Annotated in this window: 51 protein-coding genes and 3 pseudogenes (2 of these 54 running past the window's edge); 22 read left to right on the top strand and 32 right to left on the bottom strand. The window is 40.8% G+C overall.

From position 1 onward, the window contains the following. Both RMZ43_RS11760 and RMZ43_RS11755 read left to right on the top strand, forming a co-directional pair. A protein-coding gene (locus RMZ43_RS11760) for a CHAT domain-containing protein (protein ID WP_322646632.1) crosses the window boundary here: on the top strand, window positions 1–2,212 show its 3' portion. It extends 1,985 nt beyond the left edge of the window; the window shows 2,212 of its 4,197 coding nt (coding positions 1,986–4,197); its start codon lies beyond the left edge, outside the window; its stop codon occupies window positions 2,210–2,212. Window positions 2,213–2,722: 510 nt separating this feature from the next. Further along, complete coding sequence (locus tag RMZ43_RS11755) at window positions 2,723–3,373, top strand: Uma2 family endonuclease (protein WP_322646631.1); 651 nt, start codon at window positions 2,723–2,725, stop codon at window positions 3,371–3,373. Between the two features lie 155 nt (window positions 3,374–3,528). Here RMZ43_RS11755 and RMZ43_RS11750 read toward each other — a convergent pair whose 3' ends face one another. Beyond that, a complete protein-coding gene (locus RMZ43_RS11750; protein ID WP_322646630.1) occupies window positions 3,529–4,275 on the bottom strand; it encodes a creatininase family protein in 747 nt (248 codons plus the stop codon). Window positions 4,276–4,381: 106 nt separating this feature from the next. Here RMZ43_RS11750 and RMZ43_RS11745 point away from each other — a divergent pair, with 106 nt between their 5' ends. Continuing rightward, on the top strand, window positions 4,382–4,942 hold the full coding sequence (locus RMZ43_RS11745) for a hypothetical protein (RefSeq protein WP_322656239.1): 561 nt from the start codon (window positions 4,382–4,384) through the stop codon (window positions 4,940–4,942). Between the two features lie 62 nt (window positions 4,943–5,004). Here RMZ43_RS11745 and RMZ43_RS11740 read toward each other — a convergent pair. The 6 genes and pseudogenes from RMZ43_RS11740 to RMZ43_RS11715 form a co-directional block, all read right to left on the bottom strand. After that, a pseudogene (locus RMZ43_RS11740) lies at window positions 5,005–5,279 on the bottom strand (cupin domain-containing protein). 22 nt (window positions 5,280–5,301) lie between these two features. Continuing rightward, window positions 5,302–5,661: a Mo-dependent nitrogenase C-terminal domain-containing protein gene (locus tag RMZ43_RS11735; protein ID WP_322646628.1), complete on the bottom strand. Its 360-nt coding sequence runs from the start codon at window positions 5,659–5,661 to the stop codon at window positions 5,302–5,304. Between the two features lie 720 nt (window positions 5,662–6,381). Beyond that, window positions 6,382–7,824 (bottom strand): protein kinase domain-containing protein, encoded by a 1,443-nt coding sequence (locus RMZ43_RS11730; protein ID WP_322656238.1) that lies wholly within the window; start codon window positions 7,822–7,824, stop codon window positions 6,382–6,384. 48 nt (window positions 7,825–7,872) lie between these two features. Next, window positions 7,873–8,421 (bottom strand): GIY-YIG nuclease family protein, encoded by a 549-nt coding sequence (locus RMZ43_RS11725; RefSeq protein ID WP_322656237.1) that lies wholly within the window; start codon window positions 8,419–8,421, stop codon window positions 7,873–7,875. 68 nt (window positions 8,422–8,489) lie between these two features. Then, entirely contained in the window at window positions 8,490–8,819 is a 330-nt protein-coding gene (locus tag RMZ43_RS11720; RefSeq protein ID WP_322646625.1) for a hypothetical protein, read from the bottom strand. Between the two features lie 454 nt (window positions 8,820–9,273). Further along, window positions 9,274–9,465, bottom strand: a complete 192-nt coding sequence (locus RMZ43_RS11715) for a hypothetical protein (protein WP_322646624.1) — start codon at window positions 9,463–9,465, stop codon at window positions 9,274–9,276. A 269-nt stretch (window positions 9,466–9,734) separates the two neighbouring features. On the opposite strand from RMZ43_RS11715, the gene RMZ43_RS11710 reads away from it, so the two are divergent. After that, on the top strand, window positions 9,735–10,247 hold the full coding sequence (locus RMZ43_RS11710; RefSeq protein ID WP_322656236.1) for a GNAT family N-acetyltransferase: 513 nt from the start codon (window positions 9,735–9,737) through the stop codon (window positions 10,245–10,247). Between the two features lie 94 nt (window positions 10,248–10,341). Here the strand turns inward: RMZ43_RS11710 and RMZ43_RS11705 are convergent, their stop codons facing one another. Next, window positions 10,342–10,959, bottom strand: a complete 618-nt coding sequence (locus tag RMZ43_RS11705) for a class I SAM-dependent methyltransferase (protein WP_322656235.1) — start codon at window positions 10,957–10,959, stop codon at window positions 10,342–10,344. Window positions 10,960–11,259: 300 nt separating this feature from the next. Between RMZ43_RS11705 and RMZ43_RS11700 the strand changes: the two genes are divergently transcribed. The 6 genes from RMZ43_RS11700 to RMZ43_RS11675 all read left to right on the top strand — a co-directional run bounded on the left by RMZ43_RS11700 (window position 11,260) and on the right by RMZ43_RS11675 (window position 16,891). Beyond that, on the top strand, window positions 11,260–11,547 hold the full coding sequence (locus tag RMZ43_RS11700; RefSeq protein ID WP_322646621.1) for a Mo-dependent nitrogenase C-terminal domain-containing protein: 288 nt from the start codon (window positions 11,260–11,262) through the stop codon (window positions 11,545–11,547). Between the two features lie 194 nt (window positions 11,548–11,741). Further along, window positions 11,742–12,416 (top strand): response regulator transcription factor, encoded by a 675-nt coding sequence (locus RMZ43_RS11695; protein ID WP_322656234.1) that lies wholly within the window; start codon window positions 11,742–11,744, stop codon window positions 12,414–12,416. 205 nt (window positions 12,417–12,621) lie between these two features. Further along, entirely contained in the window at window positions 12,622–13,590 is a 969-nt protein-coding gene (arsM, locus tag RMZ43_RS11690; protein ID WP_322656233.1) for an arsenosugar biosynthesis arsenite methyltransferase ArsM, read from the top strand. 138 nt (window positions 13,591–13,728) lie between these two features. Further along, window positions 13,729–14,688: an inorganic phosphate transporter gene (locus tag RMZ43_RS11685; protein ID WP_322656232.1), complete on the top strand. Its 960-nt coding sequence runs from the start codon at window positions 13,729–13,731 to the stop codon at window positions 14,686–14,688. Window positions 14,689–14,728: 40 nt separating this feature from the next. After that, window positions 14,729–15,718, top strand: a complete 990-nt coding sequence (arsS, locus tag RMZ43_RS11680; protein ID WP_322656231.1) for an arsenosugar biosynthesis radical SAM (seleno)protein ArsS — start codon at window positions 14,729–14,731, stop codon at window positions 15,716–15,718. Between the two features lie 228 nt (window positions 15,719–15,946). Beyond that, window positions 15,947–16,891, top strand: coding sequence for an alpha/beta fold hydrolase (locus RMZ43_RS11675; RefSeq protein ID WP_322656230.1), 945 nt, complete (start codon window positions 15,947–15,949; stop codon window positions 16,889–16,891). Window positions 16,892–16,910: 19 nt separating this feature from the next. Here the strand turns inward: RMZ43_RS11675 and RMZ43_RS11670 are convergent, their stop codons facing one another. Continuing rightward, on the bottom strand, window positions 16,911–17,279 hold the full coding sequence (locus RMZ43_RS11670; protein ID WP_322646615.1) for a BON domain-containing protein: 369 nt from the start codon (window positions 17,277–17,279) through the stop codon (window positions 16,911–16,913). Between the two features lie 345 nt (window positions 17,280–17,624). On the opposite strand from RMZ43_RS11670, the gene ilvN reads away from it, so the two are divergent. Beyond that, on the top strand, window positions 17,625–18,143 hold the full coding sequence (gene ilvN / locus RMZ43_RS11665) for an acetolactate synthase small subunit (RefSeq protein ID WP_322646614.1): 519 nt from the start codon (window positions 17,625–17,627) through the stop codon (window positions 18,141–18,143). A 169-nt stretch (window positions 18,144–18,312) separates the two neighbouring features. Here the strand turns inward: ilvN and RMZ43_RS11660 are convergent, their stop codons facing one another. The 4 genes and pseudogenes from RMZ43_RS11660 to RMZ43_RS11645 all read right to left on the bottom strand — a co-directional run. Further along, on the bottom strand, window positions 18,313–20,598 hold the full coding sequence (locus RMZ43_RS11660) for a PhoD-like phosphatase (RefSeq protein WP_322656229.1): 2,286 nt from the start codon (window positions 20,596–20,598) through the stop codon (window positions 18,313–18,315). A gap of 278 nt (window positions 20,599–20,876) precedes the next feature. Next, window positions 20,877–22,268 carry a malic enzyme-like NAD(P)-binding protein gene (locus tag RMZ43_RS11655; RefSeq protein WP_322646612.1) on the bottom strand — a complete coding sequence of 464 codons (1,392 nt, stop codon included), beginning with the start codon at window positions 22,266–22,268 and terminating at the stop codon, window positions 20,877–20,879. 307 nt (window positions 22,269–22,575) lie between these two features. Next, window positions 22,576–22,704, bottom strand: a pseudogene (locus RMZ43_RS11650) (photosystem II q(b) protein); the annotation flags it as partial. Next, window positions 22,696–23,313, bottom strand: a pseudogene (locus tag RMZ43_RS11645) (Uma2 family endonuclease); the annotation flags it as partial. The pseudogenes RMZ43_RS11645 and RMZ43_RS11650, both read right to left, overlap by 9 nt. 231 nt (window positions 23,314–23,544) lie before the next feature. On the opposite strand from RMZ43_RS11645, the gene RMZ43_RS11640 reads away from it, so the two are divergent. The 3 genes from RMZ43_RS11640 to RMZ43_RS11630 all read left to right on the top strand — a co-directional run bounded on the left by RMZ43_RS11640 (window position 23,545) and on the right by RMZ43_RS11630 (window position 28,576). Beyond that, on the top strand, window positions 23,545–24,573 hold the full coding sequence (locus tag RMZ43_RS11640; protein WP_322646611.1) for a helix-turn-helix transcriptional regulator: 1,029 nt from the start codon (window positions 23,545–23,547) through the stop codon (window positions 24,571–24,573). A gap of 121 nt (window positions 24,574–24,694) precedes the next feature. Next, entirely contained in the window at window positions 24,695–27,334 is a 2,640-nt protein-coding gene (locus RMZ43_RS11635; protein ID WP_322656228.1) for a TonB-dependent siderophore receptor, read from the top strand. 108 nt (window positions 27,335–27,442) lie between these two features. Continuing rightward, window positions 27,443–28,576: a PepSY-associated TM helix domain-containing protein gene (locus tag RMZ43_RS11630; RefSeq protein ID WP_322646609.1), complete on the top strand. Its 1,134-nt coding sequence runs from the start codon at window positions 27,443–27,445 to the stop codon at window positions 28,574–28,576. 61 nt (window positions 28,577–28,637) lie between these two features. Here the strand turns inward: RMZ43_RS11630 and psbA are convergent, their stop codons facing one another. From psbA to RMZ43_RS11615, 3 genes are all read right to left on the bottom strand, one after another. Next, a complete protein-coding gene (gene psbA / locus RMZ43_RS11625) occupies window positions 28,638–29,720 on the bottom strand; it encodes a photosystem II q(b) protein (RefSeq protein ID WP_322646608.1) in 1,083 nt (360 codons plus the stop codon). A gap of 350 nt (window positions 29,721–30,070) precedes the next feature. Beyond that, window positions 30,071–31,570, bottom strand: coding sequence for an MBOAT family O-acyltransferase (locus RMZ43_RS11620; RefSeq protein ID WP_322656227.1), 1,500 nt, complete (start codon window positions 31,568–31,570; stop codon window positions 30,071–30,073). A gap of 77 nt (window positions 31,571–31,647) precedes the next feature. Then, the gene (locus tag RMZ43_RS11615; RefSeq protein WP_322656226.1) at window positions 31,648–34,659 is read right to left on the bottom strand and encodes a DUF1574 family protein; all 3,012 of its coding nucleotides are present in this window, start codon (window positions 34,657–34,659) and stop codon (window positions 31,648–31,650) included. A gap of 505 nt (window positions 34,660–35,164) precedes the next feature. Here RMZ43_RS11615 and RMZ43_RS11610 point away from each other — a divergent pair. From RMZ43_RS11610 to RMZ43_RS11595, 4 genes are all read left to right on the top strand, one after another. Beyond that, complete coding sequence (locus tag RMZ43_RS11610; protein WP_322646605.1) at window positions 35,165–35,401, top strand: hypothetical protein; 237 nt, start codon at window positions 35,165–35,167, stop codon at window positions 35,399–35,401. A gap of 102 nt (window positions 35,402–35,503) precedes the next feature. Continuing rightward, window positions 35,504–38,608, top strand: coding sequence for a phosphoenolpyruvate carboxylase (locus RMZ43_RS11605; protein WP_322646604.1), 3,105 nt, complete (start codon window positions 35,504–35,506; stop codon window positions 38,606–38,608). Window positions 38,609–38,711: 103 nt separating this feature from the next. Next, complete coding sequence (locus RMZ43_RS11600; protein ID WP_322646603.1) at window positions 38,712–38,966, top strand: hypothetical protein; 255 nt, start codon at window positions 38,712–38,714, stop codon at window positions 38,964–38,966. A 92-nt stretch (window positions 38,967–39,058) separates the two neighbouring features. Next, a complete protein-coding gene (locus tag RMZ43_RS11595) occupies window positions 39,059–39,364 on the top strand; it encodes a small RNA NsiR4-regulated ssr1528 family protein (RefSeq protein WP_109007959.1) in 306 nt (101 codons plus the stop codon). Between the two features lie 396 nt (window positions 39,365–39,760). Here RMZ43_RS11595 and RMZ43_RS11590 read toward each other — a convergent pair whose 3' ends face one another. After that, a complete protein-coding gene (locus tag RMZ43_RS11590; protein WP_322656225.1) occupies window positions 39,761–40,480 on the bottom strand; it encodes a response regulator transcription factor in 720 nt (239 codons plus the stop codon). Between the two features lie 648 nt (window positions 40,481–41,128). On the opposite strand from RMZ43_RS11590, the gene RMZ43_RS11585 reads away from it, so the two are divergent. Continuing rightward, on the top strand, window positions 41,129–41,755 hold the full coding sequence (locus RMZ43_RS11585) for a CPP1-like family protein (RefSeq protein ID WP_322656224.1): 627 nt from the start codon (window positions 41,129–41,131) through the stop codon (window positions 41,753–41,755). Between the two features lie 156 nt (window positions 41,756–41,911). On the opposite strand, the gene RMZ43_RS11580 is transcribed toward RMZ43_RS11585, so the two are convergent. The 12 genes from RMZ43_RS11580 to RMZ43_RS11525 form a co-directional block, all read right to left on the bottom strand. After that, a complete protein-coding gene (locus RMZ43_RS11580) occupies window positions 41,912–42,604 on the bottom strand; it encodes an HAD family hydrolase (protein WP_322646600.1) in 693 nt (230 codons plus the stop codon). A 71-nt stretch (window positions 42,605–42,675) separates the two neighbouring features. Beyond that, the gene (locus RMZ43_RS11575) at window positions 42,676–43,113 is read right to left on the bottom strand and encodes a GNAT family N-acetyltransferase (RefSeq protein WP_322646599.1); all 438 of its coding nucleotides are present in this window, start codon (window positions 43,111–43,113) and stop codon (window positions 42,676–42,678) included. Next, window positions 43,110–44,165, bottom strand: a complete 1,056-nt coding sequence (gene hppD, locus RMZ43_RS11570; RefSeq protein WP_322656223.1) for a 4-hydroxyphenylpyruvate dioxygenase — start codon at window positions 44,163–44,165, stop codon at window positions 43,110–43,112. Before hppD ends, RMZ43_RS11575 begins: the two co-directional genes overlap by 4 nt. Window positions 44,166–44,271: 106 nt before the next feature. Then, window positions 44,272–44,976 carry an SDR family oxidoreductase gene (locus tag RMZ43_RS11565; protein WP_322646597.1) on the bottom strand — a complete coding sequence of 235 codons (705 nt, stop codon included), beginning with the start codon at window positions 44,974–44,976 and terminating at the stop codon, window positions 44,272–44,274. Window positions 44,977–45,062: 86 nt separating this feature from the next. Then, the gene (locus tag RMZ43_RS11560; protein ID WP_322656222.1) at window positions 45,063–46,343 is read right to left on the bottom strand and encodes an IS1/IS1595 family N-terminal zinc-binding domain-containing protein; all 1,281 of its coding nucleotides are present in this window, start codon (window positions 46,341–46,343) and stop codon (window positions 45,063–45,065) included. A 185-nt stretch (window positions 46,344–46,528) separates the two neighbouring features. Beyond that, entirely contained in the window at window positions 46,529–47,308 is a 780-nt protein-coding gene (locus RMZ43_RS11555) for a phosphate ABC transporter ATP-binding protein (RefSeq protein WP_322646595.1), read from the bottom strand. 360 nt (window positions 47,309–47,668) lie between these two features. After that, window positions 47,669–48,448 carry a phosphate ABC transporter ATP-binding protein PstB gene (gene pstB, locus RMZ43_RS11550; protein WP_322646594.1) on the bottom strand — a complete coding sequence of 260 codons (780 nt, stop codon included), beginning with the start codon at window positions 48,446–48,448 and terminating at the stop codon, window positions 47,669–47,671. A gap of 113 nt (window positions 48,449–48,561) precedes the next feature. After that, window positions 48,562–49,443: a phosphate ABC transporter permease PstA gene (gene pstA, locus RMZ43_RS11545; RefSeq protein WP_322656221.1), complete on the bottom strand. Its 882-nt coding sequence runs from the start codon at window positions 49,441–49,443 to the stop codon at window positions 48,562–48,564. 51 nt (window positions 49,444–49,494) lie between these two features. Beyond that, window positions 49,495–50,496: a phosphate ABC transporter permease subunit PstC gene (gene pstC / locus RMZ43_RS11540; protein ID WP_322656220.1), complete on the bottom strand. Its 1,002-nt coding sequence runs from the start codon at window positions 50,494–50,496 to the stop codon at window positions 49,495–49,497. A 176-nt stretch (window positions 50,497–50,672) separates the two neighbouring features. Beyond that, on the bottom strand, window positions 50,673–51,716 hold the full coding sequence (pstS, locus tag RMZ43_RS11535; protein ID WP_322646591.1) for a phosphate ABC transporter substrate-binding protein PstS: 1,044 nt from the start codon (window positions 51,714–51,716) through the stop codon (window positions 50,673–50,675). Between the two features lie 270 nt (window positions 51,717–51,986). Continuing rightward, complete coding sequence (locus RMZ43_RS11530) at window positions 51,987–52,154, bottom strand: hypothetical protein (RefSeq protein ID WP_322646590.1); 168 nt, start codon at window positions 52,152–52,154, stop codon at window positions 51,987–51,989. Window positions 52,155–52,325: 171 nt separating this feature from the next. Next, complete coding sequence (locus RMZ43_RS11525) at window positions 52,326–53,279, bottom strand: stage II sporulation protein M (RefSeq protein ID WP_322656219.1); 954 nt, start codon at window positions 53,277–53,279, stop codon at window positions 52,326–52,328. 80 nt (window positions 53,280–53,359) lie between these two features. On the opposite strand from RMZ43_RS11525, the gene RMZ43_RS11520 reads away from it, so the two are divergent. Together RMZ43_RS11520 and RMZ43_RS11515 are read left to right on the top strand one after the other, a co-directional pair. Further along, a complete protein-coding gene (locus tag RMZ43_RS11520; protein ID WP_322656218.1) occupies window positions 53,360–54,205 on the top strand; it encodes a hypothetical protein in 846 nt (281 codons plus the stop codon). A 45-nt stretch (window positions 54,206–54,250) separates the two neighbouring features. Further along, a complete protein-coding gene (locus tag RMZ43_RS11515) occupies window positions 54,251–55,030 on the top strand; it encodes an RDD family protein (RefSeq protein WP_322656217.1) in 780 nt (259 codons plus the stop codon). Between the two features lie 106 nt (window positions 55,031–55,136). Here the strand turns inward: RMZ43_RS11515 and RMZ43_RS11510 are convergent, their stop codons facing one another. The 3 genes from RMZ43_RS11510 to RMZ43_RS11500 form a co-directional block, all read right to left on the bottom strand. Beyond that, window positions 55,137–55,586: a type II toxin-antitoxin system VapC family toxin gene (locus RMZ43_RS11510; protein ID WP_322656216.1), complete on the bottom strand. Its 450-nt coding sequence runs from the start codon at window positions 55,584–55,586 to the stop codon at window positions 55,137–55,139. Then, window positions 55,583–55,705 carry a hypothetical protein gene (locus RMZ43_RS11505; protein ID WP_322656215.1) on the bottom strand — a complete coding sequence of 41 codons (123 nt, stop codon included), beginning with the start codon at window positions 55,703–55,705 and terminating at the stop codon, window positions 55,583–55,585. The genes RMZ43_RS11510 and RMZ43_RS11505 overlap by 4 nt, the downstream gene beginning before the upstream one ends. Before the next feature lie 391 nt (window positions 55,706–56,096). Continuing rightward, window positions 56,097–56,885, bottom strand: a complete 789-nt coding sequence (locus RMZ43_RS11500; protein WP_322656214.1) for a DUF1868 domain-containing protein — start codon at window positions 56,883–56,885, stop codon at window positions 56,097–56,099. 203 nt (window positions 56,886–57,088) lie between these two features. Here RMZ43_RS11500 and holA point away from each other — a divergent pair, with 203 nt between their 5' ends. After that, window positions 57,089–57,671: the 5' portion of a DNA polymerase III subunit delta gene (gene holA, locus RMZ43_RS11495; RefSeq protein WP_322646583.1), read on the top strand. Its footprint extends 407 nt past the window's final position; only the first 583 of its 990 coding nucleotides appear in the window; its start codon is at window positions 57,089–57,091; the stop codon falls past the right edge of the window.

Below are 57,671 nucleotides of genomic sequence, written 5' to 3'. Positions count from 1 at the left end.
GAGAGAACATCAGAAAATCATAACTTTCGACAATGAGATTCAAGCACAATTTGAATTATCACTTGTTAATAATCTTGAAAAACGGCGCAAGCTTGTTGAGCAGGCAGTTATAACAGTTTCCCAATCAGGAGAAAATATATATTTTTTATTGCATTCATTAACAGAAAATACCCTTTTGACAGAAGATGTTTTTTGGATGCTCGGAAAACTTCAAAATATTGATTCTCAGCAAGAGCGAATTTGGACAGCCCTAATTCAGTGGAAATTTAAGCGTGATGATTTAAAACAGATAAATGCTGTCCTTGAAGCTACTCAGACTAATAATATCTTGCGTGAAGAATTTGCATTCTATTTTTCAACAATTGATTTGGATTCAATGCAGGCTGAGAATTTGAGGTCTAACTATCAAAGGATGCAAGAACAGCAGAATCGTAGACAAAAACCTATTTTAGACCCACCACCTCAAGAACGAGTACTTCTATTTTTAGAGCAACTAGAGTCAGGAAATCTATTAGCTTGGTGGCAAATAAATATGGAGATGCTGCTTAAGCCAGATAGTCAATCTTATGAACAAGAGCTTGAATCAGATTTAACAAAACTTCCTGGATGGCAAGAAGCTGATAGAAAAACTCGTGAAAGAATTATCAACGGCGCTAAAAAGTATATTCAAGAATATAATCAAGTAGCTTATGAATGGATAGGGACAAATACGTATGATCGTCCAGCATTAGCTGGCTGTAAAGCTTTACAATTGCTTTTACAAGAAACTCCAGAATTTTTAGATACTATATCATCTAAGATATGGCAACGGTGGGCATCTGTTATTGTCGCCTTTCCTCATAGCAGCACCACCCAAAGAGAACATTACTACACCGAATTAGTTAAGCGGGCATACATAAATGCCCCTTCTGAAACCCTGAATACGCTGCTGTCCATAATTAATAAGGAGAATGAGGAACATGGCTATATCTTTATTCTTAATAAATTTGAGAAATGCTGGGATGAGCCTTTCAAAGCTGTTCTTTTAGAAAAGGCTAAGGATGCAACAATTAAGCCTAAATGTATAGGACAGTTACTTGAAGAACTTTTAAAGCGTGAATCGATTGGAGCTAGAGAGTTTGCTAAATCCCTTGTTTCTATTCCTCTACCTTTAGAAGAAGAAGCACACCAGAAAGCTGTAGTTGCAGGTAGGGTATTAGTCGAATGTGCAGAACCTAGTAGCTGGGCGGTTATTTGGTCGGCTATCCACCAAAATACAGACTTTGGGCGAGAAGTATTTGAAGCAGTTGCTTACCGCTACTCGCATGGTTTGCATTTGAAGCTGACTGAAAAACAGTTAGCGGATTTATACATCTGGCTAGTTTGTCAGTATCCTCATTGTGGAGATCCTGATTACAGTAATGATGTTCTTGCTCACAATATGGGCGCTAGAGAAAGTGTTGCTAACTTAAGAGACAGTGTTTTAACACAACTTAGGGAAACTGGGACATCTCAAGCGTGTATTGAGATTGAGCATATTGCTGAGGAGTTTCCTGAATTAACGTGGCTTAAAAAAACGCTGCTGAAAGCCCACAGCGTTAAACGGCGAAAAAATTGGCAACCACTTAAACCAGAAGAGATTCTCCAGATTGTGACTCACAAAAAGTCATCCCCCATGAAAACAATACTAATTTTGGCAGCAAATCCTAATAATTCAACTCCCTTACGTTTGGGTGAGGAGGTACGAGAAATTGATGAGGGTTTACGTCGATCTCAGAAACGTGATCAATTCAGATTAGAACAGAAATGGGCTGTTCGGGCTGCTGATGTACGTCGAGCCTTATTAGATCATGAACCACAAATCGTCCATTTCTGCGGACATGGATCTGGAAATGAAGGATTGGTGCTAGAGGATAAAAACGGACAATCAAAACTAGTCACTACAGAGGCTTTAGCAAATACATTTGAACTGTGTGCTGAACACGTCGAATGTGTTCTCCTTAATGCTTGCTATTCTGAGGTGCAAGCCGAGGGAATTGTAGAATATATTGACTATGTGATTGGGATGAATGATGCAATTGGAGATGCTGCCGCAATTCATTTTGCTACGGGATTTTATGATGCTCTTGGAGCAGGAAAGTCTATTGAAAATGCTTATAAATGGGGTTGTAATGCAATTCAGTCTGAGAATCTGCCAGATCATCTGAAACCAAAATTAAAAAAGAAAAAATAACTCAACAGCTTTCTAGTAATTAGAAAAGCGCCTCTTCAATCACCATCATCCAACCTTATACCTTCAAGTTTTAACCTCAGAACCCGAAACTTAAACTTCAAAAGCTCAACGTTCAAGCAAAAAGGTGCAACTTCCGAGTTCAGAGGCTCAACGTTCAAGCAAAAAGGTGCAACTTCCGAGTTTAAAGGCTTAATGTTCGGGTAAAAAGGTGCAATTTCCGAGTTTAAAGGCTTAATGTTCGGGTAAAAAGGTGTAACTTCCGAGTTCAGAGGCTCAACGTTCGAGCAAAAAGGCGCAACTTCCGAGTTCAGAGGCTCAACGTTCGAGCAAAAAGGCGCAACTTCCGAGTTCAGAGGCTCAACGTTCGAGCAAAAAGGTCAAACTTCCCAGTTCAGAAGCTCAAACATCCCCTTCAGAACTCGAACATTTGGCTTCAGAGTTTAAAGAGTCGAGCTAGAAGTTTAGAATTTAAGTTACAAGGATATAGATTACTGGCAGAAGGGTTAGGCAATGAGTGAAACTCAGACCCAGTTACCGACAGATATATGGATTTGTGCTTCTTGGCAAGAGTATGAGCAAGCGATCGCTAATTTACTCAACGAGAAGGGAAAGAGTTACTACTACAAAGGACACATGAGGCTGGAAATGCCACCAGTTAGTTTTGATCATGGTAAAGACCATGTTGTAATTATTTTTGCGGTAACTTTATTTGCGGCACTTAAAGGAATACTGGCGACAGGTTTAGACACAACCACCTTTCGTAAAACTGGTGTTCAGGATTGTCAGCCCGATGTTGCCTATTACTTGAGAGAACGCGCTCAAACTATCCCAGCAGGTACAGGAATTGTCAACCTTGATCGCTATCCTGCACCAGATTTAGTGATTGAAATTGCGAAAACATCTCTGTTGGATGATTTAGGTACAAAGCGATCGCTCTACGAAGAATTAGGCGTTGCTGAATACTGGATAGTGGATGTCCAAAATGCCCAAATCATTGCCTATGCGATCGCGGATCAAGGCAGTAAACGTATTCAAGAATCACAGGTGTTGGCTAGATTAGCGATGTCTATTTTAGAAGAAGCTTTACGCCGTAGCCGTGAAATAAATCAATCTGAAGTTGGAGCTTGGTTATTGGGCCAGTTTCAGCAAAAGGAGGCTTGAGCTACATATCTGATTTTAATTGTCAGAATTGCAACTCGCAGATCCGCGACTTCTTGAAGAAGTCGGGGATCTTGTTTCTGTGCGTTTAATTGAGGATTGCTAGTTTGTGCAGAGACGCAATTTTAATCGCATCTCTACAGTATCCTTCATAACTTTTATTCTGCGTTTACAAATTCCAGATACCCACTGCTAAGTTCTTTCACCGCCAAATCATAAAATTGCTTACCGTGATCAGGCGTTGCTAAAGCCGGATTTGATCCCATACGTCCATCTGGATAACGCACTCGAAAGTCAGCTGCGCTATAAATCCGATATCCACTTGCAACTTCTGGTGAAAGATATGCTTGCTTAATCGCATTTGGATAAACGTACTGCGTGAGAGCTACTTCACTTGGCGTTGCATGAGAACCTTCTTGATCCCCATATAGTTCTTTAGCTAGTTTATATACAGAACCGCACATAAACCAGTTTGCCACTTGACATTGCACCTGTTGAGCATTAGGAATCTGCAAATCTTCTAAATGGGCGTAAGTTTCTGAAAAAGCAGCTTTCAGGGTGGCGATATTACCACCATGTCCGTTAATAAAGTAGAACTTGCTAAAACCAGCTTTGGCTAAACAAGTTACATAATCTCGCACTACTTGAATTAAAGTGCTAGGACGTAGACTGATTGAGCCAGGAAAGGCAGTATGATGTAGTGCCATGCCCACATTTATTGTAGGGCCAACAATCGCACCAGTTGCATCTCCTACACCAGATGCGATCGCTTCTGCACAAATGGCATCAGTGCCAATTAATCCCGTTGGCCCATGTTGTTCTGTGGAACCAATAGGGAAAATAATCCCCTTTGACTGCTGTAAATAAGCTTCGACTTCTTGCCAAGTACTTAAATGTAGTAACATTTTTAATGAATTTCCTCAATAAAATGGCAGTGGGATGAAACCTTTTTCTGCTAAAGCCCCACTAACATGATTATGAACTCTCTAGATTTTCTGTGGTGGCGACGCTATGAAATTCCATCATCTCTGCCAAACTTTTATCGGATTAACTGGAATATTTTTGCTCATCAACAGTATTTATAGTTTTTCTGCTATGGCGGGACGCTATGTTTTTAATCAAACGCCTCAAAGAATCGAGCGCTATTTTGGCCGTTATATTACCAAACAAACCAATGGCGATACCGTTAGCTATATCTATGCTCCACAAAGCTTTCGGCGGCTATTTCGTGAGTTTCCTAAAAGCAATTTTTCGATCGTCTTTGTGAAGAATCAGGTTAAATATATCAAGCTAAATTTCAACGGTGATTTTTCTCAATACCAAGGAAGTTATAATTACAACCAAGCTGAGGCAGCAAAATTTTACAACTATATTTTTAGTTATCAGCCACCAATTTGGCAAGAACTTTCTGCAAAATTCGGAGGAAATGAGACTATTTATTTCTATGAATATTGTTTAGGGGATGGAGTCGCAACAAGTTTCGAGAGATATGGATATAAGCAATTTACTGATTCTGCCACTTTATCCTATGACACTCGCTGCGAACCCCCTTATAGGAGAAATCCAAATTGAGTTGTGAGATGTTGGTATTGTGGATCATCAACTAGACAACGGGGATCAATCTTTTCTGTTGATTAATCAAAGTAATAATGTTTTTTCACGTCCTTTGTAATTTCCCAGGTGCAGGACATGCCAGCAGGAAAAGTTACTAAATCGCCTTTACCCATTTGCACTGGCTGTCCACCATCAGGAGTAACAAGAACATAACCTTCCAAAAAGTAGCAAGTTTCTTGAGAATCATAAGTCAAAGGGAATTTTGAGACTTCCTTCTTCCCAAATATCCCATTTAGAGATACCCAATTCATTGAGGCGTTCAAGTTTTAGGTTGATGCTCAATTTTAATTTCCATATTGTGTTTTCTCTAGTTATGTTTAGCAGTAGGATTGAATATCTTCTCCACACTGATCTACTAGATAACACAAAGCACGAAAACGCAAATAGACAAGTTCGTTATAAAGCGGATTAAGTTTGCACATTGGCGGAATATGCCCTATTTTGCGACCAAAAAGCATGATATCGCGCTCGAATGGACACTGAGCAGGAATTAGTTTAGCAATAAATTTAGCTAATTTCCGATTCTGAATCTCAATTTTATCCAGCCATTGACGTAATGGTTGCAGTAAATCTAATTTAGGTCTAGTAAATTGCTTTTTACTACCTTTTTTATTCTTTTCTTCTAAAGGGCTAACAAAAGCAGGCAGAAAAATACGCTGATTAATGGTTTTAAGCATAGTAGTAGGCAAGGTTTTCCTTGTGTAGATGAACTATTTGCCGATTGGAAATATTAACATGTAATCTGTTAACCAATTTGCATTGTGCTTGTAAATTAGCCAAGAAAAGAAGCACAAGGCAAATAATTTACATGCATCCTTAGGGGGAAATTGTTTAACTAATTGTTATTTAACCCCACCAAATCGGGAAGAACTGTCCCGTTAAATACAAAATAACAAAGAAAATATAAAAATGGCATTTCTTTAACTTATGGATTGCTAATCTTGGAGATAGCAATTTTATATATTAAATATAAATGCCTGGTTCTCAAACTGCCTAGTATCTACAGATGGACTTTGGGTAAGAAAAGAACAGTTTAGCTCTAACTCCATATAGACTTCGCTAGCATTAGCATCTAATAGCTAGCGATTTTAGGCTATTAAATATTTAGTAATCTGTCTACTATCTTACACTAGCTAGCCTAGATATTATCTAATAAGCAGCAATAAATCCTTTGATAAGCCCCAGCTAATATACTTAGAACTTATACCATTTACAAGAATATTTTGCAATAAATGCATCGCGTGTAAGGATGTACAGCACTATGCCCTCTCCTTAGTAAGGAGAGGGGTTGGGGTAAGGTTCAAAAAAGTAGTTTATGCAAAGGATAACCGTTATATATATATCAAATATTTTGTGAAATGGTTGAATTACAAAAAAATGGTATAATTACAAAAATCTTATTTCTTAAAATATCTCAAGCCATAACGATCTTGATACTTGCTGATATACTCTACATTCTGTTGCTCTAATTTTGACAGTAATTTAGGTGGAAATGCTTGTGGTGAATATATAGGGTGATACCAAGGTTGCTTATTAAAGTAATCTTGTATTTCAGGAGTATCAAAACGGCGACCATGATTAGCAAAAATCGAATTTCGCATAATATCTAGTTCAAAACCGTCTTTTCCATCCAAATCTGTATCAGTTACAAGTCTTTGGGAAAGCCAGAAATAAGTGCTGACAGGCGTAGTAGCATCTGGCGATATTGTTATAGATTGAGTAGGAAATGGGGTGGTTGGTATAAATTTAGGAGTTTCTATTACGGGGCTTGTGACAGTTGACGGTGTTTGTGAAGGTAATACCGTTTTGTCTGCTGTAGATTGAGAAGATTTTGGTAACACTTGGCTAATAATCACAGATGCACCGATTAGCCCACCTGCAATCAAACTACCAATGAGGATATTATTCTGATTATCACCTTGAGGGGTAGGCTGTGGTTTTACAGGCACTGTTTGAGGTGGCGATGCAGAGACTATTGGTTGAGTCAACAGGGGTTGCGTGGGTGGAATTGGATTTGCTATGCTCTGCAAAGTATCCAGCATTGCTCTAGCTGTAGGATAGCGATCGCGTGGATGATATGCGATCGCTTTATCAATTACTCCTACCATAATTGGGCTAACATGACTTGCGTACTCTCGCCAGACAATTTCACCCGTCTGGGAATCCGTTTCTAGTTGTTGCGCCTGTTTACCAGTCAGCAAATAAATTACCGTCATTCCTAAACTGTATAAATCACTCGAATAAACTGGTCTACCTGCGGCTTGTTCGCTAGGCATATAGCCAGGTGTACCAATCACAATCGAACTGGTAGGATTGCCTTGAGAATTTACTACTGTTCCCATTGACTCCCGGATAGCGCCAAAATCAATCAGGACTGGTTTACCGTCCCGATGACGCACAATAATGTTATCCGGTTTAATATCGCGGTGAACGATATGCTTAGAGTGAACGTAATCCAGGACAGGTAATAAATTCATTAATAATTGCTGGATGGCGGCTTCACTAAATAGCCCCTGCGTTTGAACTTTTCCAGTTAGGGTATCGCCTTCAATCCACTCCTGAACTAAGTAAAATTGTCCACCAGAAGAGAAATAGGCATACAATGCTGGAATTTGGTCATTTGCGCCACCAAGTTCTTCTAAAATAGCTGCTTCGCGTTGAAACCTTTCTTGCACTAACTGGTAAATTTGGGGATTGTTGTGAATCGGTCTTAGCTGTTTAACCACACAACGGCGCTTTGAGGGCATATAGGTATCTTCTGCTAGATAGGTTTCACCAAACCCACCAGCGCCCAGTGTGCGGATAACTTGATAGCGATCGTTCAGCAGCTGTATTGTCATGGGAGATTAGAAACAATATTCTTAAGATAGTTTTCCCCAAAACTACCTTCACTTCAAATCTAATAAACCTTCTTCTTTCAATTTCGGATTGAAGCGAATTTGCATTTGCAAACCACGTACTTCCAATAATTGCGTTGAAATTTCTGCTTCTACTCGCCGCGCCACATTTTTAAGAATTTTTATTTGTGCTAATTCATCATTAGCTGGATTTTGATAACTTGCCTGTTCTTCAGGTGTCATTACGACTTTGACATCAATAGGATGAGTCCATTTTTCCTTTTGATCCCCATTTCCCCAAGGGACACTGCCATTTTCAGCAATCCAAGCATTTTCAGTATTTTCTAAAATTGTACGACTAGGACGTTCAATAGTTTGAACTTTGACCCAATAGCATTGCTGTGGCTGACGAACTAAATGCTGCTTGAGGCTGAGATAAACATCACGGGAATATCCTACAAATTGCAGCACTTTTTCTTGGTCAAAGATAGCATATACCCCGATTTTACCTTGAAATTGTTCGGGTAATTGACCGCGATCGTCAATGTAAGGTATGTATTCCAGGGCTGCCAAAGAAGAAAGATTAGTTTCAAGAGCCATACATCAAATATTAAACTTACTATTTTTTGCCTGCAAAATTGCTAAGTAGGAAAAAACTATCTTTAAAATTACCCGTTATCCACTTTTTGGTAAATTGCACAAAGACGACTGGGTTTAAAAACCTTGGCACTAAACATAAAATTTGGTGGAACGTTTATAATGGCATATTCATCAGAATCATGATACTTTTCAAATTCTTCTGGCATTCCTTTAGTCGTAGTTAAGCTGTAAGGAACTGGTTGAAAAAGCAATTCTGTAAATTTAACTTGCTCACACTGTAACTGTTGACAAATTTGTTTTAAGAAAGCCTCGCTGGTCAATAAATTGAATAAAGTTTTTTGGGCTTGTGCTTCGAGTGTGAAACTGCTATCAAAGTTCTGGACGATTTTCAGGGGCATTTTTTGTATAGGTAGCTATTAAGGGTTAAGTGATAAGAGAGGATAGGCAACAATCCAAAAATGCTGGACAACGAAGCCTGTCTTTTTATGCAGATGAGCTTTATGAAAAATTACCACTTTAAGATCAGCCTATTGGATTGTGTGACTTCTGTCAGCCACAGGAGTAAGCTGGCATGATTAAGAATCGTGAAGTTTAGCAGATTTTCAGAAATAGGTGATTTTTTCTTAAGGTTGTGCTGACAAACTTCAGATATTGTACTAAAGTGATAGCCTATAGTGGGCTGCATCTACGCACTTATCACCTAAGCCCTCAGCTTTCCTAAAAATAATTCTCACACAAAAAAATAAGTGGATAATCGTGATATAAATCACAACTATCCACTCAAAGTTTTGTAAATCGGGATTACTAAAAAAACCCAAGTAGATTATTGAAGCTTGAGAAAGATCAAACCAATTAACGTGACTCAGTTCCCTGATTGGGGCTACCTGCTACAGAATCATTTTCTGGTGCTTCTGGTGTAGCAGTGGATTTAGCATCGCTCTTTTCATCATCGCCAGTTTTGCGCTTACCTTCGTCAAGAGTGGTTTCGTAATTACCAGAAGCGGGTGTATTTTCTTGGCTACCAGATTTTTGTGGTTCAGACATTATTGCATTCCTAATAATTTTATTGTTGATATTATCTTAAGAAGGTTAGGGGTGTGAGTGCATCTATCCAGATATAGTTATGGCTGATTTCTACCTCTATCGGAAGTATTGTTTAGTAATACTCATGTATACTGAAAAAAATCTAGGAATGTAGAATTTTTTAACCTTACAGCGCTTTCTATAGTTAAGGGAAGTTTATTGCCGCCTGTCTGTACTAGGTGAATAATATGATGTGATGATTGTGATACAAACTAATCATTGTGTAATGAATGAATCAGAGCAATCTGTCGTTACCATCTGGGTGTATACTTCGCAAGGCAACCTCTGGGGATCAGTGGTCGATTCGATTGCTAGTGTTTTCAGCGAAACTCGATCCAACCCAATTAAATTGGCAGCAATTTTGGGTAGTTGAATGCAATGCCTACGGAGGGCAAAGCCTACGGAATCTGGTAGCTTGTGGACAACTACGTAATTTCTCAGGGGCACAAGAACTTGGTAGTTTGGTAGTTGCATCACCTTGGAGAGGTCGCGGTTTAGGTACTTTGCTAACGCAGCATTTGATTAATACAGCAACGCAACCACTTTATCTTGAATGTTTAGGTGAACGATTGGCGCAGTTTTACAGTCGCTTTGGTTTTGTGCCAATATCTTTTGAAGACTTACCACAATTCCCTAAAACAAAAGGCAAGTCTTCGCTCAAGGGGAAATTTAGATTTTCGCAATTAGCTAAAAGGCTGTTTAAAGTTCCTGTGGTGTTTATGGAACATCGAGGTAATTCGTAATTCGTAATTAAGATCCCAGAACAAGGCTTGATACAAGCTGTTTCCAACCCTTTACTTTCCCCATTCCCCACTCCTTATTCCCTACTCCCCATTTTCAAATCTGAGGTTTAGCAAAGACTGTTAGTAAGACTGGCCCTAGTAAATAGTAGTGATTCAAACACAATAACCCAGCCGAGGAGCCAAGAAGTTGACGTTGATTAGGGCTGTAGAGTCTAATTCCAAGGGTAGAAACTGGCAATAATTGAGATTCTGTCTCTTTGATAGAGGTAAAATCAACCAAATAAAAGCGTCCACTGGGGGAAAGTACCCGTGCTATCTCACTAAGCACCTGTTTAGGTTCCAAATAGTGCAAAAAGCTGATAGTGCTGAAAACACCATCAAATTGACCATCAGCAAAGGGAAGAGACTCAGCTTTGCCCTCGACATAAATTAAGCGTGGACGGTGGCGGTTACTTTGTCTGGCTACCCGCAACATATTAGCAGATAGATCCAATCCGATCGCTTGCAGGTCGGGAAACTGAGTTGCAAGGCGCTCAAGTAAGCGTCCAGTACCACAGCCGATATCAAGTACATTTGCTGTCTCTGGTAAATCGACGTACTCCAGCAACCGTTTGTGAATGGCTTGATAAAACACTGAAGGAAAGAGCCAGTCGTAACTTGGCGCCCATCGGTCAAAAAGGAACTTTTTGTTACTAAAAAAGTCATTAGTCATTAGTTTTCGCAGTTCACCTGAAGCTAAATGCTTTTTTAGGGTAAGTAGCTGCGCCTCAAATAAGTTGGTTAACTATATTGCAGTCCGGCAATATCTAGTATGCTCATCTTGGCAAATCATCCGAAATTTTGGCAATTGAATCTGTAGTTAACAGTGTGCCTAGAGACTCATTCTATCTCTTCTGTAGAGAACTAAAAAACGAGCAATCAGTGCATAAAACTATAGAACCTAACCGTATATATTTATAGAGGTTCCAATACAACCAACTGATCTAGTTTGAAATTATTAAGGTGAAAAATTATGAGAAGTTTTATTCAAACCCGGTTACACAATGATTTACTCCATCCAGTCCGCCAGTGGTTGGAAACGATAGAAATTCATAACTCCAAATTAGCTCATTTATTGTGCAAAGCTATTCCTGCTCAGTGTCCCTTTGAGCGAGACATCACGCTTTTTAGCCGGAAGCTGTTTCACATTCCTCCGATGTGTAAATTAAATCCCCTATACGAGGAAGTGGTTGGTTTGCGTTTTAAAGCGCTCTGTTATCTTGCCGATGAATGCGGTGAAGATGTCACAGTCTATTGCTAATAGCCAGTTGGATAGTTTTTTGATCAAGCAGCGATCAGTAATTGTAGATTTACGGTTGTTACTTACTCAGGTTTATACTAAGCTAACGTACACCCAATTTAGATGTTTGGCTATTTAAGTAGCTGACACCTCCCTAAAGTGTTTCCAGACAGTATTTTTGCTTACCGTATCCTGCTGAAATCATTAACATTATCATGACGCACATCTTACTGGTTGAAGATGAAGTCAAACTGGCACGATTTGTCGAATTGGAATTGAATTACGAAGGCTATCAAGTCAGTATTGCCTACGATGGATTAACTGCACTTACCGCAGCGCGTAAGTTACATTTAGATTTAGTAATTTTAGACTGGATGTTGCCTGGTTTATCGGGATTAGAAATTTGCCGCCGCTTGCGAAGTATTGCTGAGAAAGTGCCGATAATTTTATTAACTGTCAAAGACGAAGTGAGCGATCGCATTGTAGGCTTAGACGCTGGTGCTGATGATTACCTGGTTAAACCCTTCAGCGTTGATGAATTATTAGCCAGAGTTGGCGATCGCTTGCGAAGAAGCCAGCTAGTAGACGGCGTAGATGTTTTAAAATTTAAAGACTTAACTTTAAATCGTCGCACGCGCCAAGTGTACCGAGATCAGAGGTTAATTGAGTTAACTGCTAAGGAATTTGATTTACTAGAATATTTACTGGCCCATCCGCGACAGGTAATTACCTGCGATCGGATTTTACAAGAAGTCTGGGGTTACGGCTTTATGGGCGATGCCAACATCATTGAACTTCAGATGCGCTACCTACGGCTGAAACTTGAAGCCAATAACGAAAAGTGTCTCATTCAAACTGTGAGTGGTGTCGGCTACACATTGCATGATTGAATTTGGGATGTGGCATTGAAAAGAGGCAGAGGGGAAAAAACTCTCCTTCCTTCCCCCCTTTCCAGTGTGAAGTAACGGTAAAACCCCAAAGTTTTCTATTCCAGGAAGATTTGGGGTTTTTGGCAATCTGAGTAAAAACTCATCCAACTCCGGGTTAATTATATTAGGATGCACAAAGCTGTCATCATCTAAAATCTAAAACTGCATGACCTATCTAGAAACAGCAGCGCAATTCTACCGCGAAGTTGCCGAAACCCCGCAAGTTGGACTTTGTTGTGTGCAAAGTACACCCCTGCAACTACCAGGGTTGAAAATTCCTTTGTCAATGCAGGAAATGAACTATGGTTGTGGCACCACCGTTCACCCCACTGAACTAGGAAACCAACCTACCGTGCTGTATGTAGGTGTTGGCGGTGGCTTAGAAGCGTTGCAATTTGCTTATTTTTCCCGCCATGCAGGTGCTGTAATTGCCGTTGAACCGGTTGGGGCCATGAGGGAAGCTGCTGCACGCAATCTGGAAATTGCTGCTCAAGAAAACCCGTGGTTTGACACCAGCTTTGTAGAAATCCGCGAAGGCGATGCTTTTAACCTACCCGTTGCTGATAGTACCGTCGATATCGTGGCGCAAAATTGCCTGTTCAATATTTTTGAACCAGAAGATTTAACCCGTGCTTTAAAAGAAGCCTATCGAGTATTAAAACCAGGCGGACGTTTGCAGATGAGCGATCCAATTGCTACTAGTCAAATTCCAGCACATCTTCAACAAGATGAACGACTAAGAGCCATGTGTTTATCAGGCGCACTCACATATCAAGAGTATACTGAACGGATTACAAATGCTGGCTTTGGTCAAGTTGAAATTCGCGCTCGTCGTCCTTACCGTTTACTAGATTCCCAGACTTATAATTTAGAAGAACATCTACTTTTAGAAAGTCTGGATTCCGTCTCATTTAAAGTTCCTATTCCAGAAGATGGTGCTTGTATCTTCACGGGAAAAACAGCAGTTTATGCTGGCTTGGAACCATTCTTCGACGACTCAGCAGGTCATCTACTCCAGCGTGGGATTCCCGCCGCAGTGTGTGATAAAACTGCTGCTAAACTTGCGGCTATCAACCCAGCAGAAATAATTGTCACCAATTCAACTTGGCACTATAGCGGTGGTGGTTGCTGTTAATTTTTTAAGAAAGAATTCAGGCGCCAGAAGTCAGAATTACTCTGTACGGCTGGGAATGAATGCACAATTTGAATATTTCATTAATTGCATTATTAATTCTGGATTCTGGATTATGACTTCTTCTTTATAAACCCCAAAATGTTGTTAATTAGTCTATTTATCGCCACGCTTTTTTTAGCATATTCTAATGGTGCAAATGATAACTTTAAAGGGGTCGCAACGTTGTTTGGTAGCCGAACCTGTAGCTATCAAACAGCTATTTTGTGGGCAACTTTTACAACTTTTGCTGGTGCAGTTGCAGCAACTTTTGTGGCAAGTACACTAATTAAAAACTTTTCTGGTAAAGGACTAGTGCCTGATGCGATCGCTAATTCACCAGAGTTTCATTTGGCAGTTGCGATCGCTGCTGGTTTAACTGTGCTGATAGCCACCTTCATGGGGTTTCCCATTTCCACAACTCATAGTTTAACAGGTGCGCTGGTTGGCGCTGGATTAGTTGCGATCGGACTCAAAGTTAATTTTGCAGCTTTGGGAACTTCTTTTATTTTGCCTCTATTACTCAGTCCAATTATTGCTATTCCTTTGGGAGCAGGAATTTACAGTTTATATAACTATATAATTCCAAAATGGAATCTAGCAATAAATCAAAAAATAATTGATACTTGCCATTTTCTCAGCGCTGGAATTGTCAGTTTTGCTAGAGGATTAAATGATACTCCCAAGATTTTTTCACTCATTCTAGTTATTGAGTATTTTTCGATTCAGGGAGGAATGATCACGATTGCGATCGCAATGGCACTCGGCGGTTTAATCAACTCCCAAAAAGTTGCAGTAACCATGAGTGAAAAGATTACCTCATTGAATCATACTCAGGGCTTATCAGCAAATATAGTAACTGGAATTCTGGTAATCGCAGCTAGTCAGTTTGGGCTTCCGGTTTCTACCACTCACGTTTCAGTTGGTTCTATTTTTGGAGTAGGGTTGACTAGCAAAAAAGCCAATCTAAGTGTTTTTTATCAGATACTATTATCGTGGATTTTAACTTTGCCTACTGCTGCAATTATTAGTGCAATAACCTACAGATTATTGCAAGGTTAGAAGAATTGAATATATTTTCGCCATATTTAAAGAGTAACTAATGCAAACTCAATCTAAAGTTACACCATTTAAAAACAAACTCAATTATCCTTTTACGAAAAAGGGAATCACTGTTTTACAAATTAATCTAGGTAAGCGTTGTAACCTTGCTTGTACACACTGTCATGTCGAAGCCGGCCCAAAACGTACAGAAGAACTTTCTCCGGAAGTTTGCGAACAATTGATTTCGCTAATCCATAAATTTCCTGAAATTAAAATTGTGGATTTAACTGGTGGCGCACCAGAAATGAATTATGGATTTAAGCCATTGGTAGAAGCAGCAAAAGCAGCTGATAAACAGGTAATTGTCCGGTCTAATTTGACCATTTATTTTGAAGATGGATTTGCTGATTTACCAGAATACTTTGCTCAACACCAAATAAGAGTTGTGGCTTCCCTACCCTGCTATCTAGCAGATAATGTTGATAAAATGCGCGGTGCTGGTGTTTTTGATAGTTCAGTCAAAGCTTTGCAGTGGCTTAACCAACTTGGCTATGGTAAAGAGCCAAATTTAATTTTGGACTTGGTATTTAATCCCCAGTTACCCACGAATGAAAATTTTTCCTTAGCTCCCGAACAGACTAACCTAGAACGAGATTACAAAATGTTCTTACAAGAACATTTTAATATTGTGTTTAGTAACCTCTTCACCATTACCAACCTACCAGTTGGTAGAACCAAAATGCATTTAGAACGGAGAAAACTGTACACTAGCTATTTGCAGTTTTTAGAATCGCATTTTAATCCTGACACAGTTGAACATTTAATGTGCCGCGATGAACTCTCAATTGACTATCTAGGCAATGTATATGATTGCGATTTTAACCAAATGATGAATTTGCCTGCAAAAAATCGCAATGGTGAAGCTTTAACGATTAGCAAACTATTAGAAGCTGACAGTTTAGACCTGATTAGTGAGATACAAACTGCTGCTTATTGCTATGGTTGTACAGCTGGATGTGGTTCTAGTTGTGGTGGTGCTTTGCTCTAAAGGCAAATAAAATAGCGTAGCCAACTCATTTTTTAAGACTCTTTTATAAATCTAATACCATTTCTTTGTGAGGTCGCGCCAAATCTCTTAAATTATTATTTCTTGGCGTACTTGGCGCTCTTGGCGGTTCGATAAATGAAACTTTTTGGTCATTTTTGCGTAAGTTCTATCTTAAAATTAAAGAAAATTTTATAATAGTATTTTCACACTGCTGAGTTAAAGGAGACTGTGACCACTACATTACACTGGCAGGAACGGGTTGGTAATCAAAGAGATTGGGTTTGGCGCGGCTGGCAAACACGCTACACTTACATTCGCCCTAGCCCAAATCAGCACAATACAATACCACTAATATTGCTACATGGCTTTGGCGCTTCTATTGGTCATTGGCGACATAATTTGGAAGTATTGGGTGAGCATCATACAGTGTATGCCATCGATATGCTGGGTTTTGGCGCTTCTGAAAAAGCCGCAGCTAATTACAGCATCGAACTCTGGGTTGAGCAGGTTTACGATTTCTGGAAAACATTTATCCGTCAACCAGCGATTTTGGTGGGCAATTCTAACGGTTCACTGATTTCTATGGCCGCCGCCGCTACTCATCCCGATATGGTGTTGGGTATGGTGATGATGAGTTTACCCGACCCTTCACTAGAGCAAGAAGCAATTCCACTTGTACTGCAACCAGTTGTCAGAGCAATTAAAAATATTGTCGCTTCGCCGTTGATTCTTAAACCTGTATTTAACTTCGTGCGCCGTCCTGGGGTGCTGCGTCGCTGGGCTAGTCTTGCCTACGCTAGCCCAGAGGCGATTACCGATGAACTCATAGAAATTCTAGCAGGGCCTCCCCAAGATAGAGGTTCCGCCAGAGCTTTCAGTGCTTTGTTCAAAGCTACCCTTGGAATTAACTTTAGTCCCAGTGTCAAGAAAGTATTACCAACCTTAACAATTCCCATGTTATTAATTTGGGGACAAAAGGATCGGTTTGTTCCCCCAGCCCTGGCTAGTCAATTTGCCCAGTACAACGAGAAATTGGAAGTGTTGAACTTAGAAAATGTTGGTCATTGTCCCCATGATGAATGTCCTGAACAAGTCAACCAAGCTATTTTAGATTGGATTGGGAGGTGGGTTAGCGTAGGCGTAGCCCGCCATAGGCATCGCAGCCACTATTGAATTTTGAATTGCTTAACACCTAGCCAATCGTGGCTTGGTTAGTGTCAACATCTGTAGCCCCACTAACAGAACGAGCTACAGAAACCATTTTGTTGAGAATTTCTTGACTGGGAACTTTACCTTTCAACACCACAGTGCTACCAGTCTGAGCAACCCAAAGGGTATCAACATCATCGAGTTGGGGGTCTTGATCAAATGCCAATGCTACCCGCTTTGCCAAACCACTTTGGTCATATTCACCGCTTAATCCCACACGTTCTGGGGGAATTGATTGAGTAGCAGTAGGAGCATCATTAGTATTAGGAGCTTGTGCTATCGACTGTGCAGTAGGATTTACTTGTGCATTTTGAGGTTTTTCCATCCCAAATAATCTTTGTAACCAACCCATAAAAACTTTTCTCCTAATTCTCGGTTTATCAAATCTGAGTATAAAAGCTTCACAAAAATGCCGCATCTGCCTAAGAAAAGAGATGCATTTAATGAAATCCCTCCTTGCAGGATGATTTTTGCTCAATTTTTTATTTCTAGAGAATGCAATGAGTGCAGCTATTGAGTTTACAATAAAAGGTCGCACTGACAATTAGTGCAGTAGTACGCTACGACAGAAAAAACCTACATTTGACAAAATGTCAAGAGTTTGTAACTCAAGGAATTTTGATTGAATAAGTGAATTCTGCCAAGCGGTACTAGAATCTGCGTTCCTCAAATCCTGTGCTAGCCTCTGTTGGCGAAGATGAAACATACCCTTTCAGTTCTCGTAGAAGATGAGGCGGGTGTTCTTTCCCGCATTTCTGGTTTATTCGCCCGTCGCGGCTTTAATATTGAAAGCCTTGCTGTTGGCCCTGCTGAACAAGGAGGAGTCTCTCGAATTACGATGGTTGTACCTGGTGACGATCGCGTTATCGAGCAACTCACTAAGCAACTATACAAGTTAGTCAATGTCCTTAAGGTACAGGATATTACCGAAACTCCTTGTGTAGAGCGGGAATTGATGCTCTTGAAGGTGAATGCTAGTACCAGCAATCGTTCAGAAGTGATCGAACTGTCTCAGATTTTCCGGGCGCGAGTCGTGGACGTGGCGGAAGATTCTCTCACCTTAGAAGTTGTAGGAGATCCAGGTAAAATGGTAGCGATCGTGCAGGTGTTGCAAAAATTTGGTTTGAGAGAAGTCGCCCGCACTGGCAAAGTTGCCCTGACTCGTGAATCGGGTGTGAATACAGAGTTACTCAAGTCTTTGGAAGCAAAAGTTTAGTTAGGAACATCAGAACCCCTCCCCCAGTCCCCACTTTTCGAGGATTGGGGGGATCTTCTGGGGTCAACCCAATTAAAAATGTAAAATTAAAAATTAAAGAATTATTTTTAATTATCAATTTTTAATTGGAACACAGTGGGGCCTTGTACCCAGAATTAATTAAAACTGGTCATCGTAACAATGACTGATTAGGCGTTAACTGGCTCTCAAAACGGCTGTAAACAACTTGGGTTGGATACCAAGAAGAAAACCAGTACAAATCTTGAATAACTTTGCAATAACTACTCTCATCTACTAATTCAAAGTGAACCAGACCTAAATTATTAAATCCAACTACTTCTCGCCCCTCCTGAACCCAACGAAATTTCCAAAACATCAGGGGTTGTAACCATTTCCATTTGGCATTTTCGGCTCGTTTCCAGGGAGCTATCAACGATGATATATCTGCTCCAAAGCCAGAAGTCTGAACGCTGTTTCGAGGTACCCACTCCAACACACAATGCCACTCAGAGTTAGTCAGTAACTGGCGATTATGGTGTAATTGTTTATCCGAAATTTCTACCATATTAGGTGGATCAATCCAACCTATCCAATGTCGCACTTTTTCTGGTAGTAGCCAATGTTTCAATCGTGTATGAATGAGCCTTGTCAAAATTTCTTCATTCTTCAATGCACTAGCGGTTAATTGCACTAAGACAGACTGTAATTTGGAATGAGTGCGTGCATAAGACAAGTGAGCAACAGAACTGTAGTGAATATCTCCTGATAGAATAACAACTTGTTGACGTTCCTCAAACAAAGTAGTTAGAAATTTCGCCAGTGCTTCAACATTAATGTTCCAGGCATCTCCAACATCAGTTGAAAAAACTTTCTCCTGTTGTAAATTCCAATGGTGAATCCAATCAATCACTTGTAGTCCGAATACATTCGTGGGCGCAATCACAAATGTAGTTTGAATTTGAGTTTGTTCAGCTATTTCTTGTAAAGGTAAAACTAGTTGTTGCTCAAAGGCTTTTGGACACAGCAGCATCGGTGGTGCAATTGGTTTTTGATCAGCTGGATAACCTCGCCAAGTTCGCGTGTCCAGCACAATTACTTCATAGCAATCGCTCCTGACTATGTAGTTCCAGGTGATTGCTTCAGGATGTCGATCCAGAATGAACACTGCACCATCTCGAACTAAAATCGGTAAGTCTGTGTGGGGATCGTTAGCTGGCATACCTACATAATGAGCGATCGCCTCATCAGCCTTTGCATCTCTCCCTTTAGAAGCTGACCAAGCTTGTGCAGCCGCCAACAGCTTTTCACCGGATTTACCTGCTGCAAATTGCTCAGGCGTATTGCCCCAACCTTGAAACACCGTGTAAGCTAACAAGGCATTTTGGACTATTCTTCGTCCTAAAGGATGTCCTAGCACTCGCAAACACCAAGCTTGGTTTAGGTTCCAGTCATCAGTAACATCATGGTCATCAAAGATAGTGTACATGGGAATATTGGCAAGGGCGCGGCGCACTTTCCCAAGGGTATAAATGAATTGGCGCAAGTGCCGGACTTGTCGGTTCCAGTTCTTGATAGTTTTCTTTTTGTGCGTTACTTGGTGTCCTTTGGGAAATGCGGCTGGCCAACACACTGGCGACCAAGCTAGTAAATAAGTAGCGTAATATTCACCCAGACTGAAAAGATGACTGTTAACTTTCTCAGCTTTATTATGTAATCCTGCGGTCAATCCAGCTTGATTTGTCGCCACATCAGCTCGCTCTCCAGGAGGTAGTTGCTGGGGAGTGTAGTATATTCCATTCACAGGAAGTTGTTCTTCCCAACCTAAAAGGGCATCACCAAGTGTACTGGCAACCCACAGCGATGGTTCTGCTACATCGTCGCCGTAAATTTGATCTCCGGTGAGGAATAGCTGGTGGGGGCGATGTTGCGGTTGATTTGCTTTTGCTTCAATCAAATTGTCGAGAATCGGCAGTGCATCAAACCCATGACCATGAGGTTTACGGCAGGAAGCATGAATAATTTGCAAATCTTGCAGACGGTTTGGCGGCAAAACAAAGGTTGGTTTTTGATGCTCAAAGTAGCTGATGCTGACTGTAGGAGAGGAGTTTGAGCATAATGCTTGTTGCATTTGCAGGCAATGATGAGCGAGAGTAAATTGGAGGTCGTATGCATATATGCGGTTACTAGTTAAACGATGCTCCTCCATAGACCGAGCTGTTATAGCTGCAATGTGAAGATACTTGCCCAAAGCGACGGTAGAGCGTTGCCCCTCTAATAAGCAATTTCCTAGTGCTTTACCATCATTTGTTGTGCCATAAACCTTGAGTTCTACCTGACAAGACTGTTTTAGTGCCACCCATACCGTCACTGACTTCGGTTCAGTATGTTTTAGAATTGGCCCCGCCAAAATCAACGGTAGTTCTTGTATAAACTCGCCTCCAGCTTGGTACTTCATTAAATTTAGACATCAATTCCCATCTGTTTCACTCTATCAGTCGATAGAGCAGTCGATTGTAGTCTAAATAATAAAGAATGGACGAGATAATTTAAAGTTTTGAGCGCTGGAAGCCAGCGCTCAGACTTTTGTGAATCTTACAAGAATTATTCTTTTGGCGTTGCTGAATTGAAGTATGAATCTGGATGTAGAGACGGAGCAGTGCTACGTCTCTAAAAGGATTTTGGTATTATGCAAAATCATTTTCATACATGGAATCAGCAACACCATTCTTTTAATTAATTCCGAGCGATACCTTCTTGACGCGCTGCTTGTTGTACAGCAGCAGCAACAGCAGTAACGACGCGCTCATCAAAGACGGAAGGGATAATGTGTTCCCGATCCAAGTCTGAAGGCTTAACTAAAGAAGCGATCGCACTTGCAGCTTCTAGGTACATTGTGGTGGTAATTGTCTGGGCCCGACAATCTAAAGCACCACGGAATACCCCAGGAAAAGCTAAAACGTTATTAATTTGATTTGGGTAATCACTGCGACCGGTAGCAATCACAGCTACATCTTTGCTGATTAATTCTGGCTGAATTTCTGGAATCGGATTTGCCATTGCAAAGACAATTGGATCTTTCGCCATCGATTGCACCATTTCTGGTGTTAAAACTCCCGGTGCGCTGACTCCAATAAACACATCTACCCCTTGCATTGCACCCGCTAATGTACCCTGCGCTTTCACGGCAAATTCCAGTTTTTCTTCTGTTAAATCGGTACGACTGGTTGAGATAATTCCTTTAGAGTCGCACATCCAGATTTTTTCTGCCCCAGCTTTCCTCAGTAACCGAGCGATCGCCACTCCAGCCGCCCCAGCACCATTAATCACGATGCGGATTTCCGCCATTGATTTATGTACCAGCTTTAGAGAATTAAACAATGCTGCCAAGGTGACAATTGCTGTACCATGCTGGTCATCGTGAAAAACGGGGATATCTAACTCTTGGCGTAATCTTCTTTCAATTTCAAAGCAGCGAGGTGCAGCGATATCCTCTAAATTCACACCCCCAAAAACTGGCGCGATATTCTTGACTGTCTGGATAATTTCTTCTGTATCTTGGGTGGCCAAACAAATGGGAAAAGCATCTAGCCCAGCAAACTCCTTGAATAGCATTGCTTTGCCTTCCATGACTGGTAAGGCTGCTCCTGGGCCGAGATTTCCCAATCCTAAAACGGCGCTACCATCGGTAACAATGGCAACAGTATTTTGTTTGATGGTTAACTTGTAAACTTCCTCTGGATCTTGAGCGATCGCAGTACAAATCCGACCAACTCCGGGTGTGTAAGCCATTGCTAAATCAGACACACTTTTTAAGGGAATTCTGCTAGTAATGCTGATTTTGCCACCGCGATGTAAATTAAAGGTGCGATCGTAGACGCTGAGTAACTTGATGTCTGGCAATGCTTTGACTGCTTGCACAATGGTTTCAGCGTGTTCAGTACTAGCAGCATCTACAGTCAGATCACGGGTGGATTCTTTGCGGGTTTGCTCGATTAAATCAATTTGACCAAGATTACCGCCAGTAGTTGCGATCGCCTGGGTTATCGATGCCAACATCCCTACACGATTGGGAATCTGCAAGCGCAGTGTCAAACTAAAACTAGAATTAGGAGTTAGGTTTGCCATGTTGATTTTGGATTTTAAGTTTTAGATTTTATATTGAATTGAGACAAAAACTAAAATTTGAGAGATGTAGTCAGTGAAAATACAATGAATATTAACTCTGAAGAGAACGTCAGTACTTAGTTTACTCACTGCTTAAAGTTTTGATAATTATTTTTATTTATACCAATGCATTTACTAATATAGATGAGTAACAATTTAGTAATTGTACCCAAATACACCAGATATTTTTTTTAAATTTTATCTGTGTAAATTTTTATATAAAAAAAGCGCCCTCTAGATAGAGAGCGCGGTGAATTTTAAATTACAATTAACCGTGAATTACGGGTGCAAACATTGCCAGAGGTACTGCTTCACCAGCCGCCAAATCCAGGAGGAAGTTGTGAGCATTGCGCTCGTGCATCACTTCTATACCCAAATTGGCACGGTTTGTCATATCTCCTGTGATTAGTGAGGTGACAGCTAACCACAAACCCGGAAATACTTTACTTTTAATCACACCATCTACATCTGCCACCAGTGGCAAATATTCCCTATTCTGCAAACAGAACCAGTCAAGTTTATTTTCTAAAGTCTGCCAAACGATATATTCCTGCACTCCGTTGCGGCGGTAAGCGCGTTTTTTGTCGTACAAATCAATCGATGCACTACTGGATGCTATTTCTGCTACTAATTCTGGTACGCCTTCTACGTAATCATCTTCACTGATTTGTGCCTGTCCCTTGGCTGGTTTATCTATTAACAGCAAAACATCAGGTTGTGGTTCATTGTCTAAATCTAAGCGCACGGTAGCATTATCGCCTAGCTCTACCCCTGGAGTAGAAATTTTGTAATTTCCTAACCAAACAATTAAGTTTCCATGAGGTAAACCATGACTTCTAAAACGTAGGGGTGATGCCACGTAGACGACTCCTTCGATTAATTCTGCTTTTTTATTAGGCATTGCTTTATAACGACGCTCGAATTCGTGGCGGGTTAAGCGATCGCCACTTTCTAAAGGAGGAATAAAAGCGCTATTATTTAAGCCATGTTCCACAGAAGCAGCCATTACCTAATTCCTCATCCGTAGGAGTTGTAGCTTGAATTTAACATAGTGGAGCGCAAGGTTTTAAACAAGACCCCAATATGGCATCTAGGCCTTTTCGATGCAAATTTAGCATTAATCGCAAGGCTTACCAAATAGCAGCTAGAATCAATCTCTCTGGTTTAAGCTTCTATAACTAGTAAACCAAGCGATTGCCATATAATAATTAGGATAAAATATCAATAAGCTACAAAAATGACCCTGTTTCTTTCAGCTAGAGAAGCTTATCGACAACAGCAAAATACTACTCCAACCTCTGAAGCTACAAAAATCAACTCATATAACACTGGATATCAAGCAGTGTTGGACGATCCAAAACAACAAAGTCGGGGTTACGAAAACGTTATAGCTTTCCCAACAGGTATTAACTTGCTAGTGTCACAATTTGACTTAGCTGAGGATTTAATTCTTGAGACAAATTTCTATAATCTTCCCTTCATGGCATTTAGTTTTGCAATTATTAGTAATTATACGTCAGAAATAATACCTGTTGGACATAATTGTACGGCAACATATTTTGATTTCGATGAGGGGATTCCTGGTAATGGAGTTTATTTACGCGCAGGTCAACACATTCTGCACGTAGAAGTTGGAATCAACCCCCAACAATTTTTTTGCAGACATGAAGTTAGTGGCTTAGACTTCCTACCCAAATCACTCCAGTTGTATCTAGAAACTGATAATATATCTTTTCTTAACTACTTTCGTATCGGGCAAACTACTCCCGAAATGCAAATTATTTTGCATCAAATAGTTAATTGTCCCTTTCACGGCTTGATTAAAGAGATTTACTTGCAAGCAAAATGCTTAGAATTAATGGCGCTGAAGTTGGAACCCGATACAGCAGGGGAACGGGAACTGATGCGATCGCGCATTTTGCGAACAGATGATATTAACCGAGTTTACCACGCCAGAGAAATTTTAATCCGCGATTTTGACAATCCCCCCTCGTTGCTAGAATTGGCGCGACAAGTAGGTTTAAACGATTACAAGCTCAAAATCGGGTTCCGCCAGGTTTTTAACACAACAGTATTTGGCTATTTGTATGCTCACCGGATGGAGAAAGCCAGAAAACTAATTATGAGTCAACAAATGACCATAAAACAGATAGCTAAGATCGTGGGTTACGAATGTCCTAGTCGCTTCGCTGTGGCTTTTAAAAAGCGCTTTGGCATCCAACCAAGTCAATACTTAGATAGATTTATTGTTGCAAAAAACACCTAAAAAAATCCGTTTCGGCATATACCTTGATAAGATTTCTCGCAACAAATTCCCCTATGCTGTTGATAATAAATCCTAATTAAAGATTGGTGTAATCTGGGATACTACGGTGTGTGGGAAGAAAATGAGCAAGCGAATATTTAAAATCTTCAGTTGCAGACTGGAGTGGCTGTTGGTACTTTTAACAGTTTTGGTGGTTCAGCCAACCAAAGCGCAAGATATTCCTAAATCTGATTCATTGGTTAATCGGCTTAAGCGACTAAGTGAGGTAAAACCCGCTATTAGCAGCACCCAAATGTTACTGGTACAGTCGCCAGCACCATTAACTGAAGTTGTGCAAGTTACGTCAGTTAAGGCAAATCCCACTGATAAGGGTGTGGAGGTGATTTTACAGACTACCAAAGGGGAACAGTTGCAACTAGTCAATCATAGTGCTGGTAGCAATTTCATCACTGATATTCCCAATGCTCAACTACGCCTACCATCGGGTGATGCGTTCACATTCCGTTCTGAAAAACCAATTGCGGGTGTAACTGAGATAACAGTTACTAACTTTGATGCCAATACTATCCGAGTGACAGTGATTGGTGAGGGGAGTGTACCAACAGTCGAGTTGTTTGATAGTCCGAATGAGGGTCTTATCTTCTCTGTGACTAGTGCAGCATCGTTGGCCCAACAACAACCGCAAATTCAACCAACTCCTGAACAACAAAAGCCAGAGAATCAAGCACAGCCAAAACCATCAGCTGCGGGTGATGAACCAATCGAGTTGGTAGTAACGGGTGAACAAGACGGATATAGTGTACCAGATAGTACAACTGCGACAAAAACTGATACTCCTCAACGTGACATTCCGCAGTCAATTCAAGTTATCCCCCAACAAGTCATCAAAGATCAGCAAATCACGCGGATTAGCGATGCTGTACGTAATGTCAGTGGCGTGACTTTGCAAGGGGGGTATGCTGGGGCTACGGATAATTACAACATTCGGGGATTTACAACCTATGACAACTTGAGAAATGGTTTTTCCGCTCAGGATAACTTTGTGAATCCGACTAACATTGAGCGGATCGAAGTTCTCAAAGGCCCGGCTTCAGTGCTATATGGACAGTTTGAGCCGGGAGGTGTGGTGAATTACATTACTAAACAACCACTCAGCGAGCCTTACTACTCTGCTGAATTTACAGCCGGAAGTTTTAGCACTTATCGGCCCTCCATTGATATTTCCGGGCCGCTTAATTCAGACAAAACGTTGCTGTACCGTCTGAATGCTGCATACGAAAACTCTGGTAGTTTTATCGATTTTGGTAATCAGGAAGTATTAGCGATCGCACCAGCACTGAGCTACAAAATTGGTGATGCGACAACATTGACGCTGGAGTATGAATATCTCAAACTCGATCGCACCTATTATGATGGTCTTCCGCCCGATCCAATCGTTTTTCAAGCTCCTATCAGTCGTTTTTTGGGGGAACCAGGCGATCGTTTCTCCGAAGAGACACACTCTGTATTTCTGAATGTCAATCATCACTTCAGTGAAAACATCCGGCTTCGCAGTGGCTTTTCAGTTACGCTTGATGATTCTGAAGAGTCAGAGTTTCGCCCGAATAGCATTGATGCAGATGGTACCGTCCAGCGAAGGTTTGCTGCTGGCCCTGGTTATTTACAAAACTACTCTCTGCAAAACGACCTAATCGGTAATTTCAGTACGGGTTCCATCCAACATCAAGTTCTTGTGGGGTTGGAGTGGAATAAATATATCTATGGCTACGATTATCTGCGAAGTTCTACTTCAGTGACTCCCAGTATTGATTTATTCAATCCTGTGTATGGCGCTTCCCAGCCATCAGAGTTTGATGAGGCAGCATCAAGGGATCGTTTTGAGCGCAATACGATCGCTCTTTATCTGCAAGATCAAGTGACGTTGCTGCCAAATCTAAAACTATTGGTGGGCGGCAGGTATGACTTTATTCATCGCAAAAATCGCTCTCAATCGCTGGATTCTTTCGGTAGAGAGCCGATTGATGATGCTACAGTTGAACGGCTTTATGATGAAGCATTTTCCCCTCGCGTTGGCATTGTTTATCAGCCTCTACCGCCAATTTCTATTTACGCTAGCTACAGCCGCTCGTTTAATCCTAGTTCTTCGCAGACAGTAGATAGAACTCAACTGCCACCAGAACGCGGCACTCAGTATGAAGTCGGAGTCAAAACGGAACTGATTAAAGACAGGCTATCCGCTACCTTTGCCGCATACAATATCACCAAGCAAAATGTCGCTACAACCGATCCTAGTAACTCTGACTATTCCATCCCGATAGGAGAGGTGAAAAGTCGCGGTTTGGAATTTGACGTTTCTGGACAGATTCTACCAGGCTGGAATGTGATTGCATCCTACTTCGTCAACGACGCATTTGTAAGTGTAGGTGACGAAAATAATCCTGTAGGTGAATCTCTTGTAAATGCTCCCGGTACTGGTGGTAGTCTGTGGACGAGCTATGAAATTCAAAGCGGTGGTATGAGAGGATTAGGGTTTGGTGGGGGAGTATTTTACACGGGCGATCGCGAAGCCACACTTCCCAACACGTTCAAAATCCCCTCTTACGTCCGCGCTGATGCCACCATTTTCTACAAACGCGATAACTGGCGGTTTGGACTGAACTTTAAAAATCTTTTTAATACTCAGTATTACGATTCTCAGGGCTACTATCTGCGTCCTGGAGCGCCGTTGACTGTTCTAGGGACGGTTTCTGTGGAGTTTTGACCCTACCCTAACCCTCACCGAGGCTCGCGCTTCGGCACTGTAATTCTTCCCCCAATCCATCGGCAGGATAAAAGGGGGTAAAAAATCTAACTTGCTCTGGTGGGAATTATGAACCGAAAAAAAATACACGATATCGTTTTTTACCTGCACCAATATATCGGTTTTATTGTTGGACTGGTGCTGCTTATTGTTGGCTTAACAGGTAGCCTGTTAGTTTTTGAGCAAGATTTCGATCGCTTTATGATTACTCAAAAGTATGGACAGATTACTCCCCAACAGGTGCAGTTATCTCCAGAGTCTGTGCTGAATACAATTGAAGCGAAGTATGCTGCGCGAAGTGATCTCCATCTTTTTCGTATTTATTTACCAGATACTTCTTCTTCTCCTTACGTGGGGCAGTTGTCATCAACTGATGAGCAAAGGATAGAGGTTTTTGTCAACCCTTATACAGGCAAAATTATCGGTGAGCGTATATCGGATAACACTCTAATAGGTATGCTCCTCAAACTGCACGTTAGCTTAATGGCAGGCGAAACTGGAACTATGTTTGTTGGCATTGCTGCCTTTCTAATGTGTATCCTCACCGTCACAGGTTTAGTTCTCTGGCCTGGTTGGCGTAAGCTAATTATCGGCTTCAAAGTTAAGTTTGATGCTCATCCCAAGCGGGTGAACTTCGATATTCACAAAGTGGCTGGCATTGTCAGTGTGGTTTTTTTATTCTTTACTGGCTTTACGGGCTTTTGCTGGAATTTCTACGATTTGACTGAACCAATCATTTACGCTGTTACATTCACCTCAAAACCATCCGAGCTATTATCCAAGCCAATTCCTGGTAAATCGGCTTTCGGACTGACAGAACAATTGAAAATTGCCGATGCTGCCTTACCTGGTGCTGTTACTAAAAGCATTTACTTGCCTGGTAAACCAGAAGATGCTTTACAAATTCGTATGAAGCTACCGCAGGAAAGTTCAGATTACGGTGATAGTAATGTTTATCTCGATCAGTATAGTGGTAAGGTTTTGCGAGTTGATAATGCTTTAAAGATGCGGTTGGGCGATCGCGTCCTCAATTTTTTTGTACCTCTGCACTACGGAACTTTTGGTGGCTTACCAACCCGCATACTCTATGTATTTGTCGGACTTGCACCATTGATTTTGTTCGTTACTGGCTTTGTGATGTGGAAGCATCGCTATAAAACAAAATCTAATACAGGATTTATTAAACGTTCTGTTTTAAAATAATTACAACAAAAAAGCGCCCCCCATTTCTGGGGGCGCTTTTTATTTAGCTAAATCTTCAGAATTAACCGTTGATAGCAGGAGCAGTCAGAGCAACAGGAGTAATTTCACCAGCAGCTAAGTCTAAGGGGAAGTTGTGAGCGTTGCGCTCGTGCATTACTTCCATACCTAAGTTGGCACGGTTGATTACGTCTGCCCAGGTGCTGATAACGCGACCTTGAGAGTCAATTACTGATTGGTTGAAGTTGAAACCGTTCAGGTTGAATGCCATCGTGCTGATACCCAAAGCGGTGAACCAGATACCGACGACAGGCCAAGCTGCTAGGAAGAAGTGCAGTGAACGGCTGTTGTTGAAGGAAGCGTATTGGAAGATCAAACGACCGAAGTAGCCGTGGGCTGCAACGATGTTGTAGGTTTCTTCTTCTTGACCGAACTTGTAACCGTAGTTTTGTGATTCGGTTTCGGTGGTTTCACGCACCAAAGAAGAGGTAACCAAGGAACCGTGCATTGCAGAGAACAAGGAACCGCCGAATACACCAGCCACACCTAACATGTGGAAGGGGTGCATCAAGATGTTATGTTCTGCTTGGAACACAATCATGAAGTTGAAGGTTCCAGAGATACCCAAAGGCATACCATCAGAGAATGAACCTTGACCGATTGGGTAGATCAAGAATACTGCGGTAGCGGAAGCCAAAGGTGCGCTGTAAGCTACGCAAATCCAAGGACGCATACCTAAGCGGTAGGAAAGTTCCCACTGACGACCCAGGTAGCAAGCGCAACCGAGCAAGAAGTGGAAAATTACCAATTGGTAAGGGCCACCGTTGTACAACCACTCATCTAAGGAAGCAGCTTCCCAAATGGGGTAGAAGTGCAAGCCGATAGCGTTAGAGGAAGGAACAACTGCACCAGAGATGATGTTGTTTCCGTAGATCAATGAACCTGCAACAGGTTCACGGATACCGTCGATGTCTACTGGAGGTGCTGCGATGAAAGCGATTACGAAGCAAACAGTAGCAGCTAGCAGGGTTGGGATCATGAGTACACCAAACCAACCGATGTAAATACGATTGTCGGTGCTTGTGATCCACTCGCAAAAGCGATCCCATACGTTGGCGTCAGAGCGCCGTTGTAAGGTTGTGGTCATTGTTTTATAAGTGCTATGGGTTGTCAAATATGGAACAAGCAAGATTTATTTTGCCTGTTGAAATACAGTCTACATGAATTTACTTTGACGCGATCTCTGACTTAATATTCTGTAACAAAATACTTTAACAAGCTCATCGAACTGTAAAGTTTTCCTACTAGAAACAATAGTCATAAAAGTAATGGATTAAGGCGTTCTAAGGCGTTTCAACACTGAACTAGCTATAACTTTCAATGAGGCGATCGCTTAGTTAACTTTCTTTACATTTCTTTACAAAGAGTCTGTGAGAAAAATTTTGAGTTTTGTTGATTTGTAAAGAAATAATAAGTTGTAAGTTGTCTTATGTTTTATCAAAAATCAAAGTAAATGTAGGGCAAACTGCCTTCAGGAGCTAATAACCAAACAGCGTAGAAACATAGGGGAACGAAAACAAGCTTAAGAGGCCAGTTAAACTCTAACTTCAGTATTCGGTTGAAGGTATAGACTACAGCCATAAGGGCAGCTATGGCTATAAGTACGCAAGCGAGTTGAGATTGGCTCATATTTAAGGCTTCTACATAGACTTTTTCAGCAAACTGGGCGTCAGCCGGATAACCCCAAAGATGGCGAATTACTAAAGAAGAGTCTTGGAGATTAGGTAGGCGGAACCAAATCCAAGAGGTAAAAACCATCAGTTGAGTTAATAACCAAGCGACAAAGATACCCAGAGGATTTTGCCAGAATTGTTCTAGATTTTCAAAGCGATCGCTCATACTATCTGTAAGTCGATGAACCACCAAGGCTAAACCGTGGAATATGCCCCAAACTACATAACCTAAAGCAGCACCGTGCCAGATACCAGCGATTAGCATCACAATAAATAAATTCCAGCAGGTACGGACTAAACCCCGACGGGAACCACCCAAAGGAAAGTAGATATAGTTACGTAGCCAATCTCCTAGAGTGATATGCCAGCGCCGCCAAAATTCGGAAATATTGGTGCTGAAGTAGGGAAAATCGAAATTTTCAGGTAGAACCAAGCCAAAAAGCATCGCACTACCACGGGCGATGTCTACGTAACCGTTGAAATCTAGATATAATTGCAAACCGTAGGCGAATGTAGCTAACCAGAGATCGATACTACCCGCCCGTTGTAGATTACCAAAACATAAATCGACGAAAATACCAAGGTGGTCTGCAAAAATACCTTTTTTGACTGCGCCTCTAGCAATCAACCACAGTGCTTCAGCAACTCTATCGCTATTGGGTAAGTTTAATGTATTGAATTGATTTGCTAAGTTGTGGTAGCGCGTAATCGGCCCTGAAATCAGTTTTACAAAGAATAATTTGTAGGTAGCAAATTTGAGAAACTGATCGGTAGCAGGCGCACCACGATAAACATCTATTAAATAAGCAATGCATTCAAAGGTAAAAAATGAAATCCCTAAAGGTGCAATTAATTTAAAAGAGCTATCGGGTGAGTTTGTTTGCACATTAAAAACAAACTTGAATAAAGGAGTAAAATACTTATAACCTAATAATAGTAAAACATTTAGAACTATCCCCAGCCACAACACTTTTAAACGGCGGCGATTCCAGTCACCTTGGGCAAATTGCCACTCTTCATTAGAAATTTGCCAGTCAAGAGAATGTTTTCCTGGTGAAGTATTTTTACCAATCTCTAGCCCTACACGGAAATTAATATACGTCAATGCTAATAGTAATGGTATGTACTGGATCTGCAAAGATGCGTAGAAAACCAAGCTGGCAATTAGCAGCGTCCATAATCGCAATTTCTGTTGTGCTAAAGACCAATAAATTCCTAGTACACTCAACAAGAACAGCCCATAAAAAATTGATATAAAGTTCATTTTTTAGTTATTTGTCATTTGTCATTTGTTATTTGTGATTGGGCATTGGGAATATGTTCCCCTGCTCCCTCATCTCCCTACTTCACTGGCCAGGGAATCATCGGATCATTAGCCAGCTTTTTGGAAACTTCGTATGCTCCAAAGCGGTTGAGGTGGCTGGGATCGGAGAAGTAATCATTTGCTTTTGGCCACTGTTGACTCAAATCTCGATAAATAAAGTTGGGACTAGTAGCTAGACGCAACATATATTGCTGAAATTGTTGCTCATATTGTCTACGCACTGGATCTAAATAATCTTCTGTAAGAGGCATGTTGACAAACACTAAGGAAATTTTCTGAGCCTGGGTAAACTGAAGCACTTCTTGAAACGCAGCATCTTGCTGTCCTTCTATTTGGAAAGATTTATAGTCGTTGTCGTAATTTCCGGGAACTCTAGAATGTTTTTGATAGTATCTTGCAGGATTGAAGCGAATTGACAAAGGTAGAAAGCCATCAAAATCAACTGCTTGCTGGGAAGTACTTTCATCTGAAGTACCGTCTGTTAGCTGTTTTTGCGATCCAACCGTCTGATTGCGACCACTCATAAGCAGTTGTTTTTGCAGTAAACTTTTAATTTGGTCGCGGTTTGAATAGCTAGCAGAAAGAGATGCTAGAGCCTGATTTAATGACTGATTCACAGCCTCATAGGCGCTAATTTCCGGCTTTTCTTCTTTTATCTTTTCTTCTGCCGAATTTACCTTATTTTCGGGTAAATCGCTGCTATTAGCATTTGTTGGGGCTTTTTGGAATGCTTGTTTATAACCAGCTGATGTAGCGATTGATTTAAAGGTAATATCCTCACGTCCACCGTTAAAGGCACGGGCCCCATCTGCCCAGATAATTATTTTAGGCAGTTCTGATGGTTCCAATACGTGGCGAATCACAAAGTCTACAACTTGTGCAGTAGCACCGTTGATCCCAAAGTTAAATACATCAAGATTTGGATAGCCTTGAGTCGCTAAAGCTTTAGAAAGTGCTGCGGGATCTACTCCCCTGAGAGCGCGGGAGGAGCCAATAATCAACACATCTGGCGGAGTACCAGTTCTAGCTAAACGCTGTTTATACAGTGCTAGTTGCTCGTCTAACTGCCTGACATTAAAACTTGGCATCTGCGATCGCGCTGCTAAAAGAATAGCGGTAGCGGTTGCTTTTTCCTTCAGTGGTGCGGCTGCTAATTTATTTGTCGGGGTATCATCACTTTGGGTAAACTCCGAAGCATTAAATACAGAACTCTGATTTGGAGAAGATTTAGTTTTGGAAGTGCTGGTAAAAAATGTTGTTTTCTCACTCTGAGTTTTCCCAGATATTAAAGATGCCTTTTGCCCAGAAGATGATGAAGGCAACACACTGGCTACTTTTGACGAGGGTGTAGTAATTGCAATAATTCGACCCAACACCCAATCAGTTTGAAGGGTAAGTAACAATCCTAGTGTTCCCCATACTAAAGCAACCTTAAGTCCTTGAACATCAGGACTTTGTTCTGCTGACTGATCGCTTTCGATAAATAGCTGGCTTTGTAACAGGAATTTTTTTGTGGTTGCACTCGCCGTTGTCATCCAATCTCGTGCGACTTCTGTGACAAAAGTTTGAACTTCTTCTGTTGTTAAGTCGGGGCGCAAAATTGGCTCACTAGTCTCAGAGGTTACTAGCTCATTAACGTATTTAGAAGTAGCAGCAAATTCTGGAGTTGCTTCTGGTACCAAACGTTGACGATGCTCAATATCAACGCCATAGTTCCAAAAAGGTTCTTTATTCCCAGCCCGGCGACCGTAGACACGTACCCCCATAATACCGGGGATTTTTAACTGGCGGATAAACTGTGTAACTTTAGTTGCTACTTGTTGACGCCCTGGACAAACAGGTGCATCACACATGATGTGCAATAAATTATTTTTGTTCAGCAGAAGTACACGAACTCCGCCCGTTAATAAACGCCAATCTAAGTCAGGATTGAGTAAACGCTCTAGTAAAAATATGATCGCTGGTTCATCGCCAGTATTTGCCAAATCTAACGGTGATGTGGCAAAGGCGGGATAATTTGTCGCAGGTAAAGCTACCCAATCAATCCAAGTTGGTTCATTGTCGCCTGCTTTTTGTCCGTATATGGTGGCGGCGAGAATGCCTTGAGGTGCGATCGCTTCTAGCTGCGGTAAAATCGCCTCTAAGCACACTTCTTTGTCGGGAATTGGCGCAGTCCCTAAAGGATCAAAAGCTGGGCTACAAAAGATATGTAGTGTTGATTCTTTCAGAAAAGCTTGGACAGCTACTTTTAACCCTGACAATACCTCAGTTAATAATCGCGCGATCGCTTGTATATCGCCCCAACGCGCCCATTCCTTCAGCATTACCTCTGGTGGGGTTAAATCCACCCGCAGCAGCCAATCCGGGGCTGTTTCACCGCTCACCTGGGAAACAATTACTGCATCTTGGTAGCCAGTAAGCTTGAGATAACGCAACTTCTGTGCTATTGGTTCGGCAAGCAATGATGCATCGGGGCTATAGCTCGACTGGCAAAATATCCACAGGCGATCTTCTTCCGCCTGAGAGTTCTTTGACTTATATGGCTTAATCTTTGCCTGTACTGATACACCTAAAGTACTCAGAGTTTCGCTTAGATATCGAGCGATCGCTTCTGGGTTCCCTTGGCGTGCCAAACTTTCGTTAGAGACAATCAGCGCCCCAGCCGATTGCTTTGATTTTTCCGAATCTTCTAGCAGCGCTTGCTTTACCTGCTCCAGGTGCTTATCTATTTGATTCAAGTAAACCCGATGGCACCATGAGGGGCGCTGCTCCCCTTTTCTTCGGCCATAGACAAATACTTGATATATTGAGGGTTGTTCGTCACTTGTAAGAACATCTAAGTCTGTCTGCTGTAATGCTTGCAGCAAGTCAGACAAAGTATGCCAACGTTGCGGACATTCTGTACCTTCACAAAGAATATGAAGGTTATTTCCACGTAACCGGACTTTCACCCCGAAAGTGTTGATCCCTGTTGCTTGGCTTACCCACTGTACTAAGGATTGCTGGCGATCTGGTAATACTGTTTTCATGCTCAGTTAACTTTACAAGAAGCGATTGTTGGGGGATAGTGCCTGCACTTGTAAACTAGAACCATAGGTTTACCACACTCTGACGTTTTTTTTTAACAATTTTGTTACCTTCGTAGCTCATAAAATCGGCCAAGATAGTCTTGTACAGGTTGCAAGTCTGACTAATGTTGAGTTTTGCGTTTATTTTACTAATAGGGAGTCAAAATTAAGAAGTTAGGAGCTAGGAGAGACGAGACTAATCGCGTCTGTACAAAAGCCAGGAGTCAGAATAATTCTATATGACTGGCTGATGAATTGTCCTTTAAAACTGGACTTGCGTCCTACTAAGCTAATGACCCGGATGGGCGAAACAAACAACAAGCTTATCTCATTTAAACTCCGTGTATTGATGATCCTCGGAGTAATCATAATTCCTAACTCCTGTACAGACGCGATTAATCGCGCCTCTACTAACTTCTAATTCCTGACTCCTTTTGACTCATATTCCCATAACCAAGAATTAGCAATGCCTCCTGCCTACCAACAACCCTCAACTAACCCCACATCCAATCTGGATTTCTTTAGCATTCCCCAATCTTTCCTTTTACAAATAGGTACAGCGTCTATATTACTGCTGCTCATTACCGGAAAAACTACAGTAAGGGCACTAGAAGCCATAGGGGAGGCAAGTGAAGAATTATTGCGAGGCGATCGCCTACCCAATCTCGACTTCCCAGAAGATAGCGAAACTAATCAAACTTAGAAAATATACACCAAATAATTATTTGCTCAGGAAAAACTTGGTGAGCATTAATTGCACAACCTAGAAGCGTAAACAGTTATTAGCTTTACAACAATAGAGAATATGGGTTCCCTTTTATACTCTTCGTCTCAAACTGCTGATATATACCCGGTGTCGGAATTATTTTTGCGTCATCGTCTCCAGGTAGTGGAAGAATTGTGGGAGTCAGTTCTAAGGCAAGAATGCGGTCAAAACATGGTAGATTTGTTGCGAGAGTTGCGAGATTTGTGTTCACCAGAAGGACAAGCAACAAATGACCAAGCATCCTCAGCCGTAAAATTGATTGAACAACTAAATATTAATGAAGCAATTCGCGCGGCTCGTGCTTTCGCTCTGTATTTTCAGTTGATAAACATCATAGAGCAGGAATACGAACAACGGCAGCAATTGAGTCGCTATGAGGTAGAAACAGAGCCTATAGATGCAGAAATAGCATCTAATGTCAACTATTCTTCCAATCAAAGAGAAGATGACGCGCCTGTTAGCAGGGGAATAGCAGCAGAGTTGCTCAGAAAGAATTATCTAGAAAAAGCGCAAGTCAAACCAAAAGGTACTTTTGCTGCCTTGTTTCCCTATTTATTCAAACTGAATGTACCACCCCAGCAAATTCAACGTTTAATTGCACATCTGGATGTACGGTTAGTTTTTACAGCGCACCCAACAGAAATTGTTCGTCATACCATCCGGGATAAGCAGCGCCAGGTGGTACAACTTTTGCAAAAACTGGATGCTTTGGAAAACTATTCTGGTGCGGCAACTGGGGGATATGCTTGGGAAGCAGCAGATGTGCGCGAACAATTGCTCGAAGAAATTCGCCTCTGGTGGCGTACAGACGAACTTCACCAGTTCAAACCCACTGTGCTAGATGAAGTAGATTATGCCCTGCACTACTTCCAAGAAGTTTTATTTGATGGCATTCCTCAACTTTATAGACGTTTCAAACACACCCTATCGAATACCTTTCCTTGGTTAGAACCACCGAGTAAAAACTTTTGCTCTTTCGGTTCCTGGGTAGGCTCAGACAGGGATGGGAACCCATCAGTCACACCAGAAATTACCTGGCAAACAGCTTGCTATCAGCGCAAAATGGTGCTTGGGAAATATATTCAGTCAGTGAAAAATCTGATTGAATTATTGAGTGTGTCGATGCACTGGAGTGATGTTTTACCAGATTTACTGGAATCTTTAGAATTGGATCAGTCCCAGTTGAGTGAGGTATATGACGCACTGGCGTTGCGTTATCGGCAAGAACCATATCGGCTCAAACTGGCTTATGTGCTCAAACGCCTAGAAAATACTCGCGATCGCAATCTAGCTTTGTACAATCGGGAAACGCCAAAAAATCAAGATAGTCCCCTGTATCTTTCAGGAGCCGATTTTTTAGCAGAACTGCGGATGATTCAGCGCAACTTGACAGAAACAGGTTTAAGCTGTCGAGAATTAGAAAATCTGATCTGTCAGGTAGAAATTTTTGGTTTTAATTTGACACAGTTAGATATTCGCCAAGAATCATCTCGCCATGCCGATGCGCTCAATGAAATATTGGAATACCTGCAAATATTACCTCAACCTTACAACGAACTATCCGAAGAGCAAAGAGTCGCTTGGCTCACAGGAGAACTGCAAACCCGCAGGCCATTAATTCCGGCAGAATTGCCATTTTCTCAAAAAACCAACGATGTAATTGAAACCTTTCGCGTCGTGCGATCGCTACAACAAGAATTTGGTCTAAATATCTGCCAAACTTACATTATCAGCATGTGCCGCGACGTGAGCGACGTGCTAGAAGTATTACTGTTAGCCAAAGAAGCCAGACTTTTTGACCCCGCCCTTGCTGCCGGAACAATTCAAGTTGTCCCCCTATTTGAAACAGTAGAAGACTTACAACGCTCCAGAAGCGTCATGCGGAAACTGTTTGAACTCCCCTTATATCGCGCTTTATTAGCTGGCGGCTACGAACAAACAAAAACAGAGGTTGTTGTGGATGAAAATTTATCCCCCCCTGCCTCCCCTGCCTCCCCTGCCTCCCCTGCCTCTCCTACACCCTCCCCCCTCTCCCCAAACTTACAAGAAGTAATGCTGGGGTATTCTGATAGCAACAAAGACTCTGGGTTTTTAAGCAGCAACTGGGAAATTCATAAAGCCCAAAAATCACTGCAACAAATAGCAGAAAACTATGATGTAAATTTGCGGATTTTCCACGGACGCGGTGGTTCTGTGGGACGAGGTGGTGGCCCTGCTTACGAGGCGATTTTGGCTCAACCGGGTCATAGTATCAATGGGCGAATCAAGATTACCGAACAAGGGGAAGTTTTGGCTTCTAAATACTCCTTGTTGGACTTGGCATTGTACCACATGGAAACGATTACCACTGCGGTAATTCAAGCTAGTCTGCTGCGGACAGGGTTTGATGATATTGAACCCTGGAATGAAATTATGGAAGAATTAGCAGTGCGATCGCGTCAACATTATCGTGCTTTAATCTACGAACAGCCTGATTTTGTTGACTTCTTCCACGAAGTAACCCCCATTGAAGAAATTAGCCAGCTACAAATTAGTTCCCGTCCGGCCCGCCGTCCATCTGGTAAGAAAGATTTAAGTAGTCTACGAGCTATTCCTTGGGTATTCAGTTGGACACAAACCCGCTTTTTACTTCCTTCCTGGTACGGCGTAGGCACAGCTTTACAAGAATTTTTGAACGAAGAACCAGAAGAACACTTGAAATTGCTGCGCTACTTTTACGTTAAATGGCCGTTCTTCAAGATGGTGATTTCTAAAGCCGAGATGACGTTAGCAAAAGTAGATATGCAAATGGCGCATCACTACGTCCAGGAATTATCAAAACCAGAAGATCAACTTCGTTTTGCCAAAGTTTTTGATCAAATTGCTAGCGAGTTTTATCTCACAAGAGATTTGGTATTAAAAATCACCGATCACAATCGACTCTTAGATGGCGATCCTGTCTTGCAACGATCTGTGCAATTACGCAATGGCACAATTGTCCCCTTGGGATTTATCCAAGTTTCACTGCTCAAGCGTCTACGGCAGTCACTCAATACTACTGCTACTTCTGGAGTCATCCACTCTCGTTACAGCAAAGGCGAGTTACTGCGAGGAGCATTGTTAACTATTAATGGGATTGCTGCTGGGATGAGAAATACAGGTTGATTGGGAATGGGGAGTGGGGAAGAGGCAGGGGAGCAGGGAGCAAGGGAGAAGAATTTTCACCTTTGCTTCTTTTCAATGCCCAATGACAAATGACAAATGACAAATGACAAAAAATAGAATTTTAATTTGCACTTTTTTGGCGCTATCAGCAGGTTTTTTTGGTGCTTACATCAGTGGGCAAATCACCATAATGTTGCATAGCCAAAAGTGTCAAAACCAACCTTGGGGTTTCAAGGAGATGTGCAACGCTTGGGTGACACCAGGAGCAATATGGCAAGGTAGCACAACAGGGATGTGGACAGGCACTATCTTAGGGGCGTTTGTTGGTGGTTTAGTAACGCGACAAGCTCGTAATTAGTCTGTTGGCTACCTAAGTGAAGGTGAGCTTGACCAACTTTGGTGTCAGCAAGACTGGTAAAATCTACCCATAACGAAGAAGAGTAAATCACCATGCCTACCGAAACTAACCCAGGAAATCAAACTACCACAGGTGCTGATGCTATTGATGAGGCGATCGCACAGGGAATTGATTTTGATGGTTCTCCCATTCCGCCTGCCAAACTAGAACTTTATGGTAAAGTTATGGCGCTAGAAGCCAATAGACAGCGCAGTGGCGTATCTAATACTATGCGATCGCGCATTGTGCGAATTGGTGCAAAACACATTCCCCAAGCAGAACTTGACCAATTACTTGTAGATGCTGGTTTTGCACCCTTAAAAGAAAAAGAAATTGCCTTTTTCTATAGTGGTAAATAATTGTTAATGTTTTACAACAGGTTTCATTTATTTGAACCAAATATGTACTAGGGACGCAGCAATTGCCCATTGGTGTCAAATTAAGAAGATAAAGCCCAAATATTATTGGGTTTGACACCAATGATAGCTGTGCGCCGCTACGAACTCCAACCTAAAACACCGTTGTATCTATCAAAATGGTCAAGATGCAAGCAAATAAATATTTTCCAGTGGAATCTCTCCCTGCTCACTGTCTTAAACGCATAAATAAATATCTCAAATAACTAGCTGGTCTGTATTTGAGCAATATTCACCTATTTGACTGTTTAAATTTGTCTTTTACTAAAGCCAAAGAAATTCGCAAATCACTCCCCCAAGAATTAACAGTCAAGAGTTAAAAAACTCTAGACTATTAGCTCAAGACTTAACTTCCAAGTGCTGGGGATGAGCAGGAGATTCAAACTTATACCCTACGCCACGTACAGTTTGAATTAATGCTGGCTGACTAGCATCAATTTCAATCTTCTTGCGAATTTGCCCGATATGGACATCTACAACCCGTTGGTCGCCAACGTATTCATAGTCCCATACTTCTTGGATTAACTCCGCACGCCGCCAAACTCGACCTGGATGACTGGCTAAAAAATGCAACAAATCAAATTCCAGAGCAGTTAAAGGTACTGCTTGGTTATTAAGCGCCACTTCCCGCCGTACTGGGTCAATCATCAGTTTTTCAAATACCAAGCGTTTTTGCTCGGCAGTCGTTATCACTCGTTGACGCCTCAAAATTGCTCCGACTCTGACTTCTAACTCTCCTAGCCCAAAAGGCTTGGTGAGATAATCGTCAGCACCTTTAGCAAAGCCGCGAATTTTGTCAGCTTCGTCAGCACGGCTAGTCAACATCAAAACAAACACACCATTACGACCTTGCATCTCTTGGCAGAGGTTAAACCCAGTTACATCTGGTAAATTCACATCTAGAATCACCAAGTCGGGGTTAAATTGCTCAAATAGATTTAAGGCTGTTTTTCCATCTTCGGCAGCCTCTACCTGATAGTTCTGCTTAATCAGAAAGCGTTGGATTAAATTTCGAACCGCAGGATCGTCGTCAACTACAAGAATCTTGGCAGGAGCCATGACCATTACTTTGCACAAAAATTCGTAAGATTAACAAAAGGTTTGCGTAAAAACGCAGTTGCCACTTAGTGGCTAACTAAGAATCTACATGTCTACGGGATGAGATTCCTGATTATTCAAAAATAAATACTCTAATCAGGATTGTGGGCAATGAGAACGCTAAATTTCTGTTAGGCACAGTATATAAGCACTCTGACTTTAGCCGCAACAATTCTTAACACCATGACACGTTCTTGATCCTAGTTAGGTGGTAACTTAAAACGTCTCAATTTTAAATCGATATGCGGATATATACCACAAGCGATTATTCAGTATAATTAAAAAATTTCTATTAAGGCACAGTAAGTTGCCAAATCTGAAACATTAAAGTTGATATTTTCATAAAAACTATGTGTTTTAGGTACTCTCCCTTCAAATTCTAGATTAAAGCCAGAATTAGACAACGACATGAGGGTATACACGGAGTTATATCGATATGTTAAAGTGGCTATAGTTAGAATTACAAAGTCTGATTAAACTAACCCGTGCTACTATCCTGTTAGGGCATAAAATTAAGTCGGAACTTTAGTTTCGATTAAAACAAAACCTAAAGCTGTTTTTTATTCGACAAAAGACTGCCGCTGACTGAGGCTGAATTAACAAACTCCCATGAGCGATCAAAATCCCTACGATAAACTTGGGGTATCAGAAGAGGCTAGCTTCGATGAAATTCAGGATGCTCGTAATCGCCTATTCGAGCAATATAGTAGCGATGCCAAGCATTTAGAAGTAATTGAAGCTGCTTACGATGCGATTTTAATGGATCGCTTACGGATGCGCCAAGAAGGTAAAATTAAAGTCCCTGAGCGTATTCGGTTTCCAGAGTTGCGAGTGCAATCGCCTCCTAAAGAAAGCCCAGCCCCTCGTGAACAGTCACCTGCATGGCTGCAACGGATGCTGGATAAGCCTTCACCTGCTGATATATTCTTACCAGGAGCTTGGTTTCTTGGTTTGAGTTCTATCAGTGTGTTTTACCCAGAGGGAGGCGATCAAGTTTTGCAGTTGGCATTGGTAGTTGGGGTAGGTACTAGTATTTACTTCCTCAATCGCAAGGAAAGCAAATTTGGTCGAGCAGTTTTGTTCACCCTGGTCAGTTTAATAATTGGCTTAATCGTGGGGGGACTACTTGCTGGCTGGCTCTTACCACAAATACCATTCCTAAATTTATCATCGAATCAGTTCTCTACTGTACTAACGTTTATATTATTGTGGTTGGTTAGTAGCTTTCTACGGTAAATGCTACCCGTAAGCAAGTTTCCGTAAAGAAGGCATGGTTTATATGTGTTCTTCTCAAAATTTGAGAGTCAGGAGTCAGAATACCTATTTTGACTCCTATTTTAATTTGCAATCTGAATACCGATTAATTCAATCTGTTGCAGTTAGAAAGCTTTTCTAGACAAATTGTTTAGGTTTTAAGACTAAATCTACAGCAGCGCTGAAATCCTTAACGATTAAGTCGGGGTGGTAAAGTTCCAATTGGGTGCGATCGCGGATGCCACATTCCACAGCCATCACCTTAACCCCATAATTTGTAGCTGCGGTGATGTCGGCTTCCGTATCTCCTACCATCCAGGTATCAGTAGCCGGGGGCAGTTCTTTTAATGCCCTAGCCATCAACAATGGCTTATCTTCAATATCACGAGTTTTAACGTAGTCGTTACTCAAGCAATAACAACGGTTTTCTGGGAAAAACCTTCCTAAATTGTGTTTTTTGAAGGCATAATCCAGTTCCCGAACTCGGCGCATGGTCATCACTGCTAAATCAATGCCAGCTTGTTGAATTTTTAATAGTGCATCCACAGCACCAGGCGCGAGGGTGTCATAGTCAAAGTAGGGTTCTGTATGCACAGTTTGCCGTCGCAACTGGGCAAATTCTTGGGCTTGGGCTTCGTCTAACCCAGAATTCAAGGCAATTTGTTTTTCGGGAACACGCGATCGCTTTAACTGCCAAAATTCTGCTTTCGGAAGTTCTTGCACTATTTGGTTTGGGCGACGGGTTTTCTCTAAACAGAATTGATAAACACGGTAGTACCGTTCGGAAACATCAATAATTGGGCCGTCGAAGTCAGTAATAAGTCTTAGCATCGGCGGTAAAAGTTAATTTTTATTAAGTTTATCTCAGATGTATGGCTATTTTTTCAGGGTATCAAGTCTAGCTAAAGGTTTTTTTGTAAACTCTTTTTAAGAAAGTATCGACAATGACCTGGAGGAAAATCTTCTAACTCTCCAAAAATTTCATACCCCAAGTGCTGATAAAATTTGGGAGCTTGGAAGCTGTAAGTAAAAAGATATGCGTTTAAGCAGCCACGATTAACAGCCTCTTGCTCTGCTTCCAAAAGAAGTGCTTTTCCATATCCATAACCTCTTAACTGCTCTGCAACCCAGAGAGTAGCAATATGGAACCATCCCAAGCCGATAAAACCCTCCAAGCCGCCCACGACATTTTTTTCTGAATCACGAAGTAATAGAAACAGTGGCGTATATTGGTAATCTCCAATCTTGCCTATATTGAAATCTTGAAGTTGCTTGTCAATAAAATCAATTTCTTTAGAGTCTGGATGAATTTCAATTGATATTTTGAACTTAGGCTTCATTGCAGCGTACCGCGTTTAATTTGTTCGCTTTCAATGGCTTCAAATAAGGCGCGAAAGTTACCTTCGCCAAAACCTTGAGCTTGGTAACGGCGTTCAATAAATTCAAAGAAAAATGTCGGCTGTTCAAATATTGGCTGAGTAAAAATTTGTAGTAATAAGGGTGCAATATTTCCTCCCTCTAAAGGAGTAGATTCTTGCCAATCCACGAGAATTTCCTGTTGAGTGATCGCTTCTAGTTCTAAGGGTGATAGAGGCAATCCTGGACGCTGTTTTAGTTGCGTGTAATAGCTTTGGGGAACTGAGAGTAAAGATAAATTACTGGCACGAAATTTAGCGATCGCACTCACAAGATTAGTTGTTCGCAAGGCAATATGTTGAATACCCGGCCCCCGATTGACATCTAAAAATTCCTGAATTTGGGAATTTTTGGAAGCTGGTTCATTAATTGGCAATTGGACGCTACCGTTGTGCGAAACCATGACTTGACTGTGTAAAGCAGAACGATTGGTTTTAATTTTAAAAGCCTGCTGAGGTTGAAAATCTAAGATATTTTCATACCAAGCGACAGCATTTTCTAATTCACCAACAGCCACGTTTAACACTATGTGATCTATGGCGGTAAAAGTGTTGTCATTAGTTATTTGTCCTTTGTCAAAAACTAATGACCTTTCGATCAACGTATGAGTCAGTCCACCCCAGGCGGCAATTTTGCCACACTTAAGGAATTCTGTACCCACCTGGCGTTCCTGGGTGGGTTGTAGGATTGTAGCACCGTGTTTTTGAGCTAGTGCGATCGCGCCTTCTACATCTTCGACAGCAAAAGCGACATCTGCTACACCAGGGGGATATTGACGCAGAAACTCAGCTACTGGACTTGTGGGTAACAGTGGTGAAGATAGAAAAAAGCAGACAGCACCACTTTTTACCACTTCTGTACAAGTGTGAAATGAAATGCTGCGATCGGCTACTGCTTGAAAACCAAGATGGTGGACAAACCAATCCCGCCATACTTTGGCGTCTTCTACATAGAAATGAACGTGATCAATTTTCATAGATACTGAAAATCCAGCATAACAGCTTATATCTCTGTAAATTTTGCCTTTTTTGCTAAATTTTCAGGTCTTTCTTAGGCAAGAATTATGTAAGCTTACTCCCACATTAAAAGAACAAATGACTATCAGATTGAATATTAATTTCCATTGGCACAGCTTGCGGTTCGGCAGAAAGGGCAAAGAAAATCGCATTGGCAGCAGTTTCAGGACTGAGCATTTTTTTCCGGTCTACTTTTAGGCTGACGTTATCCCAGAAAGGAGAATCTACCCCACCAAAGTAGAATAGCGTGAACTTGATACCAAAACGCTTGAGTTCCTCTGCCATGCATTTGCTGAAACCGACAACACCAAACTTAGAAGCAGAATAGGCTGCTGCCATTCCCATCGAATGCTTGCCCAGAATTCCAACCACGTTACAGATGTGACCAGACTTGCGCTTTTGCATCTCTTCAGCAGCCGCTTGAGTGGTGTAAAAGCTGCCTTTCAAGTTGACATCTAACATTTTGTCTAAATCAGCAGGTTCCAGGCTATTGTAAGGCTTGAGTATACCAGCACCAGCCACATTCACTAAAATATCGATTTGACCAAACTCAGCGATCGCCTTTTCTATCAAAGTATCTACCTGTTTGGGGTCAGTAATATCGGTGGGAATACTCAAAACTTGCCCTGGTAAATCATTTGCCAGTGTTGTTAAACGAACTGCATCTCTGGCAGCCAATACCAACCGGACTCCAGTTGGCGCAAGTTTGTGTGTTAAAGCTGAACCAATGCCACCAGTAGCACCGACAATAACAACGACTTTATCCTGCATTGTAAAATTTACATTTATTTACATCTTTTTACATAATACAATACTGAATTACAGACTCAGATTGTAGGTACACATGTAGAAAGTATTTATTCACATAGCGGTATTACCTCATATTCCTTGCTACTGGCCTTTAATGTAAATGTGGGAGATGATTCTAGATATTTGGTGAAATTAGAACCTAACTTTAATTCTTTAATAATTGAATTAGGAGATTTTCTAGTTATTTTCTGTAGCTCTGAACCTAGCTTGGACACAGATAATTTAGTTTCAGGAGATTTAATTTGTATATCTTGAATAATTTCTAATAGTAATTTATCTAATGTTTCTCCATCAAAATTTTCCACAGAATCTTTTTTGTCTTTTTGAATAGATTGTGCCGATGAGTTATCTATAACAGGAATTATCTCTTCAATTTCTGGTTGTTTTGAATGATGTTTAGTATTAATATCACATCTTTCTTGAAATAAAGTTGCAACAGCCACTAAACTATTTAATCGAGTATTGATTGATTCCTGTTCAGTTTTGATTAAATCTTGAATTTTATCAACCACTTGTTCCAAAGATGGAATTTCTGTTGCCATTGATAAGGAATAATGAGTTAATTTACCAGTATTCCGGTTTTCTATTTGCAAATTTTGTCCTTGTCTACGTACCCAGTAAACAATTAATCCTTGATTTTGAAGTTCGTTACAGAGATGAATCAAAATTCCATCGCCAGAACAGACCAAGATTTCTTTAACTGTTGGATAAGAGCGTAAGACACAAGCACCAAGTGCGATCATTTTTGCATCAGCACTGTCTTTACCCCCAGGCACATGGACAAGTTGATAACCACGATTGTATAGTTCAATATCTTGCTTACCAGTACTGGGATTTCTCCAGTTAGCAAATGCAATTTTAACTTGGAGAGGATACTTACAGACACTAGCTAAAAACAATTCTGAATTAATATCTAATTTTAAGTTTTCTGCATCTAAAAGCAGAAGTGAGATTCCTATCTCTAATTGATGTTTAATTTCAGTTTTTTGTTGAAATTTTTGGATAAATTGGTTGAAGGTAGCAGATTCTAGCCAATCAGGTGATAATATAGTTTGCAGCAGTTCTTCAGCTAATGTAAGACTAAAAGAGCTAAGACTCTTCTCTGTAATTTTTGCTTCTGGTAAGTCTTTTACTAAAGGAACTTCCGTAGTTTCAGTTATAGATACTTTAGTATGTCCATTGCTGTTAGCAAGTAACTCACCTTCTAAAGAACGAGGTAATGCAGGCTCAAGAAATTGTTTCCCACAATTTTTGCAGAGGTAATTCTGCTTGTCATTCCGACGACCATTTTTCCGATATAAAGTAGATTCGCACCGAGGACATTTCATTTTGTGATTTGGGTAGTCTAGAGTAGATGCTTGCCTCTCAATATACAGTGTAAAAAATTACTGTCAACATCACTTTGCATTGCTCAACATAACGAAAACTCAAAACAAGCAAAAATTAGATTTCAATCCTAATTTACGCAAGACTATGTGGTAGCTTACTGAATAGCTATAATTTTAGAAAAACTTCAACTAACGCGGGCGAAAACATAGTCACGGGTGCGAGAATCCACAGGGTTAGTAAAGATTTTATTTGTAGTACCAAATTCAACCATTTGAGTAATACGATTTTCATTACTACAAAAGAAAGCCGTAAAATCAGATAGACGAGTAACTTGCTGCATATTGTGAGTAACCATCACAATTGTCAACTCAGAGCGCAAGTTATGGATCAAATGCTCAACTTTCATACTACCAACAGGATCAAGACCTGAACAAGGTTCATCCATTAATAGAACGTTCGGTTTGACTGCTAAAGCACGGGCAATACATAGTCTTTGTTGTTGGCCGCCAGAAAGCTCTAAAGCAGATTTATGCAGCTTATTTTTTACTTCATCCCAAAGTTCGGCAGCTTTGATAGCAGATTCAACGATTCCATCTAATTCTACTTTCGGATGCCATCCAACTAATTTCACCCCATAAGCAACATTATCATAAACGCTCATGGGAAAAAGATTTGGCTTGGGAAAAACCATACTAACTTGGCGGCGTAAGCGATTAATGTTGACACGACGCTCATAAATACTTTGTCCAAAAAATTCTATTTTTCCTTCAACCCTCGCATCTCCTTCTAATTCACTCATACGATTTAACGATTTAAGAAAAGTAGACTTGCCACAACCACTAGAACCAATAATTGCCGTGACTTGGTTTTGGTAAATATCCATTGACACGCCTTCAACTATCTTTTGAGCGTCGTAAGAGAAGCTGAAGTTTTTGACTCTGATGGCTGGAATTAGTTTACTCATATCCCCAAAACGTATGAAATAAAAGTTGACGAAGTAAAGTAGTACAAATCAGCAGCGCTGTTTCACTATGTTACTCCCAAAAGGGGATATTCATTGAAATTACGTAGTTATACAGTAGTCAACCAGCAGATAAGCTGTTAGCAAAGATTTATATTAAAGCTATGCTTCAAAAATCATCTTTTATAAATTTTTATACCCACCTTTGTCACATTGACATATATTAGGAATCGTATTTGATTTTTGAAATTATCTATGTGAGTGGGGAGTGGGGAGTAAGGAATAGCTTTTCAGCAATCAAACATTAGTTCTATATATAGCAATCTGATCGACAAAAATTATTAAGTCATGATAAAACTTGCCTTAACCAAAACGCCCTGAAATGTAGTCGCGGGTGCGGGGGTCTATTGGGTTGTTAAAAATTTGCTCTGTAGCGCCAAATTCAACCATTTGACCTATCCGACTTTCATCAGTGCTAAAGAAAGCTGTAAAATCAGAGACGCGAGCGGCTTGCTGCATGTTATGGGTAACGATCGCAATTGTCAATTCAGACTGCAAACTATGGAGTAGTTCTTCAACTTTCATAGTAGCGATGGGGTCAAGAGCCGAGCAAGGCTCATCCATCAGCAGAACTTTCGGCTTGACTGCTAAAGCACGGGCAATACATAATCTTTGTTGTTGACCACCAGAAAGCCCTAAAGCTGATTTATCTAGCTTATCTTTCACTTCATCCCAAAGAGCAGCACTGTGAAGTGCAGATTCGACAATTTCATCTAATTCTACTTTTGAGTACCTGCCTGCTATCCTCATACCGTAGGCAACATTTTCGTAAATGCTTATCGGGAAAGGATTGGGTTTTTGGAACACCATACCAATTTGGCGGCGTAACCGATTGATGTTGACACGAGGAGCATAAATATTTTGACCAAAAAATTCTACATCTCCTTCAACTTTCACAGGCCCTTCTAATTCGCTAATGCGATTCAGAATTTTGATAAAGGTAGATTTACCACAACCACTAGGGCCAATAATTGCGGTTACTTGCTTTTGATAAATATCTATTGACACCTTTTCAATCGCTTTTGTTGTGCCATAGTAAAAGCTGATATTTTTAACTTTGATAGCTGGTATTAGGTTACTCATGCTGCTAATTTGTAATTCTTAATCAATATATAAAACAAGGCTTTATACTGAAGAGTTCTCATTTTAATATCATATTCTACCAAGATGCGAAACAATAGAAAAAGTTATTTATTCTATTTCATTCTTCTTTGTTTAATAACTAAGCGAGAAAGAACATTGACACATAAAATTAAGCCTAGTAGAACTATAGATGTAGTCCAGACTAATTGGTTTCTTTGCGGATCGGGGTCGTTGTAGAGGTTAAAAATTAATACTGGTAAGGAAGCTGTTGGACTTAATAATCCTTCTGACCAATCTAGACTAAATAAAGCAGTAAAAATTAATGGTGCTGTTTCACCAGCAGCACGAGCTATAGCTAATAAAATGCCTGTAGTAATTCCGGGAATTGCAGCAGTGACAACAATGCGAAGGGTGGTTTGAAAGCGAGTTCCACCCAAAGCAGCAGAGGCTAGACGTTGTGATATAGGAATCAGCTTTAAAGATTCTTCTGTTGTCAGTATAATTACAGGTAACATAATTACGGCTAAAGCAAAACCACCTGCGATCGCACTAAATCCTTTAGTTACTAAAACTATCACGCCGTAAGCAAATACGCCTACAACTATTGAAGGCACGCCTGTTAGAATACTGCTGATAAAACGAACAATACTAGCAATTGAGTTGGTTTGACCAAATTCTGCTAAGAAAATTCCTGTCATTATTCCTGTGGGAATGCTTAAAATAGCACCAATTACCACCATGATTATAGTTCCTAAGATGGCATTGCCAAAGCCATTGTCAATAACTGCTTTGACAAACATTTCTGATTTCAGTCCAGAGATTCCCCTAACGAAAATTTCCCACAAAATTGATAATAAAGGAATGAGTGCTAGAACTGTAAAACCAAAGGCGATCGCATTCATTGCGTATGTAAATATTACTCGCTCTGTTGGCAGAGGGCTGCATAATTCTGTTGCTAGGGATTCATCAGTTTCTGACTGGATATAACCACTCATAAGTTTTACAAATTTTGATTAATAAATGTCTTACTACACGGTGAAAAAGTATCATTTTTTTATCCTACCAACCCACTTTACTAATAGTACAGCCCCAATATTTACAGCTAGAGTCAACCCAAACAAAATCAACGCCAAATAACTTAAAGCGCCTATATGTAACCCAGGTTCAGCTTCAGCAAATTCATTAGCTAATACAGAAGGAATTGTATAACCTGGATTGAGTAAAGAAGTACTGATTTGAGCAGAGTTACCAATCACCATAGTGACAGCCATTGTTTCACCTAAAGCACGTCCCAAGGCGAGCATTGCTGCGCTAACCATTCCAGAAAATCCAGCTGGTAGCAAAACCCGAAAAATTGTTTCCCAACGAGTGCCACCTAAAGCCATAGATGCGCTACGTAATTCTTTAGGGATAGCCATTAAAACATCACGAGTAATTGCTGCCATTGTGGGCAAAATCATGATGGCTAGAATAATTCCAGCAGTCAACATATTAGTTCCAGAAGGATCTTCTGTATTAAATAGTGGTATCCATTTAAAAGTGCTGGCTAGCCATTTTTGTAGAGGTTCTAGAACTGGAATAAAGACAAAAATTGCCCACAAACCAATAATGACACTGGGAATTGCTGCAATTAATTCAACAACAAATGCTAGGGTTGTTCGGAGCGATGGAGGTAAGAAATTTTCACTAGTAACTAGGGCTACTGCTATGCCAATTGGGACGGCGAATAAAATAGCGATCGCACTACTTACCAAAGTTCCATAAATATAGGGTAATGCACCAAAAAGCTGATTACCCGTATCCCAATCTTGGCTCCACAAAAACCCCAATCCAAACTGCTTAATAGCTGGTAGAGCTTCGTGTGAAATTACCCAACTCATCAAAAATAGCACTGCAACGGTAATCGCGACAAAAAAGTATACTAGCCGTGTAAAACCTTGGTCAAACCAGAGATTTGTGCCGCCAATAGCTGTGAGATTGAAATTTTCATCACTTTGATTTAAATCATCTGATGAATTTCCGTCGGCTGGTTCCAATGAATTTGCCATTACAAACTAATAAAATAGATTTTTTCTTCCTAGTAAAGTGATATCAGTTATCAATGAATAGTTAACTAATAACTGTTCACTGATAACTGTTAATTGTTCACTGTTTTAAGAGACTTTTAGACCCCTTTTTAAAGAGGTTGGGGGATCTCTTATGTATAAGTCCTAAAAATTACAAATTAAGGCTTGACAGAGTTATTCACTGTCTGAAGCACCCGATTTGCTACATCAGATGGAATTTTGGTGTAGTTAAGGTCATCGTTATACTGTTGACCATCTTTCAATACCCAATTAATCCATTTTTTTATAGCATCAGCTTTAGAAGCATTAGCATACTGTTTGTAAACCATTATCCAGGTAAGACCGACGATAGGATAACCTTGTCCTGGATCTCCTACAAAAACGCGGTAGTTATCTGGGAAAGTGACAGTTGACAAAGCTGCGTTTGCAGATTGTAAAGAAGGAGCAACAAATTCTCCTCTCTTATTTTGTATCAGCGCCGATTTCAGATTATTTTTGACAGCGTAGGCATATTCTACATAACCAATAGAACCAGGAGTACGAGATACCAAAGCAGCTACGCCTGGGTTGCCTTTGCCTTTGAGGACGTTTGGCAGAGTCCATTTGGGAGCAGTGTTAACTCCAACTCTGCCTTTAAAATAACTGCTAGTAGCACTTAAGTGGTTAGTGAAAATGAAAGTTGTACCGCTACCATCGGCGCGAACAACAAATTTAATTGGTTGATTTGGTAGATTGACACCTGGATTATCAGCTTTAATTTTTGCGTCATCCCATTTGGTAATTTGACCTGAGAAAATTGCCGGTAGTGTACTGCGGGATAATTTGAGATTATTAACACCTGGAACATTGTAAACAACAGAAACAGCACCGCCTGCTGTGGGTACTAATATTACACCGTTCTTGACTTTAGCGATTTCACTATCTTTCATTGCAGCATCACTACCACCAAAGTCAACGGTTCCAGCAGTGACTTGACGAATACCGCCGCCGCTACCTATTGCTTGGTAGTTAATTTTTAAGTCTGGATACTTGTTTTTTACTTCACGAGCATAGCGTTCGTAAAGCGGAGCCGGAAAAGTTGCTCCTGCACCATTGAGAGTTTCAGCTTGTGCGATCGTGCCAAAAAATGGACTAAGTGCAACAGAAGTTGTCACCACTGAGGTAGCAACGACACGATTCAAGATGGTGGTCGAAAAAATCATATAACCTCTAACTTAAAGGAATACTTTCCTGCTGTAATTCCAGCTTTAAGATAAGTTACATTTTTTTTGGTTAACAATGAATAAACAATAGATTAAGCTGTGTTTAAATATTATTTATAAATGTTTTTTCTTTTTTGAAATTTGATTGATGAGGCTAAATTAATGATAAAAAATAAGTTCAATCTCAAGAGTTAAAAATAAATAAATTATATTAACTTATAATTATCATTTCAGTGTAAGAAGAGTAAGTTAGCTTGAACAAAATATTTGTTACGCAGTCACCTTTAACCAACCAAAAATATCACCCACCTTCAACTGTAGCCCCTGGCAGAATTCTGGCACTGGTAAAACAGACTCAATTTCCTCAAAAGGTAAAGGTTGTTGTCTTGCAGGATAAGCAGCAATGAATCGCTCGTCAGGGTCAATTAACCAACCCATTTGAGTTCCGTGATTGAGAGCGTGTAAGATTTTTTTTGTAACTTTTGTATGGCTTTAATTTATCGAACCGCCAAGACGCCAAGAACGCCAAGAATTCGTAGAGTGTGCGTAATTCCTATTTATATAGTTAATATTTTTTCAATTTAAAAATCAGCCGCCACCTAAATTATTTCAAGTTTCCTTACGGCTACAATACATCACCAAAAGTAGAAACAATCCCATTCCCGCCAAATATTTAATTGCCTCAGGGACGCTGGGATTAGGCGAAAAAAAGCCTTCGATCGCACCAGCAATAACTAACATTGGTACAATCCCAAATATTAGCTGCACTGATTGAGAACCGTAAAATTTCAGTGCATCCCCACGCCGATATTTACCAGGAAATAAAATTGCTCTTGCTAATAAAAATCCTGCACCCCCAGCAAAAAAGATGGCAGGTAATTCTAAGGAACCATGCGGTAATACAAACGCCCAAAAAGGATAAGCCAGATTATTTTGACCTACTAAAGTACCAACAGCACCAATCAATAAGCCATTAAATACCATCAAATAGACTGTGTATAGCCCAGCCGTGATACCACCGGCGACAGCCCCAAAAGACACAGACAGATTATTGATCATAATACTGCTGGATGCTAGAGGTTCAACGCCGACAATTGACCCCATCCATAATTTATGCTCATCTCGCACCTTGGTAATCAAACTTTCAGGTACGATCAAAGGCATAAAGCTGGGATTTTGCCAGGAATACCACCAAGCTACTAATGCCCCTAGTAGAAACAGCGCCGTTGCAGCAGCAATGTATGCAAATGTTTTCTGAACTACAGATGGTAATCCCCATTGGTAAAATTTTAGGATTGCCTGCCATTCCTGTCGCCGCGAACCTTGGTAAATCTGCGTATAGGCACGAGTTGTTAAAGATTGTAAACTTTGTATCAAGGTATTGCCGATTTGCTGAGTACGGGCACGGGCCAAATCTGCCGCGACTGAACGATACAAACTCGCTAACTCTCTAATTTCTGCCGCCCGTAGAGACTTTAACCCTTTTTTTTCTATCTGCCTTAATAGGGCATCTAAACGCTGCCAATTTGGTTCTCGTCGCGCAATCCAACGTTGAATATTCATGAATTTTGGGAACACTGAGTTTAACTTAGCTTAAGATAGCTTCAAATTCATCTCCGTAATTTCAAGGGAAATTTGCCATTATGTCTGAAAGTTTTGGATCTCCCGGTCAGATACAACCACTGAGTATTGGTAACGTTGTTAGTGCTGCCGTGCGGTTGTATCGTTCTCATCTGAAAACTTATCTTAATCTGGCTGCGATCGCTCACTTGTGGATTCTAGTTCCGATTTATGGCTGGGCAAAATATGCAGCCATTTCTGGACTCATTTCCCGCTTGGCTTTTGGAGAATTAATTTACCAACCTGAAAGCATTCAAGCCGCCAGGAGCCATGTTAATCCGCGTTTGTGGTCATTTTTAAGAGTTGGTTTCCAAGTAGGAATATCTTTGTTTTTAATTTATTTTGGATTAGCGATCGCTGGTGGTATTGTGGGTGGCTTGCTAGGAGTAGTATTAGGAAGCATATTAGGTACTACAGGCGTTGTAGTCGCAACCACATTGGCAATCATTGTAACGGCAGGTATTGTGCTATTAGGACTAATTTGGTTTTACTCCCGTTGGGTAATAGCTGAGGTACCGCTAGCAGTTGAGGAAAATATTAACGGTGGCGAAAGTGTCGCTAGAAGTTGGGAGCTAACTAAAACCTCGGTACTTCGCATTGTGGGCATCGTTTTAGTTGCTTTTATTGTTACATTACCGTTAGTGTTTGTATTAAACTATATACCCAGCTTATTCCTCTTAAAGCTTGAGCAAGGTTCTGCTATCTACTCGATTGTGTATTTTATTTCTTGGATCGGCAGCTTAGTAGGTGGAGTTTTTGTGATGCCATTCTGGCAAGCGCTAAAAGCTGTTTTATACTTGGACTTGCGAAGTCGGCGTGAGGGTTTGGGTTTGCAATTACGAGAGCCTCCTTCGTCGGATTTTCGTTAACTCAACATTTAAATTCAACTCTGTTAATTTTGAATTAGCTAAAATATGCGCTTTTTTAATCGCATCACATTCCAGACTCCAGAAAGTGTAGAACTAGAATTTACTCTTGCTGGAATCGGAAATCGTGCTTGGGCTTTGATCATTGACTATCACGTTTTGGCTGTGATTTTGGTGGGATTTATTGTAGCTTGGTCTATCGTTTCAGATCAGTTAGGAGATTTTTGGGTAGATATTTTCGGTACCGCAGTGACTTTGTGGTTGATGGCGATCGCATTCCTTACTAGTTTTATTATTTACGTAGGATATTTTGTAATTTTTGAAACTTTATGGTTTGGGCAAACCCCTGGTAAACGGGTTGCTAAAATTCGCGTGGTTCGAGATGATGGTAGACTCATCGGGCTACAACAAGCAACGCTACGTGCTTTACTACGACCTTTTGATGAAACTTTGTTTATTGGTGCTTTTTTAATTATGTTGAGTCATCGAGAAAAGCGTTTAGGTGATTTAGCTGCTGGCACAATTGTAATTCAAGCCCAAATACCCACTGCATCTGCAACATTGATAATTTCAGAACAGGCAAAAAAACTTCATGAACAGTTAATCGAAATTGCTGATTTTTCGCAATTAATGCCAGATGATTTTGCTGTGATTCGTGAGTATTTACAGCGTCGTGGTGCAATGTCATTAAAGGCAAAAGCATCACTATCTCTAAAGCTAGCCGAGCAAGTTAAAGCTATTATTAATTTAGAAAAATTGCCAGAAGCTGTTACACCTGATGTCTTTTTAGAAGCTGTTTATATTGTTTATCAACAACCAGAATTTTAGGCAAGATATTTTATTTAGAGCATTGGTAAAAAACTAGGTTTAGCTAAAAGACAATTTATCTTTGAGCTTATTTTCTCTGCTATGTATGTCTACAACTAGTGTGTAATTACAGGTTCTCGCTTTCCAACTCACACACCACTAAAACCTTTAATTCCGTCACCCGCTTCAAAGCTGCATCATTGGTCAAAAATGCCTCACAACCAGCAATTATTGCCGCTACCACCTGCAATGCATCGGGTAACTGAAGGTTGTAGCGCACCCGAATTCTCGCAGCTTCTCGTGCAATAGCAGCATTAATCTCCACAAAAACCACTTGTTCTTGTTGCAACACATCGACAAAAGCTTGCTCTAACTCAGCTAACCCCAGACGTATAGCACCTACCAAACACTCTGATAACGTTATCCCAGATACTACTGCTGTAATGTCATTTGACAATCGCTCAAAAATTGGCTCGACTAAATTCACAAACTGCGGATTGCGTTCTACAAAATAAATTACAGGTGCTGTATCGAGAAACAAGCGAGAAACATTTGCTAATGCATCACTAATCTTCATTCCTCTTCTCGGAACAACCGTTCTCGATGCTCATCTCCTTCTTGTCGAGTCAGCGAAACCCATTCCTGAGCATCTTCACCCAATAACGGAAGGGAGCCATACCCTTCAAATCGCTCCACTTGCGTTTTGCTTGAGCTTGGTTAATATGCTTTTTTATCCGCTCTACCAAATGCTCCATTACGGTCAATTGCTCTTGTGGAGTCAGTTGCTCAATCTCGCTTAAAATTTTTTCGAGTGACGGACTCATCAATCTAACCCGTTGTCAATATCTGTAAATTTTAGCGTTTTTACTCTTGGGTATATCCCAATTATTTCAAAAATCCCAACATTCCCATAGATTAACTTAAAGGATGTTTCTATTGGACTAATACCATTTGACTTTAATAATGATACAAATATGCTGGTAGGGGCATTTAGATAAACAGGATTTTAATAAGTTTTTCTAAAGTTGTTTAGAAATTGAGTAGTCAGTAATTGGAAACTACTGACTACTAACTGCTAACTAATGACTTAAAAATCTAAAATCGGCCAGTCTGGTTCACGATAATAGCGTGTCATGTTGTCAAACTTTCGCAATTCGACGCGATTGATCAAAAATTCTGGCAAATCTAACAACCATTGATCATTCAATTGAGAAAGCATTGTGCTGAAACTTGTGCGGTCTAAGTCAGATGAAACCTCCCCAAAATAGGCTAATGTAACATGGGCTGTCAAGTGATAATGCTGCTCAATACCCAAAGCAATTAACTTGGGATTTTGATAAATTGTTCGGCGAAATTTAATAATTTCCTCGTAACAACGTTCATCTTGGGGTACTAAACAAATGGCTACAGCCCTTGGCATCAGTATCAGCCCCAGCATTTGCCATTTAATCGGATGACTCCTGTTTGTCATCAATTGTTGATATTGCTGAAAGGTTTCGGCTATACAAGAGTGTAACTCTTCGTCAAATTTGGGATTTTTTTCGCAGGCATCAAGGTAAGCATTGTCCCAAATTAAATCCGCTAAAGTTATATGGAAGCTAGCAGGGGGTAGAGGCACAATCAAATCACGGCTTACAGGCAACTGCAAAAGTTCCTGTTGGTAAGTCTGTAATTTGTCATAGAAAGCAGAATTTTGCGATTCTTCTCCTGCTGGCGGGGTAATTAGCGTATAGCCAGGAAAGGACGCTGCTTGTCTCAACCCAGAATGTGGCTGAAATTTAGAAGATTCCTGGATATGCTGGACTTGGGATCTGTAGGCTTCTGGCAGCGTTAGCCGTGCTAACCGATTTAAGTAGGTTTGATAGTTGTCGTCCAATCTTCATAGCCTCATGCTCTCACTTGATAGATTTTAGGGAAAATTACCTTGATTAACAGAATGATTTTAAAAGTATTTAATTTTGGGAGTGGGGAAGAGGCAGGGGAGCAGGGAGCAGGGAGCAGGGGGAAATGAGGGAGATGAGGAGACAAGAAGAATAAGCAATGCCCAATGCCCCATTCCCTAATATACGAGGTTAGTCTATGCCAATTTATGTTTACTGGGGTGAAGATGATTTTGCTATGGAAAAAGCGATCGCTATGCTGCGCGATCGCGTCCTCGATCCCCAATGGATAAGTTTTAATTACACTGCATTCACACCAGATCAAGCTGATGCTGCTATCCAGGGGCTAAATCAGGTCATGACACCCACTTTTGGCGCTGGTGGGCGCTTAGTATGGCTGATAAACACTACTCTTTGCCAGCAGTGTCCAGAGAATGTGCTAGCAGAACTGGGGCGATCGCTAAGAGTTATTCCCGAAAACTCATTTTTATTACTTACCAGCCGGAACAAGCCAGATGAACGCCTCAAATCCACAAAATTATTAAAACAATTTGCTACTGAATTCCGAGAATTTCCCCTCATTCCCCCTTGGAAAACCGAATTACTGGTGCAATCTGTTAATCAAGCAGCTCAGAGTATGGGCGTAAAACTAACTGCTAATGCTGCCCAGTTTTTAGCAGAATCTGTAGGAAATGATACACGCATACTCTACAATGAGTTAGAGAAACTACGGTTATATGCTCAAGGTAGTAATAAGCCTTTAGACACAGATACTATTACCA

Origin of the sequence: Nostoc sp. CmiVER01 (assembly GCF_034531135.2) — a bacterium.
Classification (GTDB): domain Bacteria; phylum Cyanobacteriota; class Cyanobacteriia; order Cyanobacteriales; family Nostocaceae; genus Nostoc.
The sequence above is the reverse complement of the archived record's forward strand: the minus strand, read 5'-3'. Positions and strand labels throughout refer to the sequence as shown.

Bases quoted from the DNA above. Each gene is read 5' to 3' on its own strand.
- RMZ43_RS11670 (WP_322646615.1), bottom strand. From the start codon at position 17,279: ATGGGTTGGTTACAAAGATTATTTGGGATGGAAAAACCTCAAAATGCA.
- RMZ43_RS11745 (WP_322656239.1), top strand. From the start codon at position 4,382: ATGAAATTCCATCATCTCTGCCAAACTTTTATCGGATTAACTGGAATA.
- RMZ43_RS11640 (WP_322646611.1), top strand. From the start codon at position 23,545: ATGACCCTGTTTCTTTCAGCTAGAGAAGCTTATCGACAACAGCAAAAT.
- RMZ43_RS11635 (WP_322656228.1), top strand. From the start codon at position 24,695: ATGAGCAAGCGAATATTTAAAATCTTCAGTTGCAGACTGGAGTGGCTG.
- RMZ43_RS11590 (WP_322656225.1), bottom strand. From the start codon at position 40,480: ATGGCTCCTGCCAAGATTCTTGTAGTTGACGACGATCCTGCGGTTCGA.
- pstB (WP_322646594.1), bottom strand. From the start codon at position 48,448: ATGAGTAACCTAATACCAGCTATCAAAGTTAAAAATATCAGCTTTTAC.
- RMZ43_RS11510 (WP_322656216.1), bottom strand. From the start codon at position 55,586: ATGAAGATTAGTGATGCATTAGCAAATGTTTCTCGCTTGTTTCTCGAT.
- ilvN (WP_322646614.1), top strand. From the start codon at position 17,625: ATGAAACATACCCTTTCAGTTCTCGTAGAAGATGAGGCGGGTGTTCTT.
- RMZ43_RS11685 (WP_322656232.1), top strand. From the start codon at position 13,729: ATGTTGTTAATTAGTCTATTTATCGCCACGCTTTTTTTAGCATATTCT.
- RMZ43_RS11605 (WP_322646604.1), top strand. From the start codon at position 35,504: ATGGGTTCCCTTTTATACTCTTCGTCTCAAACTGCTGATATATACCCG.
- RMZ43_RS11595 (WP_109007959.1), top strand. From the start codon at position 39,059: ATGCCTACCGAAACTAACCCAGGAAATCAAACTACCACAGGTGCTGAT.
- RMZ43_RS11735 (WP_322646628.1), bottom strand. From the start codon at position 5,661: ATGCTTAAAACCATTAATCAGCGTATTTTTCTGCCTGCTTTTGTTAGC.
- RMZ43_RS11575 (WP_322646599.1), bottom strand. From the start codon at position 43,113: ATGAAGCCTAAGTTCAAAATATCAATTGAAATTCATCCAGACTCTAAA.
- RMZ43_RS11710 (WP_322656236.1), top strand. From the start codon at position 9,735: ATGAATCAGAGCAATCTGTCGTTACCATCTGGGTGTATACTTCGCAAG.
- RMZ43_RS11585 (WP_322656224.1), top strand. From the start codon at position 41,129: ATGAGCGATCAAAATCCCTACGATAAACTTGGGGTATCAGAAGAGGCT.
- RMZ43_RS11560 (WP_322656222.1), bottom strand. From the start codon at position 46,343: ATGAAATGTCCTCGGTGCGAATCTACTTTATATCGGAAAAATGGTCGT.
- RMZ43_RS11695 (WP_322656234.1), top strand. From the start codon at position 11,742: ATGACGCACATCTTACTGGTTGAAGATGAAGTCAAACTGGCACGATTT.
- RMZ43_RS11755 (WP_322646631.1), top strand. From the start codon at position 2,723: ATGAGTGAAACTCAGACCCAGTTACCGACAGATATATGGATTTGTGCT.
- RMZ43_RS11700 (WP_322646621.1), top strand. From the start codon at position 11,260: ATGAGAAGTTTTATTCAAACCCGGTTACACAATGATTTACTCCATCCA.
- arsM (WP_322656233.1), top strand. From the start codon at position 12,622: ATGACCTATCTAGAAACAGCAGCGCAATTCTACCGCGAAGTTGCCGAA.
- pstS (WP_322646591.1), bottom strand. From the start codon at position 51,716: ATGATTTTTTCGACCACCATCTTGAATCGTGTCGTTGCTACCTCAGTG.
- arsS (WP_322656231.1), top strand. From the start codon at position 14,729: ATGCAAACTCAATCTAAAGTTACACCATTTAAAAACAAACTCAATTAT.
- hppD (WP_322656223.1), bottom strand. From the start codon at position 44,165: ATGAAAATTGATCACGTTCATTTCTATGTAGAAGACGCCAAAGTATGG.
- RMZ43_RS11750 (WP_322646630.1), bottom strand. From the start codon at position 4,275: ATGTTACTACATTTAAGTACTTGGCAAGAAGTCGAAGCTTATTTACAG.
- RMZ43_RS11715 (WP_322646624.1), bottom strand. From the start codon at position 9,465: ATGTCTGAACCACAAAAATCTGGTAGCCAAGAAAATACACCCGCTTCT.
- RMZ43_RS11620 (WP_322656227.1), bottom strand. From the start codon at position 31,570: ATGAACTTTATATCAATTTTTTATGGGCTGTTCTTGTTGAGTGTACTA.
- RMZ43_RS11565 (WP_322646597.1), bottom strand. From the start codon at position 44,976: ATGCAGGATAAAGTCGTTGTTATTGTCGGTGCTACTGGTGGCATTGGT.
- RMZ43_RS11655 (WP_322646612.1), bottom strand. From the start codon at position 22,268: ATGGCAAACCTAACTCCTAATTCTAGTTTTAGTTTGACACTGCGCTTG.
- RMZ43_RS11720 (WP_322646625.1), bottom strand. From the start codon at position 8,819: ATGCCCCTGAAAATCGTCCAGAACTTTGATAGCAGTTTCACACTCGAA.
- pstA (WP_322656221.1), bottom strand. From the start codon at position 49,443: ATGAGTGGTTATATCCAGTCAGAAACTGATGAATCCCTAGCAACAGAA.
- RMZ43_RS11725 (WP_322656237.1), bottom strand. From the start codon at position 8,421: ATGGCTCTTGAAACTAATCTTTCTTCTTTGGCAGCCCTGGAATACATA.
- RMZ43_RS11630 (WP_322646609.1), top strand. From the start codon at position 27,443: ATGAACCGAAAAAAAATACACGATATCGTTTTTTACCTGCACCAATAT.
- RMZ43_RS11615 (WP_322656226.1), bottom strand. From the start codon at position 34,659: ATGAAAACAGTATTACCAGATCGCCAGCAATCCTTAGTACAGTGGGTA.
- RMZ43_RS11515 (WP_322656217.1), top strand. From the start codon at position 54,251: ATGCGCTTTTTTAATCGCATCACATTCCAGACTCCAGAAAGTGTAGAA.
- RMZ43_RS11555 (WP_322646595.1), bottom strand. From the start codon at position 47,308: ATGAGTAAACTAATTCCAGCCATCAGAGTCAAAAACTTCAGCTTCTCT.
- RMZ43_RS11705 (WP_322656235.1), bottom strand. From the start codon at position 10,959: ATGACTAATGACTTTTTTAGTAACAAAAAGTTCCTTTTTGACCGATGG.
- RMZ43_RS11660 (WP_322656229.1), bottom strand. From the start codon at position 20,598: ATGAAGTACCAAGCTGGAGGCGAGTTTATACAAGAACTACCGTTGATT.
- pstC (WP_322656220.1), bottom strand. From the start codon at position 50,496: ATGGCAAATTCATTGGAACCAGCCGACGGAAATTCATCAGATGATTTA.
- RMZ43_RS11530 (WP_322646590.1), bottom strand. From the start codon at position 52,154: ATGGGTTGGTTAATTGACCCTGACGAGCGATTCATTGCTGCTTATCCT.
- RMZ43_RS11520 (WP_322656218.1), top strand. From the start codon at position 53,360: ATGTCTGAAAGTTTTGGATCTCCCGGTCAGATACAACCACTGAGTATT.
- RMZ43_RS11610 (WP_322646605.1), top strand. From the start codon at position 35,165: ATGCCTCCTGCCTACCAACAACCCTCAACTAACCCCACATCCAATCTG.
- RMZ43_RS11525 (WP_322656219.1), bottom strand. From the start codon at position 53,279: ATGAATATTCAACGTTGGATTGCGCGACGAGAACCAAATTGGCAGCGT.
- psbA (WP_322646608.1), bottom strand. From the start codon at position 29,720: ATGACCACAACCTTACAACGGCGCTCTGACGCCAACGTATGGGATCGC.
- RMZ43_RS11600 (WP_322646603.1), top strand. From the start codon at position 38,712: ATGACAAAAAATAGAATTTTAATTTGCACTTTTTTGGCGCTATCAGCA.
- RMZ43_RS11730 (WP_322656238.1), bottom strand. From the start codon at position 7,824: ATGACAATACAGCTGCTGAACGATCGCTATCAAGTTATCCGCACACTG.
- RMZ43_RS11580 (WP_322646600.1), bottom strand. From the start codon at position 42,604: ATGCTAAGACTTATTACTGACTTCGACGGCCCAATTATTGATGTTTCC.